The 57,671-nt window shown below is 43.3% G+C and carries 52 protein-coding genes and 5 tRNA genes (2 of these 57 cut by a window edge); 18 read left to right on the top strand and 39 right to left on the bottom strand.

Annotation, left to right across the window (positions count from 1 at the left end; translation table 11 throughout):
* A protein-coding gene (locus tag QQL60_RS03555; RefSeq protein ID WP_284722447.1) for an ABC transporter permease crosses the window boundary here: on the bottom strand, window positions 1-694 show its 5' portion. The gene continues 287 nt to the left of window position 1, outside the view; only the first 694 of its 981 coding nucleotides appear in the window; its start codon is at window positions 692-694; the stop codon falls past the left edge of the window.
* Between the two features lie 257 nt (window positions 695-951).
* Here QQL60_RS03555 and QQL60_RS03550 point away from each other — a divergent pair, with 257 nt between their 5' ends.
* The 4 genes from QQL60_RS03550 to QQL60_RS03535 all read left to right on the top strand — a co-directional run bounded on the left by QQL60_RS03550 (window position 952) and on the right by QQL60_RS03535 (window position 3,717).
* Window positions 952-1,299 (top strand): rhodanese-like domain-containing protein, encoded by a 348-nt coding sequence (locus QQL60_RS03550; RefSeq protein WP_284722446.1) that lies wholly within the window; start codon window positions 952-954, stop codon window positions 1,297-1,299.
* A gap of 10 nt (window positions 1,300-1,309) precedes the next feature.
* Window positions 1,310-2,065 (top strand): hypothetical protein, encoded by a 756-nt coding sequence (locus tag QQL60_RS03545; protein ID WP_284722445.1) that lies wholly within the window; start codon window positions 1,310-1,312, stop codon window positions 2,063-2,065.
* A 61-nt stretch (window positions 2,066-2,126) separates the two neighbouring features.
* On the top strand, window positions 2,127-2,975 hold the full coding sequence (locus QQL60_RS03540; protein WP_284722444.1) for an HvfB family MNIO-type RiPP peptide maturase: 849 nt from the start codon (window positions 2,127-2,129) through the stop codon (window positions 2,973-2,975).
* The gene (locus QQL60_RS03535; RefSeq protein ID WP_284722443.1) at window positions 2,968-3,717 is read left to right on the top strand and encodes an HvfC family RiPP maturation protein; all 750 of its coding nucleotides are present in this window, start codon (window positions 2,968-2,970) and stop codon (window positions 3,715-3,717) included. Before QQL60_RS03540 ends, QQL60_RS03535 begins: the two co-directional genes overlap by 8 nt.
* A 46-nt stretch (window positions 3,718-3,763) precedes the next feature.
* Here the strand turns inward: QQL60_RS03535 and QQL60_RS03530 are convergent, their stop codons facing one another.
* The gene (locus tag QQL60_RS03530) at window positions 3,764-4,396 is read right to left on the bottom strand and encodes a bifunctional 4-hydroxy-2-oxoglutarate aldolase/2-dehydro-3-deoxy-phosphogluconate aldolase (RefSeq protein ID WP_284722442.1); all 633 of its coding nucleotides are present in this window, start codon (window positions 4,394-4,396) and stop codon (window positions 3,764-3,766) included.
* Between the two features lie 21 nt (window positions 4,397-4,417).
* Entirely contained in the window at window positions 4,418-6,241 is a 1,824-nt protein-coding gene (edd, locus tag QQL60_RS03525) for a phosphogluconate dehydratase (RefSeq protein WP_007145465.1), read from the bottom strand.
* Window positions 6,242-6,582: 341 nt separating this feature from the next.
* On the opposite strand from edd, the gene trmB reads away from it, so the two are divergent.
* The 3 genes from trmB to QQL60_RS03510 all read left to right on the top strand — a co-directional run bounded on the left by trmB (window position 6,583) and on the right by QQL60_RS03510 (window position 10,392).
* On the top strand, window positions 6,583-7,272 hold the full coding sequence (trmB, locus tag QQL60_RS03520; RefSeq protein ID WP_284722441.1) for a tRNA (guanosine(46)-N7)-methyltransferase TrmB: 690 nt from the start codon (window positions 6,583-6,585) through the stop codon (window positions 7,270-7,272).
* An 84-nt stretch (window positions 7,273-7,356) separates the two neighbouring features.
* Window positions 7,357-8,586 carry an OmpP1/FadL family transporter gene (locus QQL60_RS03515; protein WP_284722440.1) on the top strand — a complete coding sequence of 410 codons (1,230 nt, stop codon included), beginning with the start codon at window positions 7,357-7,359 and terminating at the stop codon, window positions 8,584-8,586.
* Entirely contained in the window at window positions 8,587-10,392 is a 1,806-nt protein-coding gene (locus tag QQL60_RS03510; protein ID WP_284722439.1) for an AMP-dependent synthetase/ligase, read from the top strand. It begins immediately after the preceding gene.
* 2 nt (window positions 10,393-10,394) lie between these two features.
* Here QQL60_RS03510 and folC read toward each other — a convergent pair whose 3' ends face one another.
* The 14 genes from folC to QQL60_RS03440 form a co-directional block, all read right to left on the bottom strand.
* Window positions 10,395-11,690, bottom strand: coding sequence for a bifunctional tetrahydrofolate synthase/dihydrofolate synthase (gene folC / locus QQL60_RS03505; RefSeq protein ID WP_284722438.1), 1,296 nt, complete (start codon window positions 11,688-11,690; stop codon window positions 10,395-10,397).
* Between the two features lie 6 nt (window positions 11,691-11,696).
* Window positions 11,697-12,551, bottom strand: a complete 855-nt coding sequence (accD, locus tag QQL60_RS03500; RefSeq protein ID WP_284722437.1) for an acetyl-CoA carboxylase, carboxyltransferase subunit beta — start codon at window positions 12,549-12,551, stop codon at window positions 11,697-11,699.
* Window positions 12,552-12,570: 19 nt separating this feature from the next.
* Entirely contained in the window at window positions 12,571-13,392 is an 822-nt protein-coding gene (gene trpA, locus QQL60_RS03495) for a tryptophan synthase subunit alpha (protein ID WP_284722436.1), read from the bottom strand.
* 10 nt (window positions 13,393-13,402) lie between these two features.
* Window positions 13,403-14,623, bottom strand: coding sequence for a tryptophan synthase subunit beta (gene trpB, locus QQL60_RS03490; RefSeq protein ID WP_284722435.1), 1,221 nt, complete (start codon window positions 14,621-14,623; stop codon window positions 13,403-13,405).
* Window positions 14,616-15,230: a phosphoribosylanthranilate isomerase gene (locus QQL60_RS03485; RefSeq protein ID WP_284722434.1), complete on the bottom strand. Its 615-nt coding sequence runs from the start codon at window positions 15,228-15,230 to the stop codon at window positions 14,616-14,618. Before QQL60_RS03485 ends, trpB begins: the two co-directional genes overlap by 8 nt.
* Before the next feature lie 36 nt (window positions 15,231-15,266).
* On the bottom strand, window positions 15,267-16,046 hold the full coding sequence (gene truA / locus QQL60_RS03480; protein ID WP_284722433.1) for a tRNA pseudouridine(38-40) synthase TruA: 780 nt from the start codon (window positions 16,044-16,046) through the stop codon (window positions 15,267-15,269).
* 15 nt (window positions 16,047-16,061) lie between these two features.
* Complete coding sequence (locus tag QQL60_RS03475; protein ID WP_284722432.1) at window positions 16,062-18,656, bottom strand: motility hub landmark protein FimV; 2,595 nt, start codon at window positions 18,654-18,656, stop codon at window positions 16,062-16,064.
* A gap of 33 nt (window positions 18,657-18,689) precedes the next feature.
* A complete protein-coding gene (locus QQL60_RS03470) occupies window positions 18,690-19,712 on the bottom strand; it encodes an aspartate-semialdehyde dehydrogenase (protein ID WP_284722431.1) in 1,023 nt (340 codons plus the stop codon).
* Window positions 19,713-19,732: 20 nt separating this feature from the next.
* Window positions 19,733-20,803 (bottom strand): 3-isopropylmalate dehydrogenase, encoded by a 1,071-nt coding sequence (gene leuB, locus QQL60_RS03465; RefSeq protein WP_284722430.1) that lies wholly within the window; start codon window positions 20,801-20,803, stop codon window positions 19,733-19,735.
* A 41-nt stretch (window positions 20,804-20,844) separates the two neighbouring features.
* Window positions 20,845-21,483, bottom strand: a complete 639-nt coding sequence (gene leuD, locus QQL60_RS03460) for a 3-isopropylmalate dehydratase small subunit (RefSeq protein WP_284722429.1) — start codon at window positions 21,481-21,483, stop codon at window positions 20,845-20,847.
* Between the two features lie 15 nt (window positions 21,484-21,498).
* Window positions 21,499-22,089, bottom strand: a complete 591-nt coding sequence (locus QQL60_RS03455; protein WP_284722428.1) for a YceI family protein — start codon at window positions 22,087-22,089, stop codon at window positions 21,499-21,501.
* Window positions 22,090-22,099: 10 nt separating this feature from the next.
* The gene (locus QQL60_RS03450; RefSeq protein ID WP_284722427.1) at window positions 22,100-22,996 is read right to left on the bottom strand and encodes a flagellar motor protein MotB; all 897 of its coding nucleotides are present in this window, start codon (window positions 22,994-22,996) and stop codon (window positions 22,100-22,102) included.
* 20 nt (window positions 22,997-23,016) lie between these two features.
* A complete protein-coding gene (pomA, locus tag QQL60_RS03445; RefSeq protein WP_284722426.1) occupies window positions 23,017-23,781 on the bottom strand; it encodes a flagellar motor protein PomA in 765 nt (254 codons plus the stop codon).
* 88 nt (window positions 23,782-23,869) lie between these two features.
* Window positions 23,870-26,020, bottom strand: a complete 2,151-nt coding sequence (locus tag QQL60_RS03440) for an ABC transporter substrate-binding protein (RefSeq protein ID WP_284722425.1) — start codon at window positions 26,018-26,020, stop codon at window positions 23,870-23,872.
* A 129-nt stretch (window positions 26,021-26,149) separates the two neighbouring features.
* Here QQL60_RS03440 and QQL60_RS03435 point away from each other — a divergent pair, with 129 nt between their 5' ends.
* On the top strand, window positions 26,150-26,938 hold the full coding sequence (locus QQL60_RS03435) for an enoyl-ACP reductase FabI (RefSeq protein ID WP_284722424.1): 789 nt from the start codon (window positions 26,150-26,152) through the stop codon (window positions 26,936-26,938).
* A gap of 72 nt (window positions 26,939-27,010) precedes the next feature.
* A complete protein-coding gene (locus tag QQL60_RS03430) occupies window positions 27,011-28,213 on the top strand; it encodes a dicarboxylate/amino acid:cation symporter (RefSeq protein ID WP_284722423.1) in 1,203 nt (400 codons plus the stop codon).
* A 43-nt stretch (window positions 28,214-28,256) separates the two neighbouring features.
* On the opposite strand, the gene QQL60_RS03425 is transcribed toward QQL60_RS03430, so the two are convergent.
* The 8 genes from QQL60_RS03425 to QQL60_RS03390 all read right to left on the bottom strand — a co-directional run bounded on the left by QQL60_RS03425 (window position 28,257) and on the right by QQL60_RS03390 (window position 36,295).
* Window positions 28,257-30,140 (bottom strand): SurA N-terminal domain-containing protein, encoded by a 1,884-nt coding sequence (locus QQL60_RS03425; protein ID WP_284722422.1) that lies wholly within the window; start codon window positions 30,138-30,140, stop codon window positions 28,257-28,259.
* A 93-nt stretch (window positions 30,141-30,233) separates the two neighbouring features.
* Window positions 30,234-30,310, bottom strand: a tRNA-Asp gene (locus QQL60_RS03420).
* 9 nt (window positions 30,311-30,319) lie between these two features.
* Window positions 30,320-30,395, bottom strand: a tRNA-Val gene (locus tag QQL60_RS03415).
* A 12-nt stretch (window positions 30,396-30,407) separates the two neighbouring features.
* Window positions 30,408-30,680 carry an HU family DNA-binding protein gene (locus QQL60_RS03410; RefSeq protein ID WP_091711754.1) on the bottom strand — a complete coding sequence of 91 codons (273 nt, stop codon included), beginning with the start codon at window positions 30,678-30,680 and terminating at the stop codon, window positions 30,408-30,410.
* A gap of 216 nt (window positions 30,681-30,896) precedes the next feature.
* On the bottom strand, window positions 30,897-31,697 hold the full coding sequence (rsmA, locus tag QQL60_RS03405) for a 16S rRNA (adenine(1518)-N(6)/adenine(1519)-N(6))-dimethyltransferase RsmA (RefSeq protein ID WP_284452059.1): 801 nt from the start codon (window positions 31,695-31,697) through the stop codon (window positions 30,897-30,899).
* A gap of 7 nt (window positions 31,698-31,704) precedes the next feature.
* A complete protein-coding gene (gene pdxA, locus QQL60_RS03400) occupies window positions 31,705-32,691 on the bottom strand; it encodes a 4-hydroxythreonine-4-phosphate dehydrogenase PdxA (protein WP_284722421.1) in 987 nt (328 codons plus the stop codon).
* Entirely contained in the window at window positions 32,688-33,953 is a 1,266-nt protein-coding gene (locus QQL60_RS03395; RefSeq protein WP_284722420.1) for a peptidylprolyl isomerase, read from the bottom strand. The genes pdxA and QQL60_RS03395 overlap by 4 nt, the downstream gene beginning before the upstream one ends.
* Before the next feature lie 86 nt (window positions 33,954-34,039).
* Window positions 34,040-36,295: an LPS-assembly protein LptD gene (locus QQL60_RS03390; protein ID WP_284722419.1), complete on the bottom strand. Its 2,256-nt coding sequence runs from the start codon at window positions 36,293-36,295 to the stop codon at window positions 34,040-34,042.
* 285 nt (window positions 36,296-36,580) lie between these two features.
* Between QQL60_RS03390 and QQL60_RS03385 the strand changes: the two genes are divergently transcribed.
* From QQL60_RS03385 to QQL60_RS03375, 3 genes are all read left to right on the top strand, one after another.
* A tRNA-Ala gene (locus tag QQL60_RS03385) sits at window positions 36,581-36,656 on the top strand.
* A 23-nt stretch (window positions 36,657-36,679) separates the two neighbouring features.
* Window positions 36,680-36,755: transfer RNA gene (locus QQL60_RS03380), tRNA-Glu, on the top strand.
* A 66-nt stretch (window positions 36,756-36,821) separates the two neighbouring features.
* A tRNA-Glu gene (locus QQL60_RS03375) sits at window positions 36,822-36,897 on the top strand.
* A 57-nt stretch (window positions 36,898-36,954) separates the two neighbouring features.
* On the opposite strand, the gene lptG is transcribed toward QQL60_RS03375, so the two are convergent.
* Complete coding sequence (gene lptG / locus QQL60_RS03370) at window positions 36,955-38,019, bottom strand: LPS export ABC transporter permease LptG (RefSeq protein WP_007145491.1); 1,065 nt, start codon at window positions 38,017-38,019, stop codon at window positions 36,955-36,957.
* Complete coding sequence (gene lptF, locus QQL60_RS03365; RefSeq protein WP_284722418.1) at window positions 38,019-39,149, bottom strand: LPS export ABC transporter permease LptF; 1,131 nt, start codon at window positions 39,147-39,149, stop codon at window positions 38,019-38,021. Before lptF ends, lptG begins: the two co-directional genes overlap by 1 nt.
* A gap of 90 nt (window positions 39,150-39,239) precedes the next feature.
* Between lptF and QQL60_RS03360 the strand changes: the two genes are divergently transcribed.
* The 3 genes from QQL60_RS03360 (at window position 39,240) to QQL60_RS03350 (ending at window position 44,130) form a co-directional block, all read left to right on the top strand.
* Window positions 39,240-40,739: a leucyl aminopeptidase gene (locus QQL60_RS03360; protein WP_284722417.1), complete on the top strand. Its 1,500-nt coding sequence runs from the start codon at window positions 39,240-39,242 to the stop codon at window positions 40,737-40,739.
* A complete protein-coding gene (locus QQL60_RS03355; RefSeq protein WP_284722416.1) occupies window positions 40,736-41,161 on the top strand; it encodes a DNA polymerase III subunit chi in 426 nt (141 codons plus the stop codon). The genes QQL60_RS03360 and QQL60_RS03355 overlap by 4 nt, the downstream gene beginning before the upstream one ends.
* A 146-nt stretch (window positions 41,162-41,307) precedes the next feature.
* On the top strand, window positions 41,308-44,130 hold the full coding sequence (locus tag QQL60_RS03350; protein ID WP_284722415.1) for a valine--tRNA ligase: 2,823 nt from the start codon (window positions 41,308-41,310) through the stop codon (window positions 44,128-44,130).
* A gap of 66 nt (window positions 44,131-44,196) precedes the next feature.
* Here the strand turns inward: QQL60_RS03350 and QQL60_RS03345 are convergent, their stop codons facing one another.
* The 4 genes from QQL60_RS03345 to QQL60_RS03330 all read right to left on the bottom strand — a co-directional run bounded on the left by QQL60_RS03345 (window position 44,197) and on the right by QQL60_RS03330 (window position 48,713).
* Window positions 44,197-44,751, bottom strand: a complete 555-nt coding sequence (locus QQL60_RS03345) for a PepSY domain-containing protein (protein ID WP_284722414.1) — start codon at window positions 44,749-44,751, stop codon at window positions 44,197-44,199.
* Window positions 44,752-44,909: 158 nt separating this feature from the next.
* Window positions 44,910-46,604, bottom strand: coding sequence for an NAD-dependent malic enzyme (locus QQL60_RS03340; RefSeq protein ID WP_284722413.1), 1,695 nt, complete (start codon window positions 46,602-46,604; stop codon window positions 44,910-44,912).
* A 131-nt stretch (window positions 46,605-46,735) separates the two neighbouring features.
* Window positions 46,736-47,392, bottom strand: a complete 657-nt coding sequence (locus QQL60_RS03335) for a response regulator (protein ID WP_284722412.1) — start codon at window positions 47,390-47,392, stop codon at window positions 46,736-46,738.
* Between the two features lies 1 nt (window position 47,393).
* On the bottom strand, window positions 47,394-48,713 hold the full coding sequence (locus QQL60_RS03330; RefSeq protein ID WP_273181876.1) for a histidine kinase: 1,320 nt from the start codon (window positions 48,711-48,713) through the stop codon (window positions 47,394-47,396).
* Window positions 48,714-48,931: 218 nt separating this feature from the next.
* On the opposite strand from QQL60_RS03330, the gene QQL60_RS03325 reads away from it, so the two are divergent.
* Window positions 48,932-49,135 (top strand): hypothetical protein, encoded by a 204-nt coding sequence (locus QQL60_RS03325; RefSeq protein ID WP_284722411.1) that lies wholly within the window; start codon window positions 48,932-48,934, stop codon window positions 49,133-49,135.
* Window positions 49,136-49,247: 112 nt separating this feature from the next.
* On the opposite strand, the gene QQL60_RS03320 is transcribed toward QQL60_RS03325, so the two are convergent.
* Genes QQL60_RS03320 through QQL60_RS03290 form a run of 7 tightly spaced genes read right to left on the bottom strand, consistent with a single transcriptional unit; the run spans window position 49,248 to window position 55,342 of the window.
* A complete protein-coding gene (locus tag QQL60_RS03320; RefSeq protein WP_007145501.1) occupies window positions 49,248-49,577 on the bottom strand; it encodes an SUF system Fe-S cluster assembly protein in 330 nt (109 codons plus the stop codon).
* 12 nt (window positions 49,578-49,589) lie between these two features.
* Window positions 49,590-50,036, bottom strand: coding sequence for a Fe-S cluster assembly sulfur transfer protein SufU (sufU, locus tag QQL60_RS03315; RefSeq protein ID WP_284722410.1), 447 nt, complete (start codon window positions 50,034-50,036; stop codon window positions 49,590-49,592).
* The gene (locus QQL60_RS03310; protein ID WP_284722409.1) at window positions 50,036-51,295 is read right to left on the bottom strand and encodes a cysteine desulfurase; all 1,260 of its coding nucleotides are present in this window, start codon (window positions 51,293-51,295) and stop codon (window positions 50,036-50,038) included. The genes sufU and QQL60_RS03310 overlap by 1 nt, the downstream gene beginning before the upstream one ends.
* Window positions 51,296-51,298: 3 nt before the next feature.
* Window positions 51,299-52,603, bottom strand: a complete 1,305-nt coding sequence (gene sufD / locus QQL60_RS03305) for a Fe-S cluster assembly protein SufD (protein WP_284722408.1) — start codon at window positions 52,601-52,603, stop codon at window positions 51,299-51,301.
* Window positions 52,600-53,361, bottom strand: a complete 762-nt coding sequence (gene sufC / locus QQL60_RS03300; protein WP_284452074.1) for a Fe-S cluster assembly ATPase SufC — start codon at window positions 53,359-53,361, stop codon at window positions 52,600-52,602. Before sufC ends, sufD begins: the two co-directional genes overlap by 4 nt.
* Before the next feature lie 48 nt (window positions 53,362-53,409).
* The gene (sufB, locus tag QQL60_RS03295; RefSeq protein WP_007145506.1) at window positions 53,410-54,858 is read right to left on the bottom strand and encodes a Fe-S cluster assembly protein SufB; all 1,449 of its coding nucleotides are present in this window, start codon (window positions 54,856-54,858) and stop codon (window positions 53,410-53,412) included.
* On the bottom strand, window positions 54,851-55,342 hold the full coding sequence (locus tag QQL60_RS03290; RefSeq protein ID WP_284452075.1) for an SUF system Fe-S cluster assembly regulator: 492 nt from the start codon (window positions 55,340-55,342) through the stop codon (window positions 54,851-54,853). Before QQL60_RS03290 ends, sufB begins: the two co-directional genes overlap by 8 nt.
* Before the next feature lie 257 nt (window positions 55,343-55,599).
* On the opposite strand from QQL60_RS03290, the gene bamJ reads away from it, so the two are divergent.
* The gene (gene bamJ / locus QQL60_RS03285) at window positions 55,600-56,229 is read left to right on the top strand and encodes a BamJ family beta-barrel-assembly machinery protein (protein ID WP_284722407.1); all 630 of its coding nucleotides are present in this window, start codon (window positions 55,600-55,602) and stop codon (window positions 56,227-56,229) included.
* A 45-nt stretch (window positions 56,230-56,274) separates the two neighbouring features.
* On the opposite strand, the gene ampD is transcribed toward bamJ, so the two are convergent.
* Window positions 56,275-56,832: a 1,6-anhydro-N-acetylmuramyl-L-alanine amidase AmpD gene (gene ampD, locus QQL60_RS03280; RefSeq protein ID WP_284722406.1), complete on the bottom strand. Its 558-nt coding sequence runs from the start codon at window positions 56,830-56,832 to the stop codon at window positions 56,275-56,277.
* Window positions 56,833-56,905: 73 nt separating this feature from the next.
* Here ampD and nadC point away from each other — a divergent pair, with 73 nt between their 5' ends.
* A protein-coding gene (gene nadC, locus QQL60_RS03275) for a carboxylating nicotinate-nucleotide diphosphorylase (protein WP_284722405.1) crosses the window boundary here: on the top strand, window positions 56,906-57,671 show its 5' portion. Its footprint extends 77 nt past the window's final position; only the first 766 of its 843 coding nucleotides appear in the window; the start codon lies at window positions 56,906-56,908; its stop codon lies off the right edge, out of view.

The following is a 57,671-nucleotide window of genomic DNA, read 5'->3' as shown; positions in this document are numbered from 1 at the left end:
AGCCTTTCGCTCTGGCAGTGCGAACATAATCCTTTGAGACTTCTTCCAGAAATAGAGTGCGATACCAGCGTGAGCCTGAACCAATACCAGAAACGATACCAATAAAGACAGGCAAAATAACAAATTTAAAGGCATCTAATCCTTGTGCGTAGCCTGATAACGGGACCAGCTGCATGATCTTTCCCACCAAAAACTGGCCACCGATGATGTAAAACAGCCCAGAAATAGACATCAGAACAACACAGAGAATGACCCCACTGAGGTCAAGATAACTGGCTCTGAAAAACACCATCAGCATGGCAAACGTAATATTGGCCAGCATACCAATAATGAAAACGGGAACCGCTATCGCCAGGCTGGGCCACATACGTGTTTGAATATCTTCACCAATATCGCGGCCATCATCTGCCTGACCAAACTCAAATGCGAACAGACTCAATGATTTATCAAAAAAAATCGTATCGGTGAGTTTATCTATGCCCTGCTGCTCATGATTCCAGAGCAACGCCTTGTTGTAACCTCTTTCTTCTTTCCAGACATTTACCGCTTCTTGAGTAACGTGCTTTTCACCCAGATGCATTCGCGCCATATCATCCGGCGTATTGACCATAAAAAACAAAGCAAAGGTGAGCGCGTTGACTCCGATTAAAATCGGAAACGCATAGAGAATCCTTCGGACAATATAAGCAAACATAGATTAACCAGGTTATTTCATCAATTTTGGCTGATGCATCTTAAGCATCAATATGTATCTGTTTCACATTATGACGCTATGAAACGTAATGAGAAAGGACTATTACATATTTGCAGACTCACTGTTATACGTTTTATTGATTCTGTCCTTAGTTTCCCTGATTTAATGCATGTCAATTATTTAGAAAATTAGCATTTACTAATACACAGAATTTGTTATCGTGTGTTTTATCATCTGTAAACAATAACGAGGTTGTTATGAGCCTAACTGCAATGGATTTGGTCAAACAAGCCAAAAGTGAAATTAATGAAATCAGCTGTGAAGATGCGACGTCCATGTTGGATAGTGCCACGGTCATTGATGTCAGAGAACCAGCAGAATATGAGGCAGGCCACATAGCCAATGCGCTGCCTATTCCCAGAGGTATGCTGGAGTTTTCACTGAATTCTCACCCATCACTGACTAACCTTGAGCAAGCTATTATTGTTTACTGCAAATCAGGCGGACGATCCGCATTGGCTGCCCAAACATTACAAACGATGGGCTATCAACATGTTTACTCTATCGCCGGTGGATTTGATGCTTGGCTACAGACGAATAACTGAGGGATATATCATGCGTAGATTTTCTTACATCTCATTCTTGCTGCTGACACTCTCGTTTTTACCCCTGGTTGCACAGGCAGAATCCACGCAAGTAATGATTAGAGCAATGGCTGTTGATGCTAAATTTATCGGCACGAGTGTGGGCGGCGTTCGGGTAACTATCAAAGATGCCGAGACAGATGAATTACTCGACGAAGGTTGGATTCATGGTGGCACCGGTGATACTGATCGTTTAATCAAAAATCCAGTTCAACGTGGCGATAGGCTTTCAGATAATAATACTGCTGGCTACCTGGCAACGGTAGATATCGATACGCCACGTCTGGTTAAAATTACCTTGTTCGGTCCCTATGCTTACCGTCAGTCTCTACAAGAGGCCAGCGTCACTACATGGTTGATCCCCGGCAAAGATTTATTAGGTGACGGCATCACCATCAAAATGCCTGGCTTTATTGCTGACGGCTGGACACAGGTCTTACAGGACGGTGTTGTTGAGTTCTATCTGAATTCTTCATTAATGTGTGGCTGTCCTATTAAGAAAAATGGTCTGTGGAATCCAGATGATTATGAAGCTAAAGCCATTGTGATGCAGGATGAGAAAAAGATAGATGAAATTCCATTAAGCTTTACAGGGCCCATCGGCATCTTTTCAGCAAAAACCCAATTGAAAAAGAATGGTCACTACAAAGCTATTCTTTATGTTGTAGACACAAAAACAGGCAATGTCGGTGTTGACCGGACCATGTTTGAAATTAATTTAGACTGATAGTTGTAACAATCGCAGCATGAATTCGTCTTATCAAGACAGCATTCTGCAGGAGAAGAAAATGGCGCACCCATCATGTCCGGTCTCAGGAACAGGCCTTGGACTACGCCGACAATTTATTGAAGAACTCTTAGAATTGGGCAATCCTGATATCGACTTTATGGAAGTCGCGCCAGAGAACTGGATGGGACTTGGTGGCAAATATGCCAAGCAATTCACGGCTGCTTGTGAACGCTTTGCGATGATGTGTCATGGGTTATCACTGTCTATAGGTAGCCCTGCGCCACTTGATGTCGCTTTTCTCAAACAGTTGAAACAGTTTTTCGACAAGCATCAAATCGTTAGTTATAGCGAGCATTTAAGCTATTGCAGTGATGATGGCCACCTTTATGACTTAATGCCAATTCCGTTTACTGCTGAGTCTGTTCATTATGTTTCAGAGCGTATTAAGCAGGTTCAGGATATTCTGGAAAGACAACTTATTATAGAAAATGTGTCGTATTACGCCGCCCCAGGCCAAGAAATGACTGAAGTTGATTTCACGCGAGAGGTACTAGAAGAAGCAAATTGTGGTCTGTTATTAGATGTAAATAATGTTTATGTGAACAGTATCAATCATGGTTATGACGCCAAGCACTTTATCGATGCGATGCCGACGGATCGAATTGCGTATCTCCATATTGCCGGACATTACAATGAAGCAGAGGATTTGATCGTCGATACTCATGGTGCTGATATTGTCGACCCTGTCTGGCAACTCCTCAGTCATACTTACGACCGGCATGGCATCATCCCTACCCTGCTTGAGCGCGACTTTAATATTCCTTCTCTGTCACATTTGTTTGATGAGATGACGATCATCAGACAATATCAACAACAGCCATATGATATGCAGGCTCGGCATGGCTAATCAGTTTCAAGAAACACAATATCAGTTTGCCGCCTATATCCGAGATCCTGAACATCAGCCTATTCCAGACCAGCTGGAAAGCCGTCGAATGACGATTTACCGCGATTTATTTTTTAATAATATTGACAGCACCTTATCCAGTGCTTTTCCCGTTATACGGCAACTGATGAACGAAAATGACTGGCTGGCACTGGTCAGATCCTTTATGAAAAATCATTTTTGCCAATCACCTCGGTTTGTTGATGTCTCAAAAGAGTTCATTGAATATTTGAATCAACAGCATGACGTAAATGAGACCATGCCTTTTTTACAAGAGCTGGCTCATTATGAGTGGGTTGAATTGGCATTAAGTATTGCCGAGGAAGAATGGCAATGTAGTGAGATTGATGAGAAAACCAATATGTTGGCCATGTCTTATCAAGGCTCTCCCCTGGCCTGGCTATTAAGTTTCCAATTTCCTGTACATCAGATTTGTGATGATTTTCAGCCGACCACGCCCTCTGAACTACCTCATTATCTGCTGGTATATCGCAATAAAACGGATGACGTAAAGTTCATCGAACTCAATGGTTTAAGCGCACATCTCTTCGAGCAAATCAGCCAGGGAGAAGACGTTGAGTCGGTTATTGATGCTATTGCCGAAGCCATGCCACAACTTGATTATCAGCTGATAAAAAATGGCGCCAAAGAGTTAATAACAGACTGGTTATCAAAAGGCATTTTGCTGGTAAGACAGGCATAAAAAGGCCGGGATAATCCCAGCCTTTTTATTCTTATTGGATTCGCGCTTAGGCAGTCGCTAATTCAATCGCTTCAGCAGAAAGACGGGTAATTTCATCCCAGTTTTCCGCATCGACTAAACTTGCAGCACACATCCATGAACCACCAACACAACCTACATTAGAAAGACTGTAATAGTCCTTCACATTTTTCTGGTTGACACCACCCGTTGGGCAGAAAGTGATTTGTGGAATCGGCGCACCGATTGATTTCAACATTGGCACACCACCCGCGGCTTCTGCAGGGAAGAATTTCATTGCTGTGATGCCTTTTTCCAGCAGTGCCATTGCCTGGCTTGGATCGGCCACACCAGGTAATAAAGGCACGCCAGTTTTTAATGCCGCATCAATCAATTTTTCTGTGGTACCAGGGCTGACGATAAACTCGGCGCCAGCGTCAATTGCCGCATTTAATGTTTCAATATTGATGATAGTACCAGCACCGACGATAGCATCTGGAACTTCAGCTTTAATAAGGCGAATAGATTCAAGTGCTGCATCTGTTCTCAGTGTAATTTCCAGAACTTTTAAACCACCTTTAACCAACGCTTTAGCTAAAGGCACAGCATGTTCAACGTTATTGATAACCATCACCGGTACAATCGGTGATACTTTCATGATCTCTTGAATTGTTTTAGACATTGATTAATTTATTCCAAATAATTATTCGACATTAAACATGTTAATGGCACCCGTTTCAGCTGATGAAACACCTTGGCGGAAGCTATCAAACAGTTCACGGCCCATGCCATAGTGATGTTCAGTATTAGCCAGAACACAAGCCATACGTGAGTTCAGTTCTTCTTCATCAACTAACACATTTAATTCGCCACGCTGTGTATCAAGACGAATCATATCGCCATCGCGAACTTTGGTCAGGATGCTGCCATCTGCACATTCAGGACAGAGGTGGATAGCTGAAGGCACTTTACCAGAGGCACCAGACATACGGCCGTCAGTAACAAGCGCTACTTTAAAGCCTTTATCCTGTAATACGCCCAATGGTGGTGTCAGTTTGTGCAACTCAGGCATACCATTTGATTTTGGTCCTTGGAAGCGCAGAACAACAATCACGTCTTTGTTCATTTCGCCACGTTTGAAGGCTTCAACAACATCATCCTGGTGATCAAAGACCATCGCCGGTGCTTCAACCACTTGATGTTTCGGATCAACCGCTGAAATCTTAGACATACCACGGCCAAGATTACCTTTGATCAGATGTAAGCCACCGCTTGTTGCAAATGGTGCTGCCACACTACCGATAACATCAGTATCAAGAGAACCTTCAGGGCCTTCTTCCCATGTCAGTGTGCCATCTTTTAGAGTTGGCTCTTTGGTGTACTGTTCCATACCTTTTTCATCACCGATAGTAATGATGTCAGTATGCATTAAGCCATTTTTAGATAGTTCACGAATTAACACACCCATACCACCGGCAGCCTGGAAGTGGTTCACATCAGCTGTACCATTAGGATAAATACGTGTCACTAATGGAATAATTTTTGACAGACGGTCAAAGTCATCCCAGTTAATGATAATACCTGCCGCACGGGCAATCGCAATCAGATGAATAGTGTGGTTAGTTGAACCACCTGTGGCTAATAGACCCACCAGGGCATTCAAAATCGCTTTCTCATCGATCATATGACCGATTGGACGATAGTCATCGCCTAACGCGGTAAATTTGAGTGCTTGTTCAGTCGCACGTTTTGTTAACGCATCACGCAGCGGTGTGTTTGGATTAATGAAGGAGCTACCAGGGAGGTGTAAGCCCATCATTTCAACCATCATTTGGTTACTGTTTGCTGTACCGTAGAAAGTACATGTACCAGGGCTATGATAAGACTCAGACTCTGCTTTTAATAACTCTTCACGACCGACTTTACCTTCAGCGTAGAGCTGACGAATACGGACTTTCTCTTTGTTAGGCAAACCGCTCGGCATAGGTCCTGCCGGTACGAAAACAGCCGGTAAGTGACCAAAACTCAATGCACCAATCAATAAACCCGGAACAATTTTGTCACAAACGCCCAGATACATAGCGGCATCGAACATATTGTGGCTGAGGCCAATGGCGGTTGCCATTGCAATGACGTCACGGCTGAAAAGCGACAGTTCCATACCTGGCTGGCCTTGCGTAATACCATCACACATGGCAGGAACACCACCAGCAAACTGAGCGACACCACCGGCTTCGGTTGCAGCTTTCTTGATGATTGCAGGGAAATCTTTAAACGGCTCGTGCGCCGATAACATGTCGTTGTATGAAGAAATAATCGCGATATTGGCTTTTTTATCTCCTGCCAAGTCCGCTTTTTCTGACATGGAACAGGCAGCAAATCCATGAGCTAAATTGCCGCAGCCCAATACAGCACGATGTGGGCCTTTTTGCATCGCCTCATCAATACGGCCGAGATAGATTTCCCGTGTTTTTTTGCTTCTCTCGATTACGTCATTGGTGACGGCTTCTAAAACTGGATGAACCATACTTTCCTTCTCTCTTAAATGCTTTGCCTGATTATATGCAAAGATAATGGCGGGGCTCGGAGTACCCTTAAGATTCTACGTAAAGACCAAATATTATAACGCTAATAGTCATTTTTAGCACGCTGTTATCAAAAACTTACACCGTCAACGCTCGATAAAAAAGAGGTCTTTTTATTGTTTTTCGACATCCATACAACGTAATCAGGCGTAAACATTGGTTGTGATATGCATCACATTGTCGTTTCAATCAGATTGTCTGGATATAAAAAAATTTGCTTGCCGTGTTATCCATTAGCGCTTCAGGTATCATAACGGCCTTTAAATTTTTACCGATACGATCTATGACAACTGAAACAAAAACCCTGCGCCAAATCCGCAGTTTTGTTCGCCGTGAAGGCAGACTGACGCCTGGTCAACAACGTGCTCTGGACAATCACTGGCCCGTCTTTGGTATCGATGATGATACAGATTTGTCTGATCTCAACGCATTGTTTGGTCGCGAAGCACCAAAAATTATAGAAATTGGCTTTGGTAATGGTGCATCGCTGATTGAAATGGCAAAAAATCAGCCTGACCAAGACTATATTGGCATCGAAGTACATCGTCCAGGTGTAGGCCAGCTTCTTAAAGCCATTGATGACGAACAACTGAGGAATGTCAGAGTGGCATGCACAGATGCCGTACAGCTTATTAAGCATCGCATTAAAAACCAGGTTCTGGCACGTGTTCAAATCTACTTTCCTGATCCGTGGCACAAGAAACGCCACAACAAACGGCGAATTATCCAGCCTGAGTTTGTCAATGTCCTGGCAGACAAATTAGAACATGGTGGCCATTTACATCTGGCAACAGACTGGCAAGATTATGCTGAACAAATGCTTGCAGATGTCTCCTCCAATACTCGTTTTCAAAATACAAGCCACGACAATACTTACATCGAACGTCCTGATTACCGTCCCCTGACCAAATTTGAGCAACGTGGTCATCGCTTGGGACATGGTGTCTGGGATTTGGTTTTTAAGCGGATATAAGCTGAGATTGATAAAAGCTTGCACCTATCAGGTGCTTGAGATACTTTATCAACTTGTTCAAAAATCAGCTGCAAGTAATTGACTATGAAATTAAATATCCTAAAAGCACCCAGTTTTCTTTTACTAAGTACCATGAGCAGTGCTAGCTTTGGTGCAGGCTTCGCCATTATCGAGCAAAGTGTAACAGGCTTAGGAAGAGCTTTCGCCGGCAGTGCTGCATCAGCTGAAGATGGCAGTACTGTATTTTTTAATCCTGCCGGCCTGGTTTATCTAAAACAAGCCGAGATGGACTTCGCACTTAACTACATAGCACCCAATACTGAATTCAATAATGACGGTACGAGCTCTCCTGCAAATGGAGGAGACTATGGCGATGCAGGTAACAATGCAGTTGTACCTAACTTTTACTTTGCGAAACCACTTAATGACAAAGTCGCAATCGGCTTTGGTGTGACTGCTCCTTTCGGCTTAGTCACTGAGTATAACGAAAATTGGGTGGGTCGTTATTTTGCTGTGAAATCGGATCTTAAAACCATCAATTTCAATCCAAGCATTGCTTTCAAAGCGACAGATAAACTCTCTATTGGATTTGGTGTGAGTGCAGAATATATTGATCTCACACTGTCACAGATGACAGATCGATTTGGCGCTCCTGATCGAAAAGTAAAATTGGAAGCGGATGACTGGGGCTATGGTTATAACTTAGGCATTATGTATCAGATGACGCCGGAAACACGTCTAGCTTTAGCTTATCGCTCTAAAATTTCGCATACGCTTGAAGGGGACGGTAAAGTCACGACACCGATAGGTAAGATCGAACAAGATATCCAGGGCGATGTGGATTTACCAGAAACGCTCTCACTTGCTATTCATCATCAGCTCAATGAGAAATGGTCCGTTATGGCAGATGCCACGATGACCCGTTGGAGCCGTTTTGAAGAGCTTGCTATTGAATCAGAAGGTGGGGCCTTCACCAGTACCAAAGCTGAAGACTGGGATAACAGCATGCGATATGGGATTGGTTTGAATTACCAATACAGTAATAAATGGCAATTTCGTACAGGGATTGCCTACGATGAAACCCCAGTTCCCAACGCCGAACGACGCACTGCAAGAATACCTGACAATGACAGAAAATGGTTAGCGATCGGCGCGACCTATAACTATTCTGACAATCTGGTTATCGATGCAGGCTATGCCCATTTATTTGCAAGCAATCCTTCGATAAGAGAGTCCGACGGAAGTCATAGTCTTAATGGTGATTATGATGTCAGTGTTGATTTGTTAGGAGTTCAACTTCGTTGGTTAATGTAAATGTCATTGGATACAACAGATTATATTTCTATAGCTTCTGCTCAGACTTTATACGGCCTATTCAGAGAGCGGCATAGAAAAACCCCCAACAGCACAGCCTATTCACATTTTTGTGCAGATACTCAACAGTGGCAAACCACCACTTGGTCAGATGCTGCACAACAAATAGCTATCTGGCAACATGCGCTGAAATCAGAAGGCCTGAGATCAGGCGACCGGGTCGCGTTAAATTTGAAAAATTGTCAGGAATGGGTGTTTTTTGATCAGGCCGCCTTAAGTCTTGGTCTCATTACAGTCCCACTCTACCCAGATGATCGGCCTGATAGCCTTGCTTTTATCTTGCAAGATGCTGATGTCAGATGTTTATTTTTACAAAACCAGCATCAATGGCAACGTCTGAAACCTTCGTTATCAGACGAACATCAACTCAAACGTGTGATTATCAAAACGACTGGTGAAAATACACTTGATGCACCAGCGGTATACATGAATGAATGGTTGAGAACGGATACCAACCCGGCCTTGATTGATTGGCAGGCAGATCCTCATCAATTAGCCACGATCATCTACACTTCAGGCACCACAGGTAAACCCAAGGGCGTTATGCTCAGTCATTATAATATTTTGTCTGTTGCCAGCGCTTCACTTGAGTGCTTTCAAGTTCGGTCAGATGATCTTTTTCTATCCTTTCTCCCCCTATCGCACACACTGGAGAGAACGGCCGGTTACTATTTACCCATGATGACGGGCGCTAGAGTGGCTTTTTCCAGAGGCATTCCACAATTAGCCAATGACATTCAAGAGCTGAAACCCTCTGTATTGATTGCTGTACCACGTATTTTTGAACGCATCTATCAACGTATACAGTCTTCTCTGTCATCACAGCCCTGGTACAAACGCTTATTGCTCAAATTGACATCTCATATAGGCTGGACATCTTTTCTCCACGCTCAACGTCGTCATCGCTGGTCTCCTTGTTTTCTATTCATGCCTGTACTAGAGAAAATAGTAGCCAAAAATATACAAGCTCTTTTCGGTGGACAATTAAGAATCGCTGTTACAGGCGGAGCCGCCATTCCACATCATGTTGCTGAATTTTTCATCGGCATGGGGATCAATCTATTACAAGGCTATGGTCTAACAGAAACAAGCCCCGTCATTAGCGTGAATAGAACTTCAGAAAATGAACCGTTTAGTGTGGGTCAACCAATTCCCTCAGTGGAAGTAAAAATAGGTGACAATTCCGAGCTTTTGGTCAAAAGCCCAGGCAATATGTTGGGTTACTGGAATAACCACAAAGCGACAGCGAATACTATTGATGCTGAAGGATGGTTACATACAGGGGATCAAGCCCGTATAGCTGAGAGTGGACACATCTTCATTACCGGACGAATTAAAGACATTCTGGTATTGAGTAATGGTGAGAAGGTCTCACCAGTGGATATGGAAATGGCTATCACTCGTGATGAGTTATTTGAACAGGCCCTGGTAGTGGGTGAAGGCAAGCCTTTTCTCTCTGCACTTGTTGTCTTGAATGCAGAACAGTGGCTTCAACTTGCACAAAGGTTGAAGCTAGATGCAATGAATAAAAATAGCCTTACTGATAAAAGCCTGCAACAACATATCATTCAGAGGTTCAGAGGCTTGTTACATGACTTTCCTGCCTATGCCAAGATTCGCCGGGTGCATCTCACTCTCTCACCTTGGACAATAGAAAATGGCATGTTAACGCCAACCCTGAAAATAAAACGTGCAAAACTTGTTGAGGCCAACCAACAACTTATTGATGAGTTTTATCAGAACTAAGCTTATTTATTTTTGAGGTCGAACTCAGGAAGAATTCGCATGATAGCTTCTACAGTATGAAATGATCCGAATATCAAAATCCGATCATCTGTTTCTGCCTTCTGTAAGGCATGTTGGTAGGCATCATTCACGGTGGTGTAACAGTTATAATTATCAAGCTCGGATGAAGATATTGCTTTTGCTGCCAGAGACTCAGCATCCATACCTCGGTCACCCTCCAATCCTGCAAAAAACCAATGTGTAATATCCTTTTGCAGGATCTGGATAACCGACTGACAATCCTTATCTTTTAGCATGGCTAACACTGCATATGTTTTACCTTTACAGTTTCGCTGTGAAAGTAATTTGTGAAGGTTTTCAGCCCCTTGCTGATTATGTGTGACATCAAGGATAAGCGTCACATTGTCACGTTTTATCTCTTGAAATCTGCCAGCCAGATTGACATGCTTCAGTCCATTTAAAATAGCCGTATCGGTGATGGTTAATCCCTGCTCTTTCAACAACTCACAAACCTGCACGACGGCTGCGGCATTTTGTATCTGGTAATCACCCACTAAGGCAGGATAAGGTAATACTCTGGCTTCATTTCCAGTAGCTTGCCAGCTCCAGCTATCCTCATTCAATTGTGAATACTGATACGCCTCACCTGCTTTGTATAAAGGCGCATTTTGTTTCCGGGCATGTTCGAGCAGACTACTGGGAGGCACTGTCTCTGAACAGACAACGGGCGTCATAGGGCGAATAATGCCCGCCTTTTCATAAGCGATTTTCTCACGCGTATCGCCTAACCAGGCGGTATGATCGAGCCCAATTGGGGTAATAAGCGCGATATCTGTATCAAACAAATTGACAGCATCCAAACGCCCTCCCATACCGACTTCAAGGACGGCAATATCCACTTTTTCAAGCCTGAAGATTTCCGCCGCGGCCAGTGTGGCAAACTCAAAATAAGTGAGTGAAATGTCACCACGTGCTTCATCGATACGAGCAAAGGCATCACAAATCTGTTGGTCTGAGCAGGGTTGACCGTTGATAGCTATACGTTCGTTATACGCTAGCAGATGTGGCGAAGTATAGGTCCCAGTTTTATAACCGGCCGCCATCAGAATGCAACTGGTCATAGCAACTGAGGAACCTTTACCGTTAGTACCAGCAATCGTCACCAATTTGAATGGTAACTTTGTCTGCCCTTGCATGTTTTGCCATACAAGAGCGATACGATCTAAGCCTGGATCAATTTCAGTGAAGTGTAATTTTTCCTGCCACGCCAACCATTGTGGCAATGTGCTGAACCGCATACAGTTCTATGCTGCACGATGCTGAAGCATGCTGAGGATATTGGATAATCTATCTCGCATTTGACGACGATCAATAATCATATCAATCGCACCATGTTCCAACAGAAACTCTGCTCTTTGAAAGCCTTCCGGGAGTGTTTCACGGACGGTTTGCTCAATAACACGTGGACCAGCAAAACCAATAAGCGCATTAGGTTCAGCCACATTGATATCACCGAGCATCGCTAAACTCGCAGATACACCACCCATTGTCGGATCAGTCATGACTGATACAAATGGAATGCCTGCATTACTTAACTGAGTCAGGATCGCACTGGTTTTAGCCATTTGCATTAAAGACAATAAGCCTTCTTGCATGCGCGCACCACCACTCGCAGAAAAACAGACCAACGGAATATTATTTTTCAGCGCGACTTTGGCTGCTCGAACAAATTTTTCACCTACGACAGATCCCATCGATCCAGCCATAAAGTTAAAATCAAAACTGACTGCAACTAATGGTAAACCATTGACTCTACCTTGCATTGCCAACAAAGCATCGTTTTCGCCTGTTGTTCGTTGTGCTTGGGTAAGACGATCTTTATAGCGTTTACTGTCTTTGAACTTCAGTGTGTCGACAGGTTTAACTTCAGCGGCGATTTCTTTACGGTCTTCTTCATCCAGAAAGCTTTCCAGCCGTGTTCTGGCATTAATGCGCTGGTGATGATCACACTTAGGACATACCATCAAATTACGTTCAAGTTCTGCACGGTAAAGTACATTGTCACAGCTTGGACATTTACACCAGACACCTTCTGGCACTGAACGACTTCGCACAGTTGTACGAATTTTGGATGGGAGTAATCTTTCAAACCAACTCATTTTGTCACCTTCGTTATTTTTATGCTTTTGCTAAATCACGCGCATTGATGGCATGGCGCATTTCAGCTAACAGACCTGCAACTGCAACTGGCAGCTCTTCAAGTCGTTGTGCATGTTCTTCGATGCACTTAACCAGAGTACTACCTACTACCACCGCATCGGCAATCTCGGCAACTGCTGCTGCAGACTTACCATCACGGATACCAAAACCAACACCTAGCGGTAAATCCGTTCTTTCACGCAGCATACTGAGTTTATCATTGACTTCTGTCACGTCTAGCGAAGCCGAGCCGGTCACCCCTTTAATGGAAACATAATAAATGAATCCACGCGCAAAAGAAGCAATCATTGACATACGTTCTGCCGATGTCGTTGGTGCCACCAAGTAGATGGTATCAATATCATGCTGATCCATGATCTCACGAAACTCAACTGATTCTTCGGGAGGTACGTCAACAGTCAATACTCCATCAACACCCGCTTCTTGAGCAAGTTTAGCAAACTCTGCATATCCCACAGCTTCGATGGGATTCGCATAGCCCATTAAGACGATGGGTGTTTCTGTGTTTTTCTCACGAAACTTTTTTACCATTGTCAGCACAGATTTAATGCTGACATCGTTCTTAAGCGCTCTTTCACATGCTTTTTGGATGACAGGACCATCACTCATCGGGTCAGAAAATGGGATACCAAGTTCGATAATATCGGCACCTGCATCGACCAACGCATGGAGCAATGGCACGGTTACCCAAGGTTCAGGATCGCCTGCAGTAATATAGGGAATAAGTGCTGTTTGACCATCTGTCTTCAGTTTCTCAAAGCACTGACTTATACGACTCATTATGACTTCCTTAGAATTTTAATCCAGCCATGGCGGCAACGGTATGCATATCTTTGTCACCACGCCCTGACAGGTTAACTACTATTGTTTGCTCTGGTGACATGGTCGGTGCCAATTTTTTCACATAGGCCAACGCATGGCTTGACTCAAGTGCAGGAATAATGCCTTCGGTGCGTGTAAGCTCATGGAAAGCAGTTAACGCCTCTTCATCAGTTACCGACACATAATTTGCTCGACCAATATCTTTCAACCAAGCATGCTCAGGGCCCACACCTGGATAGTCCAGTCCAGCTGAAATTGAATGCGTTTCTACGATTTCACCATTATCATCTTGCATCAGATAAGTACGGTTTCCATGTAAAACGCCCGGTCTGCCTGCGGAAAGTGGTGCTGAATGCTGACCTGTTTCAATCCCATGTCCAGCGCCTTCCACACCATGCATTTCAACAGACTCATCTTCGATGAATGGATGAAACAGACCAATCGCATTAGAACCGCCACCAATACAAGCAACCAATGCATCTGGTAGTTTGCCATTGATATCCAGCATTTGCTGCTTCGCTTCACGTCCAATAATAGATTGAAAATCTCTTACCATAGCAGGATATGGATGGGGGCCAGCAACAGTACCTATGATGTAAAATGTATCATCGACATTGGTCACCCAATCACGTAGCGCTTCATTAAGCGCATCTTTTAATGTGCGTGAGCCTGATTCCACCGGCACCACTTGTGCACCGAGCAGTTTCATTCTATATACATTCTGAGCCTGACGTTCAACATCTTCTGCGCCCATGTAAACAATACATTCCAAGCCCATTCTGGCAGCGACCGTTGCTGTCGCCACACCGTGTTGACCAGCGCCTGTTTCAGCGATGATGCGGTTCTTGCCCATACGCTTGGCTAATAAGGCCTGACCGATAGTATTGTTAACTTTGTGCGCGCCAGTATGATTGAGATCTTCACGTTTCAAATAAATTTGAGCGCCGCCTAACTTCTGTGTCCAATTCTCGGCGAGATAGAGAGGTGATGGACGCCCTACAAAGGTGCTCAGGTCTTTGTCCATTTCTGCCAGAAAATTGGGATCGTTACGATATTGCTCATAAGCTTGTTGAAGCTCATATATCGCACCCATAAGCGTCTCACCAACAAACCGACCTCCATAAGGTCCGAAATGTCCACGCTCATCAGGGAATGTTTTGTAATAATCGTGAATATGCTCTTTAAGCATTTGCCACCTCTCTCATAAAAGTGCTGATCTTTTCATGACTTTTTATCCCCTTATCACTTTCAACGCCACCACTGACGTCGACTGCATAGGGCTGCACTTGATGGATAGCCTGCAACACATTAGATGCATGTAGACCACCCGCTAAAATAATGGGTTTATCAATACGACTGATCTGAGACCAGTCAAATGTTTTGCCTGTTCCACCAGGTAAGCCTGGTTGATAGGTATCAAGAAGTAACGCCGAAGCTGTTGAATAGTCGTCAGCTACTTCTTGAAGATTTACACCATCTCGCATTCTTACCGCTTTGAGATATGGCATCTCAAATTGGTGACAAAAATCAGGGCTTTCATCACCATGGAACTGAAGTATATCAACCGATAACTCGTCAAGACAGCGTGAAACCAGGTCTTTATCAGGGTCAACAAAGAGTGCCACTTTTGAAACAAATGGCGCCAAATTAGCTGTAATCGTGTTTGCCTGCGCAAAAGATATGGCTCTTGGGCTTGGAGGATAAAATACTAAGCCAATCGCATCAGCTCCAGATTCTGCTGCAAAATCAGCATCTTGCTGACGAGTTATGCCGCATATTTTTACTCGGGTTCTCATCTGTTTCTATGGTTACTCTTAAATAGAGCTGTTACTTTACCAGAGCACCGGAAAAGCTGACACTGCCGGGATTGAATATTGCTCTGGATAACGAACATCCACCAGATATAACCCCTCTGCTGGCGCAGTTATGCCACCTTGACTTCTATCGGTACTGCGCAAGACCTCACCAGCCCATTCAACAGGTTTACTACCATCGCCAATAGCTGTCATGACACCAACAAGGTTTCTTACCATGTGATGTAGAAATGATAGTGCTTCGACATCAATCGCAATACAGTCTTGTTGCTGACTGATGCTAATTTTATCTAAGGTCTTGATTGGGCTTTTTGCCTGGCACTCACTCGCTCTAAATGCTGAGAAATCATGTTGTCCAACTAATTGATCCGCAGCGGCCTGCATCCTTTCAATATCTAATGGCGGATAGTGCCACCACATTCTATGCTGATGAATTGATGACCGGCTCAGACGGTTTAAGATCAGATACCGGTAGCTTCGTTTGATAGCGGAAAATCTGGCATGGAAATCATCATCTACAAACTCTACCCAAGTGACATTCACATCTTTAGGTAAGTTTGCATTGATACCTAAAAGCCAGCCTCGCTTTTCTCTGATTGAGTCTGTGTCAAAGTGCACCACTTGATTTAGGCCATGGACACCTGTGTCAGTGCGTCCAGCGGCATACACTTCAACCGGATGGTTAGCTACAACAGAAACCGCCTTTTGCAGTTCACCTTGTACGGTTCTGGAATGAGACTGAATTTGCCAACCACAAAAATACGTGCCGGCATATTCTATGCCGAGTGCTATTCTCACTAATTCCTCTCTCTTTTAGTCTGATAATGAGTCGAGAATAGTCTGGGCACGCACTTTCTGTTCGTCGTTTCCTTCGGCAATGACTTCCTTGAGAATACTGGTCGCGCCTTCAGGATCGTCCATATCGATGTAAGCTGAAGCCAGATCCAATTTGGTTTCTGCCTCATCAATTTCATCAATATCACCAATATCAAATTCGATATCAGCCTCATCATTAAGATCACTGTCAAATGGTGCGATATCAACACGCTCTGGATCCAATGAAGATGATGCACCAGGCTCAAACGGAAGAAGCGAATCATGCTCGACTATGTTCTCTTCTTCATTATCATCTTCTTCTTGATGTGTACCAAATGTTGTACCGGTATCAAACGAGAGCAAATCATCCTCAATATGATCTTCTGACTCATTATCAATTTCTTCAGTCAACGTGTCTTCAAGCTGAGAGTCTTCAGCGTTGATGTCGTTTTGCTCATCTATATCAGAAGCCATATTGACCGTTGAAAACTCTAATGGTGTGTCATCACTGTCTTCTTCTGATAGATCCACATCGATAGACACATTATCCACTTCGTCTTGACGTTTAAAATCTAGCTGCTCATCTGTTGCAACATCATCAATAGTCTTTTCTGGTTCTGTTGACTCGTCTGAGACAAATTCCGTATCCGCTGTCTCTTCAGCCTGAAATAAAGGATGCTCTGGGGCCAGTTGTGCTCCCCATTGTTTTATTTCATCCCATTCAATACTTTCTTCATCAAAGTCTGTGTTTTCAGCAAGAGCAATAAAGTCGTCAACTTGTTTTTGTTTGTACAACACAAACAATAATTTGTATGCCACTAAAGTATTATCAGGCTCTCTGGCTTTTGCTTGATCGAGCGCAATTTTTGCTTGAGCATAATCCGCATAACCAACAAACATATCAGCTTGTTCAACGAGCTCCATCACACTTTTCTGTGGTAAGGATTCCTGATTTAGCGGTTCATCTTTAGACTCATACTCCGTCACTGGCTCTTCAACTGACACCTCATTAGCGTAATCAGAGAGCGATGTTTGTGTATCATCAGTAATGGACATTCCCCCAACAGGTATGGTCTCTTCTGTAAACGATTCGTCTTCCTTGTTTTTTCTTCTAGCCAGTAACAGCAACAAGAGAAGGAAAACAAGTAATGCGCCACCTACCTGCAATTTATACTCAGCTAAAAACTGTTTGATATTGTCGACTAAATTAGCCGGTACCAGCTCCTCACTGGGCTCTTCACTCAATTCAGTCTGAGCTTGTTCTGTACTAAGCTGAACGTCGGCTGTTTCATTGTTCTCTGTATCAGTGTCAGCGTCAGCAGCAGTGTCATCAGAAGCAGCTAACGGCTCTAAATCAGGCTCAACTGCGGTGTTGTCCCCGGCAGCGTTGTTCTGTTCATTCTCTTCCAGCATATCCTGTAATCTAGCGAGATCAGCATCTTTAAGAGAAATGAGTCTACGCATGGTCTCCAACTGCTCTTCCATGGCATCCATACGCGCTTTGAAGTCTATGTTTTCCTGCGCTTGTGCCTCTATCGTTTCCTGAGCAAGCGTCAACTGTTCAGTCAATGCATTAATTTTTTCGTTGCCAGCCAGGTTCGGTGACGCATCATCTTCCGTCGTTTTACTTTGTTCAGGTGCAACGAGCTTCAGACGCGCTTGTTCAGCAGCATCGTCTTCGATTTGTTCACTACTTTCACTATTATCTGCATTCGTGTTATCGATAGTGTTGGCGTCTATTGTATCCTCAGCCGCTGGCTCAGATTCATCAGTGGATGGTTGAATCACCGCTGGTGTTGGCGCGGGTTTGTTCGTAACAGTATTTCGCTGGCGCCATGCTTCATTCTGTGCTTTGAAGGCTTGATATGCCTGTGCCTGTGATTTGGCTAATATCGCAGATTTGTCAGGAATAGACAGCGTATAACCTGCTTTAAGTCCATTTATATTGTTATCAACAAACGCTTCTGGATTAGCATTCACCAGCGCCAACATCATCTGTTGAACGGAGACAGACTCATCAGGACGAGTGTTTAGAGCGATATTCCATAAGGTATCGGCTTTGGCAACAGGACCATATGTAGCACCATTAGCCCAAACAGTATTAACATTATTCACTTCTGTTGAGGTGTCAGCCTTATTCACAGAAGGTGTAGATGCAGCTTGTTGAGTAGTGCGTTGAGATGACATCAACACTTCAGGTGGATCAAGAAGTACCGTGTACTCTCTGATGAGTTTTCCACCTCCAGCAGAGGCTGTTAGCAAAAAGTCCAAGAAAGGTTCTTTTACAGGTAGTTGCGAAGTGATTAAAACGCGAGGCTTTCCTGATTGCTCAACAACATCAAACTTTAACTGGCTCAGGATATAACTTCGGTCTAATCCTGCTTTTTCAAACTCGTCATTTGAGGCGATTCTGATTTCAAAACTCTCTTTTTCTTCTGTAGAGAGTGAGTTGATATCAATCGTTGCTTTGAACGGCTCATTCAGTGCTGACATGACTTTAATTTCGCCCAAACCAAACGCATAACTCGTTAAGGGGGTGAAAAAACCTATCGTTGATGCGACAGCGATACTGGCAAAAAGCTGTTTCTTCATTTTCATCCCCTTAACTTCCTTATCTAGCTTATTTTAAAGGTACTTTTCTACTAACACTTCTGCAATTTGAACACTGTTAAGTGCCGCACCTTTACGTACGTTATCAGCAACAACCCATAAATCCAGTCCTTTATCATGGGAAATGTCTTCACGAATACGTCCGACAAATACAGGATCCTGACCTGAAGAATCCGTCACTGCTGTTGGATAACCACCATCTTTACGTTCATCAAGCAGGACAATACCGTTTGCTTTTTCATAAAGTGCTTTGCATTGTTCAGCAGTGATCTTGTCACGCGTTTCGATATGAATCGCTTCTGAGTGACCGAAGAAAACGGGAACACGAACAGCGGTTGGGTTAACCTGGATAGACTCATCGCCCATAATTTTGCGTGTTTCCCAGACCATTTTCATTTCTTCTTTGGTGTAGCCATTGTCCATGAATACATCAATCTGAGGCAGAACATTAAAAGCGATCTGTTTAGGATAAACCTCTGCCTTAACAGGGCGACCATTCAATAAATCTGCAGTCTGTTTCGCCAGTTCATCCATCGCTGGTTTGCCAGAGCCAGAAACGGCTTGATATGTACACACATTGATACGTGTAATACCGACGGCATCATAGATAGGCTTTAATGCGACCATCATTTGGATGGTTGAACAGTTCGGATTGGCAATGATGCCACGATTTTTGTAATCAGCAACGGCTTCCGGGTTTACTTCTGGCACAACAAGCGGAATATCATCATCGTAACGAAACTGTGATGTGTTATCGATGACTACACAGCCAGCCGCAGCGGCTTTAGGGGCATACTCAGCAGAGACACTAGCACCTGGAGAAAATAAGCCAACTTGTACTTTAGAAAAATCAAACTCAGCCAGATCTTCGACAATAATGGATTTGTTACCAAAATTTACTGTAGAGCCTGCACTACGTTCGCTTGCCAGTGCATATACCTTACCTACTGGAAATTGACGTTGGTGCAAAATTTCTAACATGGCTTCACCGACAGCCCCTGTAGCACCTACTACTGCAACATCTACTTTTTTATTCACAATACACCTTTTGTTTTAATTTATAACGCTGCTAATACCGCATCACCCATTTCAGAGGTGGACACTTTTGTCATACCTTCAGAATAGATATCCGCAGTACGAAGTCCATCATCCAGTACTTTACTCACAGCTTTTTCAATTCGATCAGCCATTGCAGCTTCATCGAGTGTGTAACGTAACATCATAGCAGCTGACAAAATTGTCGCCAGTGGGTTGGCAATATTCTGTCCAGCAATATCGGGGGCAGAACCATGAATCGGTTCATACATACCCTTGCTGTTTTCATCAAGCGAGGCGGAAGGCAGCATGCCAATCGAGCCAGTTAACATTGATGCACAATCAGACAAAATGTCACCAAACATATTAGTCGTCACCATCACATCAAACTGTTTGGGTGCTCGTACTAATTGCATGGCTGCGTTGTCTACATACATATGACTCAATTCAATGTCCGGATAAGATTCAGACAATGTTGTCATAGTTTCACGCCACAATTCTGTGCTTTCCAGCACATTTGCTTTATCTACAGAACAAACTCGACCTTGTCTTTTGCTCGCAATATCAAAAGCGACCTTGCCGATTCGGTTAATCTCACTTTCACGATAGACAAGTGTATTGAAACCCTGCTTTTCGCCATTCTCCAACGTTCTGATACCACGTGGTTGACCGAAATAAATGCCACCCGTCAATTCACGCACAATCATCAAATCCAGACCAGCCACCACATCAGCTTTTAGTGTAGAAGCTTCTGCCAACTGCGGATATAAAATTGCCGGACGTAAATTGGCAAATAAATTCAATTCGGAGCGGATACCTAATAAGCCTTTTTCTGGTCTTACACTGATATCAAGTGACTCCCATTTGTAGCCCCCGACAGCACCTAATAAAATTGCATCGGCCTGCTTTGACATCTGCAGTGTTTCGTCAGGTAACGGTGTACCAGTTTCATCATATGCTGCTCCACCAATGAGGCCATACTCCAAAGAGACATCTAGCCCCTCTTGACGAAATGCTTCTAAAATTTTGACTGCTTCAGCAACGATTTCAGGACCAATACCATCACCAGGCAAAACTACAATCTTTTTTGTCATTTTTTATATCTTTAAATAATTTACTGAATTAGAGATTTATCTTACGAGAATAACCAGGGCGCTTCTTGCTTGCGCTTTTCTTCATAAGCCTTGATATCATCTTGATGCTGTAAGGTGAGACCAATATCATCAAGCCCTTCGATTAGACAGTGCTTTTTGAATGCATCAACCTCAAAGTCAATCGACTCACCATCAGGTAACGTGATTTTTTGTTCTGGTAAATCGACTTTAAGCTGGTAGCCAGGCATCGCCTCTACTTGCTCAAACAGTTTGTCAATTAGCGACTCTTCCAGAGTGATAGCCAAAATACCATTTTTACTAGTGTTGCTGAAAAAGATATCTGCGAAGCTGGGGGCAATAATAACGCGAATGCCAAAATCATCCAGTGCCCAGACAGCATGTTCACGACTTGAACCACAACCAAAGTTCTCACGCGCTAGCAGGATAGTCCCGTTTTTATAGCGTGGTTGGTTAAGCTCAAAATCAGGGTTTAAAGGCCGTCCACTGTTATCTTGTCCTGGTTCACCATGGTCAAGATAACGCCACTCATCAAACAAGTTCGGACCAAAGCCAGTGCGCTTGATAGACTTCAAAAACTGTTTGGGGATAATGGCATCGGTATCGACATTGGGGCGATCCAATGGAATAACGATGCCAGTCTCAACTGAAAATTTTTGCATTGCGAGGAATACCTCTTAGTTCGTCGCGTTTAACGTTAAATAAAAACTTACCGGCACAGCATGGCTTATGTTTGGTAATCCAGCCAGCTCACGTAATTTTTCTACACCCTGTGCCAACTTATAATCATCAACACTCAAAATAACAGGATGAGAAGAGACCACTAGCAACTCATTTTCGGTTACTTTGGTCACAAGCACATCAAATGTCATCTCTTGTTTTTGCCCATGCAGTTCAAAAAAGCCATCAATAGATAATGGTTTTGTCTGCCCAACGGTAATCTGTGCTATTTGTTCTGGTGACAGCTGAGCCGTAATCGTCGCTTTAGGGAAGTCAGCGACATTGAAAAGAAACTCTTTCATGCGACTGTCGCGAATTTCTATGCCTGTATTTACCGATGCCAAATCAATGGCAAGAGAAAACTCACCTGTTTCAGCTAAGTTACCAGCAATTTTGTCAAACTGATGAACCTCAGCAATGTTCACCTTTTTTGTTGAAATAAAATTCACTTGAGACTCGTTGTTGTTTATCTGCCATTGTGTTGCAGAAGCTACCGAGCTTGCCAGGAGTATACTGAGTGTCGACACCCAAATATGCACTTTTCTCATTCTTCTTCCCTCATCGTTCGATAATAGTAGACACTGAACCATCAACAGCATCATGCTCATTGATCAGCTCGTCAATTGATCGGGTTAAACTTTCTTCAACCGGCGATTTCAGCACAATAATCTCAACACGTCTGTTAATTGCACGGTTCTCAGGTGAATTATTAGGCACCAATGGTTTTGTATCCGCATAGCCTTCTAAAACAAAACGTTCTGGTTTCATATCCCCAGGTTCTAACAATTCATGTACTACAGAGGTGGCTCTTGAGGTAGATAGTTCCCAATTTGATCGATATCTTGGCGTATTAATCGGTACATCATCCGTGTGGCCAGCGACAGCAATTTGACCTCCCGTACCCACTAAAACGTCGTGTATCTTTCTAAGAATAGGTTTAAAGCCAGGGTTCAATCTCGCATCACCAGATGGAAATGAACCATTTTCTCGAATTCGGATCACAATCCGACTGAACTGACTTTCTACTTCAATTAAACCTTCTTTAATTTCTTCATCTAATGCTTCACGAAATTTCTGGGTTTCTTCGGCTATTTCCTGTGCCTGTTGTCGCGCGACCTCTTCTTCATCCATTGTTACCTTGATTTTTTCACGGGTATCATCGATGGTTTCTTGTCTGACTACCTTAAGCGGCGTCGGTTTAGGCTCACCTGGACTATACTCTTGAGCAATAATACTGGTACCAACGGGCACAGCATCAGCGATGACTTCTCGCTGAACGCCAAATGCATTATCAAGCGATTTCACCACCATCTTGTATTTCAAGGCATCCATTTCAGCAAAGGATAATAACAAAACAAAAAAGCACATCAGCAATGACATTAAGTCTGCGAATGTGCCCATGTAGGCGGGTAAGCCTTCGTCTTGCTTTTTAGGTCTTGGGCTATCTTCATTCATTTCTATGTAACCGAGACCAACTAGGCAGCTGGTTCGTCAGTATCACGCTTAGACGCTGGTAAGAAGTTTTGTAACAGCTCACCTAATACTTTCGGGTTTTGACCTTCCTGAATCCCCATTACACTCTCAATGATAATACTCTTATTCATCAACTCTTCACTGCTACGTAAAGCGAGCTTATCAGACACAGGCAGAGCGAACATATTGGCTAACATTGCACCATAGAGTGTGGTTAATAATGCCACAGCCATGGCAGGGCCAATGGATTTCGGATCGGACATATTTGACAACATTTGTACCAAACCGACTAATGTACCAATCATTCCCATAGCTGGACCAGCATCCCCCATCGTTTTGAAGATTTGCTGGCCTATAGAGTGACGGTTAACGGTTTCATTCATTTCCGTAACCAGTGCTTTTTTGACTACCGCTGGTTCATGTCCATCAACCAGCATGCGTATACCTTTTGCCAAAACGGGATTAGCCACCTCCTGTCTTTCCAGAGCAAGTAAGCCCTCTTTTCTTGCAATGGTGGCTAGTTCAACAACAGATTGAATGATTTCTTGAGGTGACTCTGATTTGTATAAGAACGCTTTCATTGCTGTCTTAAACGAGCCAAGAAATTGTCCTAGAGTGAAGCGCATCAATACCACCGCAAAGGTGCCGCCTATGACAATCGCTAATGAAGGCATGTTGATGAATACACCGGCTGCTGCACCAAGAGCAATCGTTGCAATAATCAGACTCCAAGCCGCAATAAAACCTAGCAGTGTAGCTAAATCCACTCAATTACTCCCTAAGACTAGAAACTCATCAATGAAATGCCGTAGCACTGGCAGTGCATTCTACCTAATCGCATAGTAAAAATCTCCTCTATGACGAAGGAAAACGATGCTTTTTATGCTTCTTAGCTCTGTAAATTAAAAACGCAGGCAGAACCATCAGCATAATGACAATAAGTACGACGCCTAATGGCCAGAGTATCGGCTGATTCCACTCAGACTGAAGTTTTTCACGTAATGACGCATCAATACGGCGATATTTCAATGTGTTATTCGCCATTAAGTTAGGCTTAACATTATGATTCCATTGATGATAAAGCGAAAACTGTTTTGGATGAAAGCCCCAGATCCATGGCGCGTCTTTTCTAGCAATCTCAACCATACGGTTTATGATAGATCGGCGCTCGGGACTGTTCGACATCGTTCGCATCTGCTCAAAAAGCATATCAAACTCTTTGTTGTGATAATTGGCGGTATTTTCACCACCAAATTCTGCTCGGCCATTGGGTCCATAAAGTAAAAATAAGAAATTCTCCGGATCAGGATAATCTGCGTTCCAGCCCCATTGGAATAACTGGGTTCGTCCACGACGAATTTTATCTTGAAAACGATTGTAGTCACTGCTTCTGATGACGAGTTGTATTTTGAGTTTTTTGAATTGCTTACGTATCCAATCTAAATCGGCTTTACTATCAGGCCCACTCGCCGTGGTATCCAGGTAAATAACGAGCGGCTCGCCAGTTTTCTCGTTCCTGCCATTGGGGTAACCCGCTTCTGCTAAAAGTTGCTTAGCAGCGTCAAGCGATTTACGAACAGCTTGTCCCTTCTCCCATTTGTATATGTGTGTGTTAATACCTGATTTTCCCTCACTGTAACCAAAAATACCGGGAGGAATGGGCCCTTGGGCGGGGATGCCTCGCCCATTCGCAAAGATAGAAATATATTCCTCTTGATCAATAGCGATTGAAATAGCTTGCCGAAGTTTCCTTGCTCGCTCTGTGTAGCCACCGACAACGGGGTCCAGCATATTAAATCCAGTATAGAAACTTGTCGCCGCAATGGCTGTTTCAAGCTTTATTCCTTTCTCTTTCATGACATCACTTAAACCAAACTCACCTGATGCTGACACATTCACGGCTTGCTCGAAACTGTCTGAACTAATGCCACTTACATCGTAATAGCCTTGCATAAATTTCCCCCAATAAGAGGTACTTTCTTTTTCAAGGGTAAACACAATTTTGTCTGTTAAAGGCAGCGATTTTCCTGCATCGTTCAGCAGACCATTTTGCCGATCCGTTTCCTCCCCTTCTGTTGGATAACGCTCGCCATGAAAATGAGGGTTTTTAGTCAGTACCATGCGTCGGTTTGGATCATTTTCAGTCATATAAAAAGGACCCGTTCCGACTGGGTACCAATCAAGGGTTATGTTCTTATTTATCAAGCCTGGTTGTGAGTAAAACTGTTCTGCTTCCCAAGGGATTGGGGCAAAAAAAGGCATGGCTAACCAATAATCGAGTTGTGGATATTTGCCATAGACCTTGATTTGATAATGGTAGTTATCAACGATGTTGACGCCACTGATGTCATGCTGACGAAGATCGACTACGTCGCCTTTTTTACGAAGATCTCTTAACTTCTGAGCATAGTCTTTTAGTCCAACAATATGCTCTGACATCACACCAAGTATCGGTGAGTGAATTTCGGGATGAGCCAATCTCTTTATCTGATATACAAAATCATCTGCCACCAGTTTACGGGTATCTGTTTGCTCAAAATCTGCTAAATCTTCTATATCAGAGAGTTCTTCATCGGTTAAGTTATGGTACAGCCAGACACCGTTTTCATCTCTGGCAAATGCAGGGTGTGGCTGGTAATAAATATTCTGTTTGATGGGAATCGTATAAATTGAGTATGCAATATCATCATCAGTCTCCTTAACAGGATGATTATCCTTGTCCAGGTAGACTACATCAGGCATTGATTCAGCTGCCAGGGGCTCTAGTTGATAAGGTCTTTTCAGGTAGTGGTATTGATATGGCGGTTCGTAAACCTGGCCAGTAATGATGACCTCGTTTGCGCTGTAGGATCTGGCAGGATCCAAGTGTTTGGGTCGTAGAGAAAAAGCAGCGTATAGGATCTCTTCATCGCTGGACGCTTCAGGATAAGGTGAATTTATCGCCCCCTTATCACAGGCTGTTGTGAAAAACAGCACGATAGCGAGCAAGCAATATATCAATCTCATACAACCTCATTGCGGAACATTAGATAGTGTCTGCATCATACCAGTAGAAGATTACTGCATGCTTGCCCTTTCCGTCATCCCCAAAATCAGGTAAGTTATCCCGCTTTATATGTAGTTTAGGAGAGACACATGGGTTTTCTGCAAGGCAAACGTGCGTTAATCGTGGGCGTAGCCAGCCCCCGCTCTATTGCATCTGGTATTGCTCATGCTATGGCACGAGAAGGTGCTGAATTGGCTTTCACTTATCAAAATGAGAAATTAAAATCACGCGTTGAAAAAATCGCTGAAGAGTGTGGCGCCGATCCTGCACTGGTCTTTCCTTGTGATGTGAGCAGTGATGATGAAATTAATGGTGTATTCAAGTCGTTATCTGAGCATTGGGATGGCCTAGATACGATTGTTCATTCTGTTGCCTTTGCCCCACGTGAGCAGCTACAGGGTGGGTTCGTTGATAGCGTTACACGTGAAGGTTTCGCTATGGCGAACGATATTAGTGCCTATAGTTTTGCTGCATTAGCTAAAGCAGGCAAAGACATGATGGCAGGTCGCAATGGCTCATTATTAACATTAAGCTATCTGGGTGCAGAAAAAGCCATTGATAACTACAATGTCATGGGCGTAGCTAAAGCGGCTTTAGAAGCCACTGTTCGTTACATGGCATACTCAATGGGTGAACAAGGTATCCGTGTCAATGCAGTGTCCGCTGGCCCAATCAAAACACTGGCTGCTGCTGGTATTGGTGATTTTGGAAAAATGCTCGCCTACGGTGAGAGAAACTCACCACTTAGAAGAAATGTAACGATTGAAGAAGTCGGTAATGTAGCTGCTTTTCTCTGCTCTGATTTAGCTTCAGGTGTGACGGGGGAAATTACCTATGTTGACGCTGGCTACAATATTGTCGGTATTGGTGATAAGTAATTCCATTGTATTGCTAGAACTCATAAGGGCATTCATTAATGCCCTTTTTTTTGATCCCTATTTGGAGGCCATATGTCTCATAAACATGCCATGATTTTATTGGCCTTCATTGTCCTTGGCGCAGTGAGTGGTGTTTTCTTAGGGTGGTATAAACCTGACACAGCCACACAGATAAGTTGGCTTGGAACACTGTTTCTCAATGCATTGAAAATGACCATCATTCCATTGGTTATTGCATCCATTGTCAGTGGTATCGGGTCATTAGGGAATCTGAAAAAGCTCGGCAGGCTGGGTGGACTGACCTTACTTTATTACAGCTTATCAACCGCTGTCGCCGTTTTTATCGGTCTGGTCGTTGTGAATTGGATTCAACCAGGTGCAGGTATGCAATGGAGTCAGTCAGAGGTGCCTGAATATATTCTGGAGAAACAGGACACCGGTGCCAGTGATATCATCTTATCCTTGGTCTCACCTAATCTGATTGCTTCAGCAGCAGAAACACAACTCCTTCCTTTGATTGTCTTTGCCATTTTGTTTTCTATGGCCTTAAGTACGTTAGGTGAAACAGGCAGACCGGTCTTTCAGCTGTTTGATGGCATCAATGAAGCCATGATGAAACTCGTTATCTGGGTAATGCATCTCGCTCCACTAGGCATATTTGCTTTAATTGCTGCTAGGCTGGGTAATGCTGGAGGTGGTGAACATTTTTTAAGTGAAATGAAAGCGGTTGGCTGGCATGTAGTGACTGTACTGACGGGACTTCTTGCACACGGCATATTGTTATTTATCATTCTGCTATTAATGACACGCCGTGGCATAAGCTATCTGCTTGGAATGGGCCGAGCCTTGGTAACGGCATTTGGTACAGCGAGTTCTTCTGCAACCCTACCATTGTCGATGGAATGCGTCAGAGAGAATGGTATTAGCCATAAAACCAGTAAGTTTGTTCTGCCACTAGGGGCAACAATTAATATGGACGGTACTGCACTTTATGAAGCGGCGGCTGTTATGTTTATTGCCCAGGCTTATGGCATTGACCTTAGCTTGACCCAACAAGCTATTGTTTTTATTACGGCTACCTTAGCTGCTATTGGTGCCGCTGGCATTCCAGAGGCAGGTCTAGTGACGATGGTGATTGTTTTAAGCGCTGTGGGCTTACCACTAGATGGTATTGCATTGCTGCTTTCAGTAGATTGGTTTCTCGACAGATTCAGGACATCAATCAATGTATGGAGCGATAGCGTAGGCAGTGCAATTGTTGATCGACTGACATAAAAAAAGGCGCATGGCGCGCCTTTTTTCTGCTCATGAAGATTGTTTATTTTAATGCATCTTGATGAATATCTATTTCAGCATCATGACGTAATTGAGCGATGAAAGCTTCAACTTCAGCGGCCGCATAAATACCTGTAAGCTGTTGTTGAAGTGCTTTTCTCTGCTCTTCATTCACATCATCAATATTACCGTTTCTGACTGAAGTTAATTTAATAACCACATAATTACCATTATCAGCAGAAAATCCTTCATAGTTAGCTGATGATAATGGTTTAGCCATGGTAAATGCTCTCTGAAGAATCTGACCACTCACTTGTTCAGCATCGCGTCCATAAAACTCAGGCGCTTGCCAATTTGTCAGTAAAGAGTCTGGAGCTTCACCAGATTTCACTTTTTCCAAGATTGACTCACCCTCATCCTGGGCTAGTTTTCTGGCTTTATCAAAAATCAACTGCTGTTTGATAGCAGGAGACACAGACTCAAAAGGTAAAACCGTCTCCGGAATATGCTTGTTCTTATGAATGACCAGCAAATCATTATCTGACAATTCAATCACTGCACTATTCAGATCATTTTTCAATACATCTTCACTGAATGCCGCATCAATTACCTTCTTATTACTGGTAATACCCTCTTCAGTGCCTGTACGGGTAAAACTTGGCGTAGTTTTAATTTCAAGACCCAGAGCTTCTGCTGTCACATCAAGGCTATCCGGATTTTCGAAACTTAGATTGGCTAACTGTTCTGCTTCATCATAAAAAACAGATTCAGCTTGCTGACGGCGATATAAATTTTCAACCTCGTCCCGCGCCTGAGCAAAGCTTTTACCTTCAGGTTTTTGAATCCCAGTAAGTTTAATTAAATGATAACCAAACTCAGTCTTAATGGGCTCACTGACATCGCCAACGTTTTCTAATGCAAATGCCGCTTCTTCAAACGCCGGGTCCATAACATCTCTGCCAAAGAATCCAAGATCGCCACCATTACTGGCCGATCCGGTATCTTGCGAGGCATCTTTAGCTAATTCAGCAAAGTCTTCCCCCTCATTGATACGGGTTTGGATAGCTTTAATTTTTTCTAATGCGCTCTCGTCATCACCTTCAACTAAGATATGACTTGCACGGCGTTGCTCAGGGCCAACAAACTGATTTTGATTATCTGCATAGAATTTTTTCAAATCATCTTCATTGATTTGAATATCTTTTGCTAACTCATCAACAGATAATTCAATATAGTTGAGTTTGACTTGTTCAGGCGCTGTGTATGCGGCTAGATTATCGTCATAATATTGTCGAATTTCTGCATCATCCACATTCACTTCTTCAACAAATTGTTGGATGGGCACAATACCGTAAGCAATCTCACGTTGCTGTCTTTCTAATCTCAATGCTTCATTCAGTAATTTAACACTGGCAATTGATGAATTCTGAATATTGGTGGTGAGCTCTTGAGATAATAAATCTGCTCTTAGCTGCGCTTCATACTGAGCAGGGGTATAGCCTACCCGCGCCAGCACCATCCCGTAATAATCGGAATCGAACTTACCATCACGTTGGAAAGCGGGAGTAGAACGGATGAACTGAGATACCGCAGCATCGCTGATACGTTGTTTTAAGGTTTGATTTGCATCTCGTAATAAACGTTGGTCAATAAGCCCGTCTAATACGTCTTTTTTTACACTAGCGTTATCAAACATCGCTGGATCAAATTGATCCCCCATCATGCTACGCATACGATCACGATACTGCTGTAACGACGTTTGTAGTTCTGTTTGGGTGATGGGTGAGCCATTCACTTCTGCCACAACAACCGTCGAGGCGCCAGACAAATATGAGTTAATGCCCCACAGAGCAAATGGAATACTAATTAAACCAACGATGAACCAGGCAATCCATCCCTGGGCGTGATTACGTATGAAATGCAACATATGAAGAGAACCTTCCCGAAATGTTGTTAAAAACGGCTATTCTAATACAATAGGCAAAAAAAAAGGCGCATAAGATGCGCCTTTCCTCTTTTTTGGCGGAGCGGACGGGACTCGAACCCGCGACCCCCGGCGTGACAGGCCGGTATTCTAACCAACTGAACTACCGCTCCGTATATTCTTGGTGGGTGCTGAGGGGTTCGAACCCCCGACCCTCGCCTTGTAAGGGCGATGCTCTCCCAGCTGAGCTAAGCACCCCAAGAAAAAAAACTAGTTTACAGCATCTTTTAATGCTTTGCCAGCTTTAAATGCAGGAATTTTTGCAGCGGCAATTTTGATTTCTTCACCAGTACGAGGGTTACGACCAGTACGTGCTGCACGCTCACGAACAGAGAATGTACCGAAGCCAACTAAAGTGACTTGATCGCCACTGCTTAGAGCTTTAGTTACGGCAGATGTCATGCCATCAACAGCTTGTGCAGCTTTTGCTTTTGAAATGTCCGCAGCTGCAGCAACTGCATCGATGAGTTCAGATTTATTCACAGCTTAATTCCTCATATCATTATTTATTTATGTCGTCCAAGTCCCAATAGCGACGTTAAGTTATGCTTATGAGTCCCATTGGTTCTGAGTATCTAACTACAGCAAAATCGGCGTGTCAAGACAGTTCATTTGTGTTGTTAGCAAGATTTTATCTAGCTTGAGTGAATAAGCCATCCAGTTAAAACCAATTTAGAACATCTGGCATGATTATTGAGATTAAGCAGATGCAGCAAGATAACAACGAGTCAATCTGACAAAAGCTTCAACCGTAATTGTTTCAGGACGTTGTGTTGGATCAATATCAGCGGCCTGAAACATATCGATAGAAATCAATTTTTTCAATGTGTTAGCAATGGTTTTTCGGCGTTGACTGAATGCTTGAGTGACAATATGACTCAATGTTGCCATGTCGACATCACCACCTAGGCGTTGTTTACGAGGCTGTAAATAAATGATGGCAGATTCAACTTTAGGTGCCGGTTCAAACGCTTCAGGAGGAACAACAAATAACATATCCGTCTCACACTGATGCTGAATCATGATACTCAACCGACCGTACTGCTTTGTTCCAGGCTGCGCACAGATGCGCTCAACAACCTCTTTTTGCAGCATAAAACACATATCCGTGATGTGTTGAGAATAATCAAGCAAATGGAATAGTAATGGCGTTGTAATGTTGTAGGGCAGATTACCTATTATTCTCAACGGTTGGTGGTTACTGACAAGTTGATAATAGTCATACCGCAACGCGTCTGCTTCATGAATATTAAGCTGCTCATAGTTGGAAAACTGGCTTCTTAACAGTGGCACCAGATCTCTATCAAGTTCAATCACGTCAAGCTGCGTACAACGCTGTAATAGTGGCTCTGTTAAAGCACCTCGCCCAGGACCGATTTCAACAAGATGCTGACCAGCTTCCGGACTTATCGCTTCAACAATTGAATTAATAACTGACTGATCATGTAGAAAGTTTTGTCCAAAGCGCTTTCTTGCTCGGGGGAAAGAAGATTGGGTCATGATTTACTCAATGTGTGTTAGCCATCGCAATGGCCATCGATAAAGCAGCATATAAACTGCTTGGATTAGCCTGACCGCTTGCAGCTAAATCAAGCGCTGTCCCGTGATCAACTGATGTTCTAATAAAGGGTAAACCCAAGGTGACATTAACGGCCTTACCAAAACCATGATGTTTCAAAACCGGCAATCCTTGATCATGAAACATCGCTAATACAACATCATAGTTCAGTAACTTATCCTGATTAAATATTGTATCAGCCGGCCAGGCACCTGAGACGGCATAGCCTGCTTTAATATAGGCATCAATCACGGGCTGGATAATATCCACCTCTTCACGTCCAAGATGACCATCCTCACCCGCATGAGGATTTAAACCACATACGGCTATTCTTGGATTGACTAAGTCAAAGTGTTGTCGCATCGACTGGTTAATAATCTCAATGACTTGACTCAGTTCATCACGATTAATTGCGTCGGCGACCTCCCGTAAAGGCAAGTGTGTCGTTGCCAGTGCCACTTTTAACGACTCTGTTGCCAACATCATCACCACTTTCTTGACACCAGCCCCATCAGCAAAAAACTCAGTGTGCCCTGTAAATGCTGCACCAGCATCGTTGATAATGCCTTTATGTACAGGCGCCGTTACCACAGCATCAAATTCATGAGATAAACAGCCTTCCAAGGCTGATTGCAGTGTTTCCAGCACATAGCGACTATTGAGCTTATCTAATTGCCCTGCTTTAACCGGCACTTTTAAGTGATGAGGCATAACGTAAAGCTCACCAGATTCAGCAATTTTAGGCGGCGCTGACAAATCGACTTCGATCATTTTAATTGATAGACCAAGTAGATCAGCTCGTTCAGCGAGTAATACTGGATCAGCAAGTGCAATGATTTGAGCCTGATGCTTTTGCTGCGCTAGAGTCAGTACCAAATCAGGGCCAATTCCAGCCGGTTCGCCTGGGGTTATTGCAATTCGTTTTATTTCACTCAAGGATTACGGTACTCAACATAGGCCTCATCACGCATCGAACGTAGCCATGTTTCCATTTCTTCATCAATTTTACGCTGGCGAATTTGTTCACGCGCTTTGCTTCGTTGGTATTCTTCCGCCATGTTTTCTTCACGACGGTCAAAAACTTTAATCAAATGCCAACCAAAACGACTCTTAAACACATCGCTCATTTCACCCACAGCTAGCGAATTCATCTTTTCTTCAAACTCAGGCACCATCACACCCGGGCTAACCCAACCTAAACTTCCACCGTCAATCGCTGAGCCCGTATCATCTGAATTAGCTCTTGCTAACTCGGCAAAGTCTTCACCATTAACAATGCGCTCTCTCAGCTTTTCAAGACGTTGTTGTGCTTCTTCATCAGTGGTTAGCTCATTGTTTTTTATCAAAATATGACTAGCTAATGTTTGCTTGACCAAGTGAACATCTTCACTTTTTTTATCTTTGACTCTGACTAAGTGAAAGCCACTGCCGCTGCGTAATGGTTGACTGACCTCACCTACTGCAAGTGTTGGTACAACATCAGCGAACAGTGATGGCAGCTCACCTTGTTTACGCCAGCCTAACTCGCCGCCTTCAAGCGCATTTTGACCATCAGAATATCCGGCAGCAACTTGAGAAAAATCGCCCCCCTCTTTCAATAAAGCCTGAACTTTTTCCAGCTTTTCTTGTGCTGCTTGCACTTCCTCAGGAGATGCCGCTTCAGGAAGACTAATAAGAATATGTTGTAGATCGTACTCGACTTGTCCACCGTCTTGAATTTTTTGAGTAGCTAGAAAATTGTCGACTTCTCGATCTGATACCACAACTCGGTCTTCAACCTGACTTTTACGTAAACGAGCGATAATCATTTCATCGCGAATCGTTTCACGAAATTGGCTAAAGTCATAACCATCTTTCTCTAAAACATCTCTGAACTGCCTCAAAGTCAATTGGTTTTTATCAGCAATCTGTTTCAGAGCAGCATTAAGTGCATCATCACCAACACGGATACCTACTTTATCTGCATCCTGAATTTGCAGACGTTGCATAATCAATCTTTCCAGTACTTGTTTACGCAATATGTCACTTGGAGGCATAGCAGCATCTCTCTGACGGATTTGCTGACGAATTGTTTGCTCCATATCCTGTAAATCACTCTCAAGAATGACTTCGTCGTTTACAACTGCAACAATCTTATCTAAAGACTGCGCCCATACATTGGTTGCCAGTAACAAACCGACAATCAGATACTTAATCATTAAATTCTATTACTCCAAATTTATGTTTTAACTTCGTTTCTGTTCGAGGCATCTAAACGCAATGGACTATCTAGCACATCTCAAGTTCACTCTGCCTCAAACCCACGAATACTGCGTTCTAATAAACTATTAGATTTCTGGCCGAAGCTTCCCAGGCCTTTTAATTCAATTTGCAGATAAATGGCTGTATTCCGTTCTTGATCGGAAACATCATTGACGTAATCACGCATAACTAAACGTGTTGCCCAGCAACAACTGTCATATTGTAGGCCAGCAATTTTTTCCAGCGTTGTACCTTGATCAATTGCATGATACCAACGACCAAAGAATTTCCAGCGTTCAGAAATGGGAATTTGAGTAGACACATCTATCTGCTCTAATGATTCCTCTATCCCATTATTCGGTGTTGGATCATCACGACGATAACGATGTGAAATATTGAAAATACCGCCATTATCATTTTTATAACGTAATCCCACTGAAGACATATTAGATTTCAAACCACTGGGATCCCATTGAAACTCACTATTCAATGACCACTCATCACCAATATAAGCGACCGCTTCTGCCACCATGTCAGAAGTAGAGTCACGTTCTGCAATGGTACCGTCTAATGTGACACGTTGATCAGTAAAATAACGAATTTGACCAACGGTTAGCTTAAGATTTTCTTTACCTGACTCCTCGTCAATAATCCGTGTTGTTACTGCCAGGGTTAGCTGATTAGCATCACCAATTCGATCCCGACCAATAAATCGATTATGGGAAAATAATCTTAGGGAATTAAATGTTGTCAGGCTCGTATCGAAGTCTGGAATATCTGATTGATCACGTTCGGGAACATAAAGATAAAACGCACGTGGTTCCAGCGTCTGAATATAATTATCACCCCATGCGGTCATTTGTCTGTCAAAAAATAGTCCGCTATCTAAACTCGCTATAGGTAAAGTTCTTATGGCACTATCATCATAAGCATTTGTTTTATCATTTTTAAGACTGTACTGCGTATGATTAATGGCTAATCGAGGCGTAACAAAAAATGCGGCTGTTCCCATAGGCATACTGATTGCCGGTTCAATATTGATACGCTGGCCATCGACTTTCTCATTGTGATCGAATTCAACATATTCACTATCTAACTCATAGGTCAATCCTAATGCCTGATCAGGTAGATAACCTTTTAGTAATAACTGAGGTAAGCGTTTGTATTGTTCTTCGACATCACCCAGAGTTTGGTAGCCTTGGGCTCTCGCAGTAAAATTCCACACATCACCGCTATAACCAGTTTCGACATTTCTATTCAAATAAGTCCGGCTAGACAGACTCAAGCCCGAACCAAAATCTTCAAAATATTCATCATCGGAGACGTAGTTATAATCAACTAAAGCACGCCAGCGGTTATCGAAATAACTTTCATGCTGCCATGAAAATAACTTTCTAGCTTCCTGATAATGAGGATTAAAATCTTCACCATTACTTTTTAAATCATCCGAGTTCAGATAAGTTGCTTCAACTTCACCTTCTCCTGATTCAAACAAATATCTGAATTGTCCGCCGAGCATTAACCCACGGTCTGACATATAACGAGGCGTTAAGGTGGCATCCAGATTAGGTGCTATATTCCAGTAGTATGGGGTTAATACATCAAACCCGGTTTTATCACTGTTACCTACAGACGGTATTAAGAAACCTGATTTACGTTTGTCGTCTAATGGAAAATTGATATATGGCGTATAGAAAACGGGCCAGCCACCCATTCTAATCACCACATTTTTTGCTTCACCAACAGCCGTTTCATGATCTAAATGCACTTTATCTGCTTTGAGCTGCCAGGCGTCGCTTCCTTCTGGACAGGTTGTGTAGGTTGCATCGTCAAGATCCGTCGTTTGCTGACCCTGCCTTAAAATATGAGTCGCCTCACCACGCGCATGCATCTGACGAGTATGATACTGCGCATTCAGCATTTGACCCTGGTCATTTGCGACCGACCACTCCGCCTGCTCAGACTCAATCACCATTTCGCTGTCACGTACGCTCACATTACCGCTGGCTCTGACATCACCACTGTTACGGTTATAGGTCGCTCTGTCAGCACTGAGTAATTGATTATCACGCAAAATATCAACATTACCGGAAAAAACAGATGTGCCGTTTTGTAATAGCTGCACTTTGTTTGCTTTTACATCTACCGGGGACTCATTCTCGGATTTTGTTTCTGTGGGGATAGGTAAAAACTGATCTTCGTAACCGAAGTGACAAGTTAACCCTTGCTCTTGTTGCGCAGATGCGACACCAGCTGATAAGGATAGTAACAAGGTTGATAATAGCTTCTTTTTGCGCATGTTCATCCTCAAGCTGCAGCTCTAGCCATGATCGACATCCTGACCTAATGATAAATAACTCACAATTTATCGCATATTAATGATGAATCAGCAAATTGAAGAGGCTCAGCATTAAACTAAAAATCAGTTTATCTAAATAGGCTCAAGTACTTAGTCTAATTGCTTATCTGTTACTATGTACTGGCGATGAGTGAGATTCCGTTCATGTGCTGCTGTGATTGAAATTAATTTGTGATGAAATGTTGACAGTATGAAACTCAGTCCCTATGATATGCGCTTCCTTTCGGGGCTATAGCTCAGCTGGGAGAGCGCTTGCATGGCATGCAAGAGGTCGGCGGTTCGATCCCGCCTAGCTCCACCAAAAACCGAAAGAAAAAGTTTTAGGTCCCCTTCGTCTAGAGGCCTAGGACACCGCCCTTTCACGGCGGTAACAGGGGTTCGAACCCCCTAGGGGACGCCAACATGAAAACGGGTTTGTTAAAACCCGTTTTTATTTTAAGTAGTAGAAAAAATGTAAAGTTACTGGGTCCCCTTCGTCTAGAGGCCTAGGACACCGCCCTTTCACGGCGGTAACAGGGGTTCGAACCCCCTAGGGGACGCCATCTTTATCTGCTCAGTCAGAGCGGATATATCCGGCAATATCTAAATTCATCTCAGTGTTATTTCACTCTCTTATTCATCCACCACGCCAAGCCTGCAAACAATATCGTAGGCAATGAAGCCGCCAACCATGGCAGTATTCCAAATACTAATCCAATATGTTGAAAACTTTGGTTAAACAGGTAAAAACCTAAACCGATCAATACCCCAGCCAGAATCCTGCCGCCGATAGGCGTCGAACGCAATGGCCCAAAAATAAACGGCACGGCCAACAGCACCATCACCGCTGTACTTAACGGCATCATCACCTTGCTCCAGAACGCCAGCTCGTATTGAGCGACAGATTGATGATTGGTTCTCAGGAAAGAAATATAATCCAGCAAATTCCAGACGGCCAGAAATTCTGGTGGCACAACAACCACGTTTAACATGCCTGGATTTAATTGTGATTTCCAGCGGGCATGTGTTGTTGAATTGACTTTAACACCATGCTCATCAATAGTGCTTTGCACAACATCGTTTAATATCCAGCTATCGTCCTCATATTTGGCACTGCTTGCTTTAGTGAGCGCGCGTAAGCGATTCGCACCATCGAATTCGTAAATGGCTATATTGGTAAATGTGCCATCGCTATTGATTCGTTCGATATGGTTAAAATGGTTACCGTCTCGCGTCCAGAACCCATATTCAGATCGTGTGCCTACCGTTCCGGTTTGTGCTACTGACTGCAATTCTCTGGCATGCTCTTCGGTGAGCGGTCTAATCACCTCACCCACTACAATCGCCAGCAATACCAAAATTGCAGCAACTACCATCACTGACTTGTTAATATCTTTTATCGATATACCTGCCGCACGCATGGCTACAAGCTCACTCTGACTAGCCAGGTTACCTAAGCCAATAACACTGCCTAATAAAGCAACGACAGGCAGTAGTTCGTATATACGTTTCGGCATGGTTAGAGCAAGATAAGTCATAATATCAAGTAGCTGATATTGACCTTTACCGAGATCATCAAGCTCAGCGACAAAGTCCATAAAGGTATAGAGCCCGAGAAGCACCAACAACACGATAAACGTGCTGGAGAGTATATGGGAAGCGATATATCTGGAAAGAATTTTCATTATTGCAGGCGTCTTTGTTTTTGTTGCGATAATAATCGCTGAATTTTTTGTCTATTCATCAGAAATAGCATGATCGTGGTCATTAACAGATGTACCCATATCATGCCAACACCTACGCTAATACTGCCTTTTTCAATCCACGCCTGATTTACACCGAGTAAATTGCTGTAAATGATATATAGTAAAACAGCAGGCAAAAATCCAGCATAACGGCCTTGTCTGGGACCGGCATTAGATAAAGGAATAGCAGATAAACAAAGTACTAACACCATAATAGCTGATGAAATTCGCCACTGAATTTCAGCTATATCTTCCAGGCCTCCCCGCTGCCATAAGACACTGGTGGGAAGCGCTTTATGCCTTTCCCGCACTTGTCCGTCATCACCTTTTTCAACAAGCAAACTATGTGACCTAAATTCAGCGATTGTAAAATCCTGTTGTCCTGCTCTACCTTCATAGCGATAACCGTCATTCAGTACCAGAAATTTATCACCGGTGTCGACATCCACTTCAAAATGTCCTGTGTCCGAGCGAAAAATCAACGGCTTATCTTTGCGATGAATTTCAATAAACACATTTTCCATCAACTGCTTATCACTGCTCAGTTTTTCAGAATAAAATGTCCAGTCACCATTGCGGCTCTCTTTAAAACTGCCAGCAACAAGTCCTGTGGTGTTCGCCGACATTTTCGCTTTTTGTTCTAACTGGTAGCGATCAGCCAAGACGCTGGGAACAACTGTCAATGATAAATACGCCACAACTGTTGCTACTACACCAGCGAATATCAGCACATTTCTGATGATACGTTTACGTGAAATACCACAGGCAGCCATCACGGTCAGCTCGTTATCTGAGCTCATTCTGCCCAACGACAACATCACGCCCAGAAAGGCGGCAATAGGGAGTAAGATGGACAGTGCACCGAGGGAACTAAAGCCAAGCAGACTGAAAATGACATCCGCCGGCATATTGCCCACCGCCGCTTCTGCCAGATAGCGCGCAAATCGTGTCGAAATATAAATTAACCAGAGTACCCCTGTGATTGCAGTCAGGTTAATCACAAATTCCTTGAGCATGTATCGGTCAATGACCCATAGCCAGGAAAAAATCTGTTGTGGAACGTTGCGCATGTATTAAGAGTCTTGGTTAGAATAGATCGGTATTATCTGACACACTAAAATAACGAAGTCTAAACCAAATTGACCCTACAGGAGAAATCCATGCAGTATTTTGTCACTAGCGATGCCCTCGCATCTCAGCAAACCGATTGTATTGCCGTCGGCATATACAACGAAGGTGAACTCAGTCCTTCCGCCCAACAACTCGATGATGCTTCACAAGGTCAGATCAAACGTATCGCTGATAATGGTGACTTTAGCGCAAATCCAGGCCAAACATTATTTCTCCACAATCTGACAGGGATAAACAGCCCTCGGGTTTTATTGGTAGGCTTTGGCAAAAAAACAAAAACAACTGAAAACGATTTTAATACCGCCACTGCAGCTGCCATGATTGCGCTGAATGAAAGCGGTGCTGAAAAAGCCTTATGCTGTTTTACGGATATTGAAGTAAATGAACGCACAACTGTCTGGAAAGTCCGCCAAACAGCTTGTAATACCGAAACAGCACTTTATAAGTATTCACAAACAAAATCAGAAGCGAAAGCTGTCAAGAAACCACTTTTAGAATGCGCTATCTTTGCAGCTCAGAATACTGATGCTGACTTACAAAAAGCTGCTGAACAAGGTGCGGCTATCGGTGCTGGTATGAACCTGGCACGTGAGCTTGGTAACCTGCCTGGCAATATTTGCACACCGACCTATCTGGCTGAACAAGCCGTTGCGTTGGGCAAAAAATTTGCTTCCATTACTACCACCGTGCTGGAAGAAGCTGATATGGAAGCCTTGGGTATGGGCTCTCTGCTCTCCGTATCCCGTGGCAGCCGCCAGCCAGCCAAATTAATCACCATGGAATACAAAGGCGCAGGTGACAGCAAGCCAGTTGTCTTAGTGGGTAAAGGACTCACCTTTGATGCCGGTGGTATTTCACTAAAACCATCTCAAGGCATGGATGAGATGAAATACGATATGTGTGGCTCTGCCAGTGTGCTCGGAACACTACAAGCTGTGGCTGAATTAAGCCTGCCAATCAATGTGGTAGGTGTGGTACCCAGTTCAGAAAACATGCCTGATGGTGACGCCAACAAACCCGGCGATATCGTCACCAGCATGGCCGGTAAGACCATCGAAATTCTGAATACCGATGCCGAAGGCCGTTTAATTTTATGTGACGCTCTCACCTATAGTGAACGGTTCGATCCAGAAATCGTCATTGATATTGCGACATTAACTGGTGCCATCATTGTAGCCTTAGGTAGTACAACCACCGGCTTAATGGCGAATAACCAACAACTTGCTGATGATTTATTAAAAGCCGGTAATGACAGTTTTGACCGTGCTTGGCAGTTACCTTTATGGGATGATTATCAACCCTTGCTGGACAGCAATTTTGCCGATATTGCTAATGTCGGCGGTAAAGAAGCAGGAAGTGTTACTGCCGCCTGTTTCTTATCACGATTTACGGAAAAATATACCTGGGCACATTTAGACATCGCTGGGACAGCATGGAATAGTGGAAAAAATAAAGGGGCAACGGGTCGCCCAGTCCCAATGTTAGTTCAATACTTATTAAATCGTATCGACGCTAACAAATCATCATGACCCGAATCAGTTTCTATATTCTGAAATCAAGCGAGCTTGAAAAGCGGCAGGCATTTGCCTGCCGTCTCGCGGAGAAAGCCTATCATCAGGGCCATCAAATCTATATCCATACCGCTTCAGAAGATCATAGTCAGGCAGTCGATACGGCACTGTGGGCTATACGGCCTGACAGCTTTGTACCACATGAAATCACTGATAGTTCAGATAATCAGAGTCCGGTACTTATCGGCTATGAAGACAAAAAGCCTCCCAGACTGATGGATGTACTCATTAATCTCACTGAAGAACAACCCATGTTCTTTAGCCAATTTGAACGTGTAGCTGAAGTAATTGATGATAATGAATCAAGCAAACAAGCTGGTCGTCAACGCTTCCAGTTTTACAAACAACGTGGCTATGAGATAGAAACTTTTCACGTTTGAAGCAAGCTAGCAAACCGCTAAAAATACGAAATCCATATTGCCTCTGAACAGATGTTGTCGCAGCAGGTATAATGCGTCGTTTATTTATAGCGTATACATACGACATTCGTATATCCCGAACACCGACCAGACAAACAAGATATCACATGGAAAAAACATACAACCCTGACGCAATTGAGCAACGTTGGTACCAGAAGTGGGAACAAGCTGGCGAGTTTAAGCCGACAGGTGAAGGTTCACCCTACGCCATTATGCTACCCCCACCCAATGTGACCGGTAGCCTGCATATGGGGCATGGTTTTAATAACACCATCATGGATACCTTGACTCGTTATCACCGAATGAAAGGTGACAATACCTTATGGCAACCGGGCACCGACCACGCGGGTATCGCGACACAAATGGTGGTAGAGCGCCAACTTAACGCTGAAGGTAAAACCCGTCTCGATCTGGGAAGAGAAGATTTCACTAAACGTATCTGGGAATGGAAGGAAGAATCCGGCGGTAATATTACCCGTCAGTTACGTCGTCTTGGTTCTTCACTCGACTGGTCACGTGATCGCTTTACGATGGATGATGATCTGTCTGAAGCCGTTAAACATGTCTTCGTTAAGCTGTATAAAGAAGGTCTGATCTATCGCGGTAAACGCCTGGTAAACTGGGATCCGAAATTACACACAGCCATTTCTGATCTGGAAGTGGAAAATCGCGAACAAAAAGGCCATATGTGGCACCTTCGCTATCCACTTGCAGATGGACTGAAAACCAGTGAAGGCAAGGACTATATTGTGGTCGCTACAACTCGTCCGGAAACCATGTTAGGTGATACCGGTGTTGCAGTGAATCCGGAAGATCCTCGCTACAGGGATCTGATTGGTAAAGAGATTATTTTGCCGTTAGTTAACAGACGTATTCCGATTGTTGGCGATGAACATGCCGATATGGAAAAAGGCACAGGCGCAGTGAAAGTTACGCCAGCCCATGACTTCAATGACTATGAAGTCGGCAAGCGTTGTGGCCTGGCAATGATCAATATTTTCACCCTCAATGCCGATGTACGTGATGTTCCACAAGTATTTAATACTGATGGCAGTGCCAATACTGAACTCGATGCCAGCATTCCTGAAGCTTATCGTGGACTGGAGCGCTTCGCTGCCCGTAAGGCGATTGTGGCTGATTTTGACGCAGCTGGTCTGCTGGAGGAGATCAAAGATCATGACCTGACTGTGCCTTATGGCGATCGTGGTGGCGTGGTCATTGAACCGATGCTGACCGATCAATGGTATGTTGACGCAAAAACACTGGCCAAACCAGCCATTGAGGCCGTTGAAACCGGTAAAGTGAAATTTGTGCCGAAATCCTATGAAAATATGTATTTCAGTTGGATGCGTGATATTCAGGATTGGTGTATTTCACGCCAACTCTGGTGGGGGCACAGAATCCCTGCCTGGTACGATCCACAAGGTAATGTGTATGTCGGTCACGATGAAAATGCCGTTCGAGTGGAAAACAATCTGGGAGCAGACGTCGAGTTAACTCAGGATGAAGACGTACTTGATACCTGGTTCTCCTCTGCACTTTGGCCATTTTCAACGTTGGGATGGCCTAAAGATGATGAAGCAGTAAAAACCTGGTATCCGGGCAATGTGTTGGTCACCGGTTTTGACATTATTTTCTTCTGGGTAGCCAGAATGATGATGATGGGCATTCATTTTATGGGCGATGTTCCATTTAAAGAAGTGTATATCCATGGCCTGGTCCGTGACTCACATGGTCATAAGATGTCGAAATCCAAAGGCAATGTGCTGGATCCCATCGATATTATCGACGGTATTGATTTGGAAACGCTGGTACAAAAACGTACTTCGGGCATGATGCAACCACAACTGGCTGAAAAAATTGAAAAAGCCACACGCAAAGAATTCCCCGATGGCATTGAAGCTCATGGTACAGATGCACTGCGTTTTACCTTTGCTTCGCTCGCCTCTACCGGACGTGATATCAACTTTGATATGAACCGTATCGCTGGCTACCGTAATTTCTGTAATAAATTATGGAATGCAGCACGTTACGTCTTAATGAACACCGAAGGACAAGACACCGGTGTTGATAATGATCAGGTTGAACTCAGTCTGGCGGATCGCTGGATTATCTCTCAGTTGCAAATCGCTGAAAAAGAAGTCAGTACAGCGATTGAGGCTTATCGATTTGATCATGCCGCACAGGGTATTTATGAATTTATCTGGAACAACTACTGTGACTGGTATTTAGAGCTATCGAAACCGGTATTAAACAGTGAATCAGCATCTGATGCAGCAAAACGCGGTACACGTCGCACACTGGTACGAGTGCTTGAAGCGACATTAAGAATGGCACATCCGTTTATGCCGTATATCACAGAAGAAATATGGCAGACGATTGCACCGTTAGCAGGTGTTAAAGGCGAGACGATTATGCGTCAATCTTACCCGCTTGCTGATGAAAGTAAAGTTGATCAGAATGCGGTGACTGAAATGGAATGGGTCATGCAATTTGTTACTGGTATTCGCTCTATTCGCTCACAAATGAATATCGCGCCGAAAAAAGCACTGCCGGTATTACTGAAAGATGCTTCTGATTCTGATAAAGCCATTTTAACCAGCAATCAACAGTTCCTGAGCCGTCTGGCCAATCTGGAATCAATTGATATCCTGGAAGGTAAAGCTCCTGCTGCTGCAACAGCCTTAGTCGGTAAAATGGAAATCTTAATTCCGCTGGAAGGTTTGATTGATAAAGACGCTGAAATCAACCGTCTGAATAAAGAAATGGCGAAACTGGATAAGATCATTAAACAGTCTTCAGGTAAGCTATCTAATGAAAATTACGTCGCCAAAGCGCCGGCAGATGTTGTTGCCAAAGAAAAAGAGAAACTGGCTGAACTGCAGCAATCCTATGAATTACTTGAACAACAACTTAAAGCATTGAGCTAAAGCTAAATCAGCCGATAAAAAAAAAGCCGCTATAAATAGCGGCTTTTTTAATGTCAGAATAATAACTTATTCTTTTTCCATACCAATTTCGTACAGTTCAATATTGGCTTCTTCAATTTCACCTGTTGCGGCATCCACATCGACTTTGACTTCATAACCATGAATGCTTTGAATATCAAATTCGTAGGTCGCATCACCATCGAAACCGATTTCATATTCTGAAGCAACAACTTTACCTGGGTGTATAGCTAAGGCAAATTCTTTCGCTTCAGCTTGTGAAATTTTCGCTAATTTTTTGAAAACAGGATCATTAGCATCGACTTCACGCTCAATCTCACCAATGAAACCTTCTTCAGCATTACATTCAACATTGTAGGTCTTGCCATCGGCTTTCGCTTCAATATCAAATTCATAAACAGGATCATCGCCTTCCATTTTCATTTCAACTTTACGTGCATGACCTGGAATAGTATCCAAAGCGGCATCCAGACAAGTTTCAATTTTTACGATATCCCAGCTACGGATATCATCCAAATCATAATTATCATTTTCAGCAAATGCAGTTGAACTAATGCTTAAAGCGAGGACGGCAGGGATTGTCTTCAAGAACATTGAAGTCATAGAGTAAAGCTCCTTATTAGATTAGATAGATCAAAAGATCAGTCTCTACCCACAAGAGCAATGATCAAACTTGTGGGTAAAGTATAACATCCATTGGTAAAAATAGGACAAACTCCTATTTCATAAAATGATATCAAATGGTATGAAGGAAATTTTTCCTAAACACTGACACGTTTATATTGACGATATTGTGGATGCCAGAAGAGCTCTTCAATCTTATGTTCTAATTCACTATCCGATATCTTAGAAGCCAGTTGCTGATTTTGCGCAATTTTCACAATTTGAAATGCCATCTTCTTGCTTAACTCAGCGATATCATCCAAGGCTGGCAGTAACTGCTCTTCTTCCCCATTAAGTAGTGGTGAGTGTGTTGCCAGCACCTCACTTGCGACCATCATCATTTCATGTGTGATGTGTTTAATTTGACCAGCGATAACGGCCAAACCAATCCCAGGAAAAATATAGCTATTATTACACTGTGCTATTGGATAGGTTTTACCTTGATAGACAACCGAGTTAAAGGGGCTCCCAGTAGCGATAATGGCTTTACCCTCCGTCCAGCTAAGCAGTGACTCAGGCAAGGCCTCAATCTGCTTTGATGGATTACTCAAAGGAAAGATAATGGGTCGCTCGCAATGGGCTAACATCGTTTTGATAACTGTCTCATTAAATAGTCCCGCCTGCCCAGATACTCCAATAAGTACTGTCGGTGAAGCGTGATAAATAACATCCGTTAAATCCAGCGTCATTTTATCCGCCTTCCACTTTGTTCGCAGAGTGGCCTTTTGGCTTAGACGGCGTTGAAAATCGAATAAGCCAGCCATGTCATCCATTAATAGTCCCGCTTTATCAATCATAAATACGCGTTCGCGGGCCTGAGCTTCACCAAGCCCTTCTGTCATCATTTGTCGGATTATCTGCTCAGCAATGCCACAGCCGGCAGAGCCGGCTCCTGCAAAAACGATAATCTGCTGTGACAGTGTTTCATGTTTTGCTCTACACGCCGCCAATAAACAGCCGACGGTTACTGCAGCCGTGCCTTGAATATCATCATTAAAACAACACAATTGTTGTTGATAACGCTCCAGTATGGGCAGTGCTTTGCTTTGTTCAAAATCCTCAAATTGTAATAACACATCGGGCCAACGTTTCTTAATTGCCTGGATAAACAGGTCGATAAACTCATCATATTCTGCGTCGTTTATACGTTTATGTTTCCAGCCGATATAAAGCGGATTATCAAGTAAGGCCTTATTGTTAGTCCCAATATCCAACATCACCGGTAAGGTATAAGCTGGGCTTATCACAGCGCAGGCGGTATAGAGTGATAACTTACCAATAGGGATCCCCATCCCTCCCACGCCCTGATCACCCAGTCCGAGAATCCGGCTGCCATCAGTGACCACGATAACTTTGATCTTATCTTTAGTGACATTGTGCAGAATGTCATCAATACGATCTTTATCCGGATAGGAAATAAATACACCACGCGCCCGTCGATAAATTTCAGAAAAGCGCTCACAAGCTTCACCTACTGTCGGCGTATAAATAATCGGCATCATCTCAACCAGGTGCGCTTTTAATAAATAATAAAATAAGGTTTCATTGTTATCCTGAAGATAACGCAAATAGATGTGCTGATTGATGGGGGCTTTGAAGGTTTTATATTGCAGATAGGCTCTTTCCGCCTGTTCTTCAATCGTTTCAAATCGATGTGGAATTAAACCATTGAGATTAAAATCATGACGTTCCTGCTCGCTAAAGGCAGTGCCTTTATTCAGTAAAGGTGTGGCAAGTAAGGCCGGCCCAGCATGAGGAATATAAATTGGATCTTTCGCCTTAATACCACGCATCGACGTACCTCACTTCTGATTCACATTAGCATCAGTTAAACAGTAAAACGACGATGGATTCAAGTCAGCTTTTTTAAGTTACAGCTCACAACGATATTGATGATATCGAATAAAAGAAGGCGTGCCAGCCATCAAGGTTTGATAATGCCTAACACAACCGCAATATTAGCCAGGTCTGCTGCGGTATTTACCCGCAGTTTACTTTTAATCTGTGTATTGTAGTTAGCAATGGTTTTATAACCCAGGTGCATATCTGCGGCGACTTCATGAGCAGTCATGCCTTTTGCCAGTCGACAAAATACATCAAATTCACGTGGTGAAAGTAAGTCCAGCACTTTTCGATAATGCTCGATATTGTCATGCCGGACATCATCAACTTCAGGGAGCAGGCTTTCTTCAATATATCGCTTGCCTTCTGCCACACTTTTGACCGCTTCAGCCAGCACTTCGGCTGCACTGTTTTTACTGACATAACCCATCGCACCCGCTTCCAGTGCGCGTTCAACGTAAATAGCCTCATCATGAATGCTGTAGACCAAAATAATCGCGTCAGAATCCAGCTTTTGAAGTCGACGGATAGTTTCAAGCCCACCGATGCCTGGCATGGATAAATCCATCACCACAACATCGGGTTTGAAGCGTTCATATTCCTGTGTGACTAACTCCCCCCTGTCCAGGTCACTAATCTGCCCGATAAAGGGTTGTGATGATAGTAGAATTCGAAATCCTGCTCGTACTACTTCATGGTCATCGACTAACAGTACTTTGATTTTATTATTGTTGTTCATACTACTTCTCTATAAATGGCATACGTGCGGTCACCGTCACACCATCATCTGGTGAAGACTCGAACATAAACAGTCCTCCCATACTTTCTACTCTCTCACGCATAGCAAGAACACCAAAGCCTTCGCCTGATGATGAACCGCCGATACCATCATCGGAGACTTGTATCACTACCCATTTTTTCTGCTGAACAAGGCTCTGCCTGACGCTGATATTGGCCAGATTAGCTCTGGCATGACGTACGACATTGGTCAAACATTCCTGCACAATACGATAAACATGGATCGCCACTTCCTCATCCAAGTCATCAATACAGTCATCGTAATTTAAATGAATATCCAGGGACGGCTGCCGACGTTTCCATTCACCGACTAGGTCGGTCAGGGTCGCCACCAGTCCTAAATCAGTTAAACTGAGAGGATGTAACGTTCTCATCATCGATCGCACAACCCCAGATAAATGATTACAAATCTCGATAATAGAATCAGCAATACTCTGGACTTTGCTATCGGATTGTTTAGCGACAACAGCCATTGCTTTCACCGCAGTAAGAGACTGCCCCATTTCATCATGTAATTCACGTGACATATGTCGACGTTCATTTTCCTGAATATGCATGGTATGTCTTGCCAGCGCCTGATTATTTTGTCGGGCCGCATTTAACGCACCGGTCAGGTTATTAATCTCTGCCGCTATAGCATCAAATTCACTAATGCGAAACCGCGGTAATCGTTGTTCATAATTACCACTTTCCACCGTTTTTAAACCCGATAAAATGGTTTTCACCGCCGTTAACATCGAATGAAACACGACATTGATAGCTAAGAAAATAATACCGAGCATTAATACAATCGACCAGAAATAGACTAGTGACTCCCGCCAGGCTTCATGAATTTCATCCATTGGGTCAGCACTAATTACAATGCGTTTAATCGCATCATTAGGCAGTTTGATTTCATAGGCCGAGCTAATGCTATCCATCATCACCGCCTCAATAAACCATTGAGGTGGTGCATCATCAGTGATGTCACTCTTTTCACCTCTCAGCATGGTTTCATTCCCAGCCTGGTCAAAGATCGTGATCTGTAAATGACGTGTTTCACGTAAGCGACTGATTTGTTCCAGCCATTCACTCTCGGTATGCTCATCACGCGTGAACTGATTAAGTCCGAACTCAACCATTTGCAGTGCCAAATTATAGGAAGATGTCACCTCATCCCTGACTGACTCACGCGCCTGCCACACAGCTAAACTGGCTCCCAGTGCGATGATAACCAGTACCGAAATAACTATCCGTAAATTAATCAATCCTCTTAAGCTCATCCTTTACGGCTCCACGGGTAAGTCATTCACTTCGACGCCAGTATTCTTGGTCTTGTTCATAACATGATTTACACATTAATAACTGAAAATAGAACTTAAGCACCGACGGTTTTTAATACTACTTTCTGTTATTCACAAAAAAAGGAATTCTTCCTATAACACTTACATCTACAGACACCTAACATTGGCAGTTAATCATAACAACCTGAATAGCCTGAATGAGTGAAATAAAAGATATTAAGACTGATAAGGTCAAAAACAAATTACTCGAGTTATTTGATGATGTACTAACTCATGATGGGTTTGGTGAAATTAAAATAGAAATGCGAATACTCAAACGCCAACAAAAGGAAGTTATTCTACACTGTGGAAAACAATATCGATTTGTTATTGATACGCCGCAGCAGCCATCAAACGAGTAACATAAGCTCTGCTAACAAAACTACACAGATAAATACCAAGGAATAAAAAAGGCCTGTGATGACTGATTTATCATCACAGGCCTTTTTGTCATGATAAATTATGATGTTTGTGCTAAAACATGCCCAGTTGTAACTGCGCCGCTTCAGTCATCATATCTTTGGTCCATTGAGGCTCCCACACCAATTCCACGTGCGCTTTTTTTACACCGGGAACAGACATTACCCTGGATTCGACATCACCTGGAAATGACTGAGCAACAGGACAACCTGGTGCAGTCAGAGTCATATCGATATTTACATTACCTGAGGTACTGATTTGAATATCGTAAATCAGGCCCAGCTCGTAAATATTAATCGGGATTTCCGGATCATAGATGGTCTTTAATACATCTATCACATCTTCTTTTAACTGTTCCGGGCTGATTTGATATTGATCGTTCATAAACCTGCCCTTTTACTCTGTAGAAACTGAAATATCGTGATCATTGTCAACTGCGGCATGAACGGTATGCCAGGACAATGTGGCGCATTTAACGCGCGCAGGAAACTCTTTTACCCCTGCCAACACCTGTAATTTGCCAGTAAGCTCAACAGCATCTTTATCACCGGTTAGAGCTTTATGAACATCTTCATAAAGTGCCTCAGCATCGGCTAGGGTTTTCCCTTTCAGGGTTTCCGTCATTAAAGACGCTGATGCTACTGAAATCGCACAGCCACTGCCCTGAAAACTGATGTCTTCAATGACATCGCCATTAAGTTTTACATAGACAACTAAAGCATCACCACATAAGGGGTTATTACCATGTGCCATATGATTCGCATCGGTAATTTCTCTGAAGTTACGCGGCTTTTTCTTGTGATCCATGATCACTTGTTGATAGAGATCTCGTAAATCACTCATCAGGCAAACAACTCCTGTGTGGTGTGAATAGCTTTAACCAGCGCGTCAATTTCCTGTTCAGTATTGTAGAAAGCAAATGAAGCGCGTGCTGTGGCAGCAATACCATAATATTGCATAACAGGTTGAGCACAGTGATGGCCAGCACGTATAGCAACACCTTGCTGATCAAAAATAGTACCCACATCATGAGGATGAACATCTTCAATCAGAAACGATAAAACACTGGCTTTGTGTTCCGCTGTACCAACGATCCTGACGCCATCAATAGCCGATAATTTATCCGTGGCTAATTCAAGCAGGGCGTGTTCGTAGGCGGCGATTTTTTCAATACCGATTGACTGCATGTAATCAATAGCCGCCCCTAAGCCCACTGCACCGGCGATATGCGGGGTACCGGCTTCAAATTTATACGGTAATGCGTTGTATTCTGTGTGGTCAAAACTCACAGAAAGAATCATATCGCCACCACCTTGCCATGGCGGCATGGCTTCTAATAAGGCTTGTTTACCGTATAAAGCCCCAATCCCCGTTGGTGCAAACATTTTATGGCCTGAAAACACATAAAAGTCACAATCCAACTCCTGCACATCAACTTGCATATGTGGCACCGCTTGTGCGCCGTCAATCAATACAGGGATGCCTTTAGCTTTGGCTTTTTCCGTCATTTGTTTGACCGGATTTACCGTACCTAATGCATTAGAGACTTGGCCAACAGCCATGATTTTGGTTTTGTCGGTCAGCAGCTCATCCAATCCGGACAAATTCAGCTCACCTGATTCTGTCATCGGGATGATCTTTAACGTAGCCCCAGTCTGTTCACAGACCATTTGCCACGGCACAATATTGGCATGATGCTCAAGGTAACTGATAAGAATCTCATCACCCGCTTGCAGTTGGGGCCTGACAAAACTTTGAGCCACTAAATTAATAGCTTCTGTTGCACCGCGAACAAAGATAATTTCTTTATCCGACTTCGCGTTCAGGAAGCCTCTTATTTTGCTTCTGGCACCTTCATAAGCATCTGTGGCGCGTTGACTCAGTCTATGCACACCACGATGGACATTAGCATTATCAAGCCGATAATACTGATCCACGGCATCAATGACTTGAACAGGTTTTTGGCTGCTCGCGGCATTGTCTAAGTAGACTAAAGGATGTCCGTTAATTTGCTGATTCAGGATTGGAAAATCACGACGAATAGCAGCAATGTCAAAATCATTCAGCATTGTATCGACCAAATTATGAGTAGATTGCGTCATAACTTACGCACCTCGCGGTAATCGCGTTTCGATCACGTTTGATAAGGCCTGGCGAATCGGCATATCTGAAATTCGTTGCAGCACTTCCACAGCAAACGCATAGGTCAATAAGCTTCGAGCACTGGTTTCATTCATGCCACGCGCACGCAGGAAAAATAATTGCTGTTCGTCCAACTGACCAACGGTACTACCGTGACCGCATTTGACGTCATCAGCATAAATTTCCATTTCAGGCTTGGTATCAATTTCACAAGTGCGCGACAGCAGTAAATTACGGTTACTCTGATTCGCATCTGTTTTCTGTGCATCTTTATGCACGATAACTTTGCCGTTAAAGACGGCATGGCTATCACCATCCAACACGCCTTTGTAGATCTCTTCACTAGTGGTATTGGGCACAGCATGATCGATGCGTGTGTGGTTATCGACATGTTGCTTTCCAGCAACCAGATATAAGCCATCCATTGTCACATGGGCCTGCTCACCCAATAGCTGGCTATGAATATCATTTCTCGCCAGTTTAGCCCCTAGAGAAATATTATTGGTATGCCAGACACTGCTGCTCGCCTGCTTACCGGCCAATGTCGCTATATGATAATGAGACAAGGACTCATGCTGTAATTTGAAATGACTCAAATGAGCCTTTTCTGCCAAGTTCACTTCTGAAATGACATCTGTCAATCCAACGCTGTTATCAGCTAGGCTGACATAATGCTCGACCAGTGTTAATTCAGCATCTTCAGCGATATCGATCACATGACGTAAATGTGTAGCCAGTTTATCGGTTTCACCGGTATTAATCACCAGCAACTCTACCGGCTTAGACACATTGGTATTCGCAGTGACCTGAATATAGGCACCTTCGGTCATCAACATCGTATTCAGGGCATTCAAGCCAGCTTTTTCAAGCGTCACCTGCTGACCTAACACTGATTTTGTTTTAGAAAAGGCCTGTGAAAGCGGCTCTACAGTGAGTCCAGTCTCTAGACAATCCAGATGTGATAACTCAGCACTGAATTGGCCATCAACAATGACTAAGCGATAGGCAGTTTCCAGTAATGCGACCTGTGAACAACGCATTTCATCCAACTGGCTCGCAGCAGCTTCGTGTGTGAATGCCTCTTGAGATAAAGCCCATAAAGACGTGTATTTCCAGTCTTCAACTTTTTTAGAGGGTAATCCTTGACGCTGAAATTGCGCACGGGCTTGTTGGCGCAACTGCTGCAACCAATCAAGCTCTTGACCGGGTAAAGTCTGAGTCGCGGCGATATCGTCAAATGGTGTTGTGATATCCGTTAACTGTTTCATGCAGTCTCACCTTCAGGCGCATCATGAATCCAGCTATAACCTGATTTTTCCAATTCTTTTGCCAGTTCTTTATCACCTGATTTAACGATACGTCCTTCAGATAACACATGAACAAAATCAGGAACAATATGATCTAATAAGCGCTGGTAGTGGGTAATCATCACGATAGAACGATCTTCAGCACGAAGCGCATTCACGCCTTCTGAAACGGTACGTAATGCATCAATATCCAGTCCTGAATCGGTTTCATCAAGAATCGCTAATGCCGGCTCTAATACCGCCATTTGCAGAATTTCATTACGTTTTTTCTCACCACCAGAAAAACCTTCGTTAACGTTACGGTGAAGGAATTCTTCATTCATCTTAACCAGTTTCATTTTTTCACGAACCAGTGTTAAGAAATCCATCGCGTCGACTTCTTCCAGGCCCTGATATTTACGCACGGCATTCAAAGCCGCTTTCAGCAAATAAACATTACTGACACCAGGAATTTCTACCGGATATTGGAACGCCAGAAAAACACCACGTTGCGCACGTTCTTCAGGCTCAAGATCTAATAAGTTTTCACCTTTATAGATGACTTCACCTTGGGTAATTTCGTAACCATCACGTCCGGCAAGAACATTCGACAGCGTACTTTTACCAGCACCATTAGGGCCCATGATCGCATGGATTTCACCAGGGTTCACTGTCAGGTCAATACCGCGAAGAATTTCTTTGCCATCAACGCTGGCGTGTAAATTTTTAATTGTTAACATCTTCACTCTCTAAAATTTCTGAATATTGTTTGGCAGTTCTCTTATGGTTTAACCCACGGAACCTTCTAATGACAAACCGAGTAGATTTTGTGCTTCTACCGCGAATTCCATTGGTAATTCACGTATGACTTGTTTACAAAAACCATTCACGATCATCGACACAGCATCTTCTGCATCTAATCCACGCTGTTTACAGTAAAACAGTTGGTCTTCACTGATTTTCGATGTGGATGCCTCATGTTCAACTTTTGCAGTCGGATTTTTCACTTCGATATAAGGAAAAGTATGCGCACCACAGGTATCACTCATTAATAAAGAGTCACACTCGGTATAGTTGCGAGCGTTTTCCGCGTTAGGTCCAATTCGTACCAGACCTCGATAAGCATTTTGTGAACGACCAGCCGAGATACCTTTGGAAATGATCGTTGAACTGGTGTTTTTACCCAGATGAATCATCTTGGTACCCGTATCGGCTTGCTGCATATTATTGGTGACGGCAACTGAATAGAATTCACCAACTGAATTATCACCTTGCAAAACAACGCTCGGATATTTCCAGGTAATAGCAGAACCGGTTTCTACCTGTGTCCAGGAGACTTTTGATGACTCACCACGGCATGCAGCACGTTTTGTCACAAAGTTATAGATACCACCTTTGCCATTTTCATCACCGGGGTACCAGTTTTGAACTGTCGAATACTTGATTTCAGCACGGTCCATTGCCACCAATTCCACAACCGCGGCATGGAGCTGATTTTCATCACGCATTGGTGCGGTACAGCCTTCCAGATAACTGACATAAGCATCATCATCAGCAATGATTAATGTACGTTCAAATTGTCCAGTATTGGCGGCGTTGATACGGAAGTAGGTTGATAATTCCATTGGGCAACGCACACCTTTAGGAATATAAACAAACGAGCCATCAGTGAATACCGCCGAGTTCAGCGCGGCATAAAAGTTATCTTTATGTGGAACGACGCTACCAATATATTTTTTCACTAATTCAGGATGTTCCTGAATCGCTTCTGAAATAGGCATAAACAAGATGCCTTCTTCAGCTAATTTATCCTTGAATGTATTGGAAACAGAGACACTATCAAAAACGGCATCAACAGCCACACCAGCAAGACGCGCTCTCTCATCTAATGGGACACCGAGTTTTTCATAGGTTTTTAACAGTTCAGGATCGACTTCATCCAGACTTTTAGGACCATCAGTTTTTTTCTTTGGTGCAGAGTAATAACTGATTTCCTGATAGTTGATAGCCGGATAATGGACATGAGCCCACTCTGGCGTTTCCATAGTTAACCAGTGACGATACGCTTCTAAACGCCATTCGAGCATCCAGTCAGGTTCATTTTTGATGAGTGATATTTGTTTGATCACATCCTCATTCAAACCCGGCGGCAGGCTATCTACTTCAATATCAGTGACAAACCCTGCTTTGTATTCTTTCTGTGTAATCGCTTCAAGTTGTTGACTTTGTTCAGTCATGGAACTCACCATCCTGTAAAGTTGTTTTATTCACCTCGTTATAAGATGAATAGAATCTGATCGGGCTGATACCCAGTGAAGTCTGTGGTGTCAGCATATCCGATAGTTTTACTTCGTCTAATGCCTGAAAAACGGCATCATTAATTTTGGTCCAATTAGTCTGTACGGCACAGTGCGTTTCCTGATCACAGTGGCTATCACTGCTGACACACTCGGTCAAAGCAATCGGTCCTTCTATCGCTGTAATAATTTCTGCAATGGTAATCTCATCAGCTTGACGACTCAGACTATAGCCGCCCATTACGCCGCGTTCAGACTTTAACAGCCCTGAATGAGACAATAACTTTAAAACTTTTCTTACCGTTGGCAGTGGTACTTTTACTGCTTCAGCAATAGCATGTGCACTATGTTGAAGTTGAAGATTTGAGGCAAAATAGCTCATCAGCACAATGCCATAATCTGTCAATTTTCCCATTCGCAACATTGGTGCACCTCCTAATTGGTACTATTATAGTATCAATTAAAGCAATAACCAAGTGTTTTTCTCAGTTATTAGCTCATTGTAGTCGTGAAAATATTGTGGATTTAGCGTATGGTATTGAACTTTTAGCCTATGCTAATGAACTTTTAAGGCAGAGCATTGTACTAAATCGGGCACACACCTTATCTATACATTGAGAGCATTATATGAAATTAAAAACACTCGCGATTTTACCTTTACTATTATTTGGAGCAAACGTAATGGCAGCTGACAACGCCACAACATTAGATACAGATAAACAAAAAATTAGTTACATCTTTGGTATTCAAGTTGGTCAGAATATGATGCAAGAAGGTGTGGATCTTGATATTGAAGCATTTAAAGCGGGTGTAGCAGATATGCTGGCTGGCCAAAAACCACAACTTGATCAAACGACAGCGGAACAAGTTGTACAAGCTTACCAAGCACAAAAAGCACAAGAATTAGCAAAAGTCATGAACGAAAAACAAGCTGAAGCTAAAGCTTACATGGAAAAAAATGCTAAGAAAGAAGGTGTTGTAACGACTGACAGTGGTCTGCAATATGAAATTCTGAAAGAAGGTGATGGCGCCACTCCGACAGAAAATGACAAAGTTATTGCTAACTACAAAGGTACTTTAATCGATGGTACCGTTTTCGATAGCTCATATGATCGTGGCGAACCAGCTACCTTCCCTGTCAATGGCGTTATTCAAGGCTGGCAGGAAGCATTAAAAATGATGAAAGAAGGTTCAAAATGGCGCATCGTTGTTCCTGCTAACCTGGCCTATGGTCCACGTGGCGCCGGTAACCTCATTGGTCCAAACGAAACCTTAATTTTTGAAATTGAGCTGATTGCAATCACTAAGTAATTGCCTGCTTCGATTCTTAAAAAAGCCGCCTTTAAGGCGGCTTTTTTATTTCTCTCTTTTTAGCATGGTTGTTAATTTTTGCCAGTCAAAATAAGGGCCAGGATCGGTTTTCCGTCCTGGAGCAATATGCTCATGTCCGGTTATTTTCTCGTATGTCAGCTTTGGATAGGCGTGGCATAATGCTTTTATTACTTGCACAAGTTCAGTGTATTGAACTTCAGCAAACGGTTTGTCGTCACACCCTTCCAGCTCTATTCCGATAGTAAAGTCATTACACTTTTCCCTTCCTTGCCACTGCGATACGCCTGCGTGCCAGGCTCGTTGATGAAATGGTACAAACTGAACAACTTCACCATTACGTCTAATCAAAATATGCGATGAGACTTTTAAGCCATCTAACTGCTTGAAGTAAGGATGAGCGGAGCAATCCAGCTTATTCAGAAACAGATCATCAATAAATGTGTCGCCAAACTTACCAGGTGGCAAGCTGATATTGTGTATCACAATACCGCTAAGATCATGTTGGTCAGGCCGCTTATCATAATTAGGTGATAGCGTAATTATTGCGTTTTCGATCAGACCCGATTGCTTATTTATTTTCACTAAGACGTCTCATTATGTAGATTAATCATGCCGCACACGTTAACCTGTTTTGATTTGCCATTACCTTATCGATATGACCATAGAAAATCCACTCCCCGACGCATTTATAGATTCACAAGTTAAACTTGCTTTGCTTGAAGACATTGGTCAGGCAGATCTGACCGCTAATCTGATTCCGATTGATGCAGTATCAAACGCCACATTAATCACACGTGAGGATTCAACAATTTGTGGCATGCAATGGTTTGAACGCGTTTTTAAACAACTTGATGCATCAATAAGCCTTAGCTGGAAAGCCCAAGATGGTGATCGAGTGAAGGCCAATACGGTTATTTGTGAGTTACACGGACCAGCCAGAGCCTTATTAACAGGTGAGCGTACGGCAATGAATTTTTTACAGACATTGTCCGGCACCGCAACAATCTCTTCGATTTACAGCGATGCTGTAGCAGGGTTGCCTGTTAAAATATTGGACACGCGTAAAACACTACCAGGCTGGCGTGTTGCTCAAAAATTCGCAGTAAAATGTGGTGGCTGCTTTAATCATAGAGTCGGTCTATATGACGGTATTCTTATTAAAGAAAATCATATTATGGCAGCGGGTTCCATCAGCAATGCTATAAATCAGGCGAAAGCCCTATCTGCTGGCGTACCAATAGAAGTTGAAGTTGAAAATTTCTCAGAACTCGAACAGGCGCTTGCGAGCGGAGTCGATATTATTATGTTAGATAATTTTGGTATTGATGATTTAAAACAGGCCGTTGCTATCAACCAAGGCCGAGCAGAACTTGAAGCTTCGGGTAATATTACTTTGGATAATATTCGCCGTGTTGCAGAAA

The sequence above is a fragment of the Methylophaga thalassica genome, assembly GCF_030159795.1.
In the GTDB taxonomy this organism is placed as follows: domain Bacteria; phylum Pseudomonadota; class Gammaproteobacteria; order Nitrosococcales; family Methylophagaceae; genus Methylophaga; species Methylophaga thalassica.
The sequence above is the reverse complement of the archived record's forward strand: the minus strand, read 5'-3'. Positions and strand labels throughout refer to the sequence as shown.

Bases quoted from the DNA above. Each gene is read 5' to 3' on its own strand.
- QQL60_RS03450 (WP_284722427.1), bottom strand. From the start codon at position 22,996: ATGAATGAAGATAGCCCAAGACCTAAAAAGCAAGACGAAGGCTTACCC.
- QQL60_RS03475 (WP_284722432.1), bottom strand. From the start codon at position 18,656: ATGAAGAAACAGCTTTTTGCCAGTATCGCTGTCGCATCAACGATAGGT.
- QQL60_RS03335 (WP_284722412.1), bottom strand. From the start codon at position 47,392: ATGAACAACAATAATAAAATCAAAGTACTGTTAGTCGATGACCATGAA.
- QQL60_RS03550 (WP_284722446.1), top strand. From the start codon at position 952: ATGAGCCTAACTGCAATGGATTTGGTCAAACAAGCCAAAAGTGAAATT.
- QQL60_RS03435 (WP_284722424.1), top strand. From the start codon at position 26,150: ATGGGTTTTCTGCAAGGCAAACGTGCGTTAATCGTGGGCGTAGCCAGC.
- sufB (WP_007145506.1), bottom strand. From the start codon at position 54,858: ATGACTGAACAAAGTCAACAACTTGAAGCGATTACACAGAAAGAATAC.
- QQL60_RS03320 (WP_007145501.1), bottom strand. From the start codon at position 49,577: ATGAACGATCAATATCAAATCAGCCCGGAACAGTTAAAAGAAGATGTG.
- QQL60_RS03360 (WP_284722417.1), top strand. From the start codon at position 39,240: ATGCAGTATTTTGTCACTAGCGATGCCCTCGCATCTCAGCAAACCGAT.
- QQL60_RS03290 (WP_284452075.1), bottom strand. From the start codon at position 55,342: ATGTTGCGAATGGGAAAATTGACAGATTATGGCATTGTGCTGATGAGC.
- QQL60_RS03355 (WP_284722416.1), top strand. From the start codon at position 40,736: ATGACCCGAATCAGTTTCTATATTCTGAAATCAAGCGAGCTTGAAAAG.
- trmB (WP_284722441.1), top strand. From the start codon at position 6,583: ATGACAACTGAAACAAAAACCCTGCGCCAAATCCGCAGTTTTGTTCGC.
- trpA (WP_284722436.1), bottom strand. From the start codon at position 13,392: ATGAGTCGTATAAGTCAGTGCTTTGAGAAACTGAAGACAGATGGTCAA.
- sufD (WP_284722408.1), bottom strand. From the start codon at position 52,603: ATGAAACAGTTAACGGATATCACAACACCATTTGACGATATCGCCGCG.
- QQL60_RS03350 (WP_284722415.1), top strand. From the start codon at position 41,308: ATGGAAAAAACATACAACCCTGACGCAATTGAGCAACGTTGGTACCAG.
- QQL60_RS03340 (WP_284722413.1), bottom strand. From the start codon at position 46,604: ATGCGTGGTATTAAGGCGAAAGATCCAATTTATATTCCTCATGCTGGG.
- QQL60_RS03455 (WP_284722428.1), bottom strand. From the start codon at position 22,089: ATGAGAAAAGTGCATATTTGGGTGTCGACACTCAGTATACTCCTGGCA.
- bamJ (WP_284722407.1), top strand. From the start codon at position 55,600: ATGGCAGCTGACAACGCCACAACATTAGATACAGATAAACAAAAAATT.
- QQL60_RS03440 (WP_284722425.1), bottom strand. From the start codon at position 26,020: ATGAGATTGATATATTGCTTGCTCGCTATCGTGCTGTTTTTCACAACA.
- lptF (WP_284722418.1), bottom strand. From the start codon at position 39,149: ATGCGCAACGTTCCACAACAGATTTTTTCCTGGCTATGGGTCATTGAC.
- QQL60_RS03510 (WP_284722439.1), top strand. From the start codon at position 8,587: ATGTCATTGGATACAACAGATTATATTTCTATAGCTTCTGCTCAGACT.
- sufU (WP_284722410.1), bottom strand. From the start codon at position 50,036: ATGAGTGATTTACGAGATCTCTATCAACAAGTGATCATGGATCACAAG.
- QQL60_RS03310 (WP_284722409.1), bottom strand. From the start codon at position 51,295: ATGACGCAATCTACTCATAATTTGGTCGATACAATGCTGAATGATTTT.
- edd (WP_007145465.1), bottom strand. From the start codon at position 6,241: ATGGTTCATCCAGTTTTAGAAGCCGTCACCAATGACGTAATCGAGAGA.
- QQL60_RS03485 (WP_284722434.1), bottom strand. From the start codon at position 15,230: ATGAGAACCCGAGTAAAAATATGCGGCATAACTCGTCAGCAAGATGCT.
- leuB (WP_284722430.1), bottom strand. From the start codon at position 20,803: ATGACAAAAAAGATTGTAGTTTTGCCTGGTGATGGTATTGGTCCTGAA.
- QQL60_RS03545 (WP_284722445.1), top strand. From the start codon at position 1,310: ATGCGTAGATTTTCTTACATCTCATTCTTGCTGCTGACACTCTCGTTT.
- QQL60_RS03515 (WP_284722440.1), top strand. From the start codon at position 7,357: ATGAAATTAAATATCCTAAAAGCACCCAGTTTTCTTTTACTAAGTACC.
- leuD (WP_284722429.1), bottom strand. From the start codon at position 21,483: ATGCAAAAATTTTCAGTTGAGACTGGCATCGTTATTCCATTGGATCGC.
- QQL60_RS03345 (WP_284722414.1), bottom strand. From the start codon at position 44,751: ATGACTTCAATGTTCTTGAAGACAATCCCTGCCGTCCTCGCTTTAAGC.
- folC (WP_284722438.1), bottom strand. From the start codon at position 11,690: ATGCGGTTCAGCACATTGCCACAATGGTTGGCGTGGCAGGAAAAATTA.
- QQL60_RS03425 (WP_284722422.1), bottom strand. From the start codon at position 30,140: ATGTTGCATTTCATACGTAATCACGCCCAGGGATGGATTGCCTGGTTC.
- QQL60_RS03430 (WP_284722423.1), top strand. From the start codon at position 27,011: ATGTCTCATAAACATGCCATGATTTTATTGGCCTTCATTGTCCTTGGC.
- trpB (WP_284722435.1), bottom strand. From the start codon at position 14,623: ATGCTTAAAGAGCATATTCACGATTATTACAAAACATTCCCTGATGAG.
- QQL60_RS03390 (WP_284722419.1), bottom strand. From the start codon at position 36,295: ATGCGCAAAAAGAAGCTATTATCAACCTTGTTACTATCCTTATCAGCT.
- QQL60_RS03535 (WP_284722443.1), top strand. From the start codon at position 2,968: ATGGCTAATCAGTTTCAAGAAACACAATATCAGTTTGCCGCCTATATC.
- sufC (WP_284452074.1), bottom strand. From the start codon at position 53,361: ATGTTAACAATTAAAAATTTACACGCCAGCGTTGATGGCAAAGAAATT.
- QQL60_RS03325 (WP_284722411.1), top strand. From the start codon at position 48,932: ATGAGTGAAATAAAAGATATTAAGACTGATAAGGTCAAAAACAAATTA.
- accD (WP_284722437.1), bottom strand. From the start codon at position 12,551: ATGAGTTGGTTTGAAAGATTACTCCCATCCAAAATTCGTACAACTGTG.
- lptG (WP_007145491.1), bottom strand. From the start codon at position 38,019: ATGAAAATTCTTTCCAGATATATCGCTTCCCATATACTCTCCAGCACG.
- QQL60_RS03395 (WP_284722420.1), bottom strand. From the start codon at position 33,953: ATGATTAAGTATCTGATTGTCGGTTTGTTACTGGCAACCAATGTATGG.
- rsmA (WP_284452059.1), bottom strand. From the start codon at position 31,697: ATGACCCAATCTTCTTTCCCCCGAGCAAGAAAGCGCTTTGGACAAAAC.
- QQL60_RS03530 (WP_284722442.1), bottom strand. From the start codon at position 4,396: ATGTCTAAAACAATTCAAGAGATCATGAAAGTATCACCGATTGTACCG.
- QQL60_RS03330 (WP_273181876.1), bottom strand. From the start codon at position 48,713: ATGAGCTTAAGAGGATTGATTAATTTACGGATAGTTATTTCGGTACTG.
- QQL60_RS03540 (WP_284722444.1), top strand. From the start codon at position 2,127: ATGGCGCACCCATCATGTCCGGTCTCAGGAACAGGCCTTGGACTACGC.